Source organism: Lysinibacillus sp. RS10 (genome assembly GCF_041956855.1).
Classification (GTDB): Bacteria; Bacillota; Bacilli; order Bacillales_A; family Planococcaceae; genus Lysinibacillus; species Lysinibacillus xylanilyticus_A.
This window is the reverse complement of record NZ_CP167122.1, coordinates 230,686-288,356: the sequence shown is the minus strand read 5'-3', so window position 1 is coordinate 288,356 and position 57,671 is coordinate 230,686. Positions and strand designations below refer to the sequence as shown.

Below are 57,671 nucleotides of genomic sequence, written 5' to 3'. Positions count from 1 at the left end.
TGAATCGGAAATAATTTATATTAAATTTACTTGTGCAGAAATACTATTTTAATATAGGTGGCTTGTATGGAAAATAAACGAAATTTTGCGAGTCGTTTTGACTGGACGCTCGCTTTTATACTTCTTACCTTCTTAGTCATAAGTTTGTTAGCCATTGCATCGGCGCAAACATCAGGTCAATATGGCACAAACTTTGTCCCTAAACAATTACAATGGTACGTCATCGGCGCGGTTATTATTAGTATTGTTATGTTTTTCGAGCCTGACCAATATAAAAAGATGTCATGGTATATGTACGGTTTTGGCATCGCCTTATTAGTCCTACTTATCTTCATGCCAGAAGGAACAGGACAAATCGGTGAAAAAATTAACGGTGCTAAAAGCTGGTATCATACACCACTTGGAAATATACAGCCTTCTGAGTTTATGAAAACCTTTTACATTTTAGCACTTGCTCGACTTATTAGTAAGCACCACGAAGTCCATCCTTTTAAATCAATAAAAACGGACTTTTTATTGCTAGGTAAAATGGCTCTCACACTGGCAGTACCTTTAGCTCTTATTTTGGAGCAACCTGACCTTGGTTCAGCACTTGTATTTTTGGCCATTACGGCTGCTCTCATTATTGTAGCAGGGGTATCATGGAAAATCATTTTACCGATTTTTGTAGGTGGAGCTGCAGTAGGTGGTACTTTTTTATGGATGGCACTCTATATGCAGGATTTTTTAGAACAAGCATTCGGCTTGAAACCGTATCAGTTTGCTCGAATCTATTCTTGGTTAGATCCCTATTCATATTCTTCTAGTGAGGGATACCATTTAATTACTTCCTTAAATGCCATTGGTTCAGGTGAGATTTTCGGGAAGGGTTTCAAAGGTCGTGAAGTTTACGTTGCCGAAGGTCATACCGATTTTATTTTCACAGTTATTGGAGAAGAATGGGGTTTTGTTGGTGCTAGTTTCGTTATTTGTATGTTCTTTTTATTAATCTATCATTTAACAAAAACTACACTATTATTAAAAGATCCATTCTCAACATATGTATGTGCTGGTATTATCGCAATGATTACATTCCATGTATTCGAGAATATCGGCATGACTATCCAATTATTACCTATCACAGGTATTCCTCTACCGTTTATCAGTTATGGAGGAAGTTCATTGATGGGGAACGCACTTGCCATAGGGCTTGTTTTTAGCATGCGCTACCACTATCGTACCTACATGTTTACCACTCACGATGATGATGATTAAATAGTCCCTAAAGTAGAATGATAGATATAGAAAATGGGTAGTCTCTGTAATTGAGACTACCCATTTTCATTTGTAAACGAGTTAAGCTTGAACTTGCGGAGTTTGTGTTGGTGGTGTTAGCACTTTTAAAAGTTCAAGTCGAGACTTTGTTACAGTGGCTGTTACACCCAATTTCGATAAATTCGAAACAATCTTTTTCAAATCTACTTCTTTTGTCATACATTCCACCTCAATCTTTCCTCGATTTTATAAACGTTTTATTTCCAAAAAAGTTTCATTTTTGCATGTGTATGATGTCTGACAAGTTTATTCATTCCTTATCATACCATTTAACTCAGCTTTAAAATTTTTCATTTTTGTTACAATGTAAAATTTTTCTTTTCACTATTTACCATAAATATCAAAAATCAAACCTACACATACCGATATATCTTCTAGTAATATACCCCAGAAATAAGTTAATACACTATGCGACAATCGATACAAAAAATTAAAAATGGGTGAATTGATTTTGAATTCGTCATTATTTTTTAGCCTCAATATAGTTCCAGTATTAACAGTCTGCATTTTTTTATACATTATACTTTCAATTATGCCTCGTCGTAATTGCGTCCGGAGGTTTTAAGGACTTCTGTATCTGTCGCTACGCTTTCGGTACAAAAGACATTTGTAACTGCCGTTTCACTTACGTTACATAAAAACACTTGCTGAAAGAAGTTAAATGTAAGCCATTATTAAGCATTAAAAGTGTTTTATTCTCCGTCTCCTTGTAATAACAAGAACAAGAGAGGTAGAATATACATACTAAAATATCGTATGAAAGTAGGGTCTGTATGAAAAAAGCCATTTTATTATTAATGTCTGTTCAATTCCTCGTCTATCTAGGATTTGGAATTATTATTCCTGTCTTACCAGAGGTTGTTGTTCAACAAAACTGGGATGATATACACGTTGGTGGTTTACTAACCGTGTACTCACTTGCAAGTTTCTTCACTGCACCACTTTGGGGCATGCTATCCGATAAGGTAGGTCGGAAGCAACTAATTTTAATGGGCTTAGTTGGTTTTAGTCTAAGCTTTGTTATTTTCTCATTATTTATAGATAATCTAGCCATTTTATATGTCTCACGTGTTGTGGGTGGTTTATTCTCGGGTGCACTGTATACAGCTGTAACAGGCTTTATAGGTGATATGTCGAGTGAGGAGGATCGCAATAAATACATGGGTCTCATGGGCATGTCCATCGGGCTTGGTTTTATTTTCGGTCCAGCAATTGGTGGTATGCTCGGACACTATAGCCTGCAACTGCCATTTATCGCTTCAGCAATACTAATAGCACTATTATTTATTTATGCAAGTTTCGTCTTAAAAGAACCTGAAAAACGAAAAGATACAAATAAACGTGCAATTGTGCCAAAAGGTGCTGGTACAATGCTGCAATACCGTGTACGTTACTTATTTATGTTCTCATTTTTAGTTACTTTTATGCTGGCGGGAGTAGAAGCTACATTCCAATTGTTCCAAATTGAAAAAATTCAAATTACACCACTACAAATTGGTTATTTATTTATGTTTAGCGGCTTTGTAGATGCAGCTATTCAAGGTGGCGTTGTGAGACGCATTAAAAACGGAAGCGAAACAAATTGGTTAATAGGTGCACAAATTTTGACAGCTACTGGTATGCTTTTATTCACATTAACAGCTAACTTATTTACAGCAGGCCTTGCCCTATGTGTCTTTACAGCGGGTAATGCACTTGCTAGAACATGTGTCGTTTCTCTTTCGTCAAAAGAGTCGGGTGGCCAATATGGGACTGCTGCAGGCCTTTCTTATTCTATGGATAATTTAGGGCGCATCCTTGGTCCACTATTTTTCACATGGTTATTTACAGTTCAAGCTAATATCGGTTACTATACTTCGGCAGCAATAGCCATTGTTTCAATAAGTTTAATTTTTATTTATAAAGCTTCAAAAAAATCTTTACGACTTGAATAATTTGTGGATAAAAAGCCGTTACTTAATAGTAATTTAAAGTATATAGTACACTTCAAGGAATATTTAACTTCTTAAAGCGGAATATCGGAGGGCCTGTATGAACAAAACAACAAATCTTTTACTTCCCAAAGAGCTAGAATCGTTTCGTTTTGAAATTGAAAATACACTTCTTTCGGCGATGATTATCACACCATACAAACGTTCAACTACGTTAACGGAAAGTAAATTTGCTGGGAAACCTTATTTACCCTATTACCAAGCATATCCGAAAGATATTACAGGTGAGCCTATGCGGCTATTAGCTCAAATTAACTTTGCAGAAATGCCACCATTAAAGGATTTCCCATCTCAAGGGATTCTGCAATTTTTTATTTCATCCAATATTTTCGTGAATGCTGATCATTATCATGAGGATATTTTCCAGCAATTTTACAAAATACGTTTTTACCCTACCATAAATTCCGAAGCGGAAGTTCCAAGACAGGAGTTTTTAGCACAAGCAGCAGATGATTGGTTCCCTATACATCAGGAATTAGCTTTACAATTTCAACCAATCCAAGAACCTGTTTCTGCTTTAGATTATCGTGCGATATACTATTTACCAAACTTAATCCCTCCACAAGAAGACGTTGATTTACAGGAGATTTATCTACAACATTTTTTAGGAGCAGGAGCTAAAATTGGTGGCTATGCCTATTTTTTAGAGGAAGATATTCGCCACCAATCGCAACTCCTCCAACGATATGATGTGCTATTGCTCCAAATCGATTCTCATGACGAAATCGGTATTATGTGGGCAGATAGTGGAGTTGGGAAATTTTTCATCAATCGTAATAAGCTACTCCAAAAAGATTTCTCTGATATTTTATTTCAATGGGAGCATTACTAAAAGGATTACCTCGCTTTAGTTTTCGAGGTAATCCTTTTCAATGCTTATTACAAATTTCATATCTTCTTTCCATCTGTAAAGTAAGTTATACTAAATATATTGCAAAAATATAGTTAAGGCAGGTGTAGGAATGAGTATTTTTACAGATGTTGGATATACAATACCTTTAATTATGTTTATAAATATTTTAGCAGCAATGGTCATAATTTTTTTAGAACGTAAAGATGCTACTTCTACATGGGCATGGATTCTAGTATTATTTTTCATTCCAGTAGGTGGGTTTGTTTTATACTTACTGCTCGGACGAAAACTACGAAAAAAGCATTTGTTCCGTTGGGAAGGACGCAAGGATATTGGGATTGATAACCTCATTAGCTATCAGACAGAAGCGATTCGAGATGATACATTCGAGTTTCGTATCGAAAATGCAGAAAACTATAAAGAAATGATTTATATGCATCTTAAAACAAATAATGCGGTGTTAACACAAGACAACCACATTGAGATTTTTGATGATGGTGCTGATAAATTTGAGCAACTTCTTAAAGATATCGAAACAGCGAAAGATCATATTCACATTCAATATTATATTTTCCGTCTAGATGATTTAGGTACACGCATTGTTGATAAACTTACTAAGAAAGCAAAGCAAGGAGTAAAGGTCCGGCTCTTGTATGATGAAATGGGCTCACGTAATGTTAAAAAACGCCATTTCAAGGAATTACTTAATGCAGGTGGTGAAGTTGAAGTATTTTTCCCATCCATTTTCCCACTGCTTAATCCTCGTTTAAATTTTAGAAATCACCGAAAAATCGTTGTGATTGATGGCCGTATTGGTTATATCGGTGGCTTTAATGTTGGAGATGAGTATCTTGGGCTACAGAAGAAGTTTGGTTATTGGAGAGATACACATTTACGTATTGAGGGTAGTGCTGTACATCCATTACAAACACGCTTTTTACTTGATTGGAATCAAGCATCCGATCAACAGAAAATGGGTTACTCAGATCGTTACTTCCCTGCTATTCCCCAAAAAGGCGATGTGGGCTTACAAATCGTTTCAAGTGGACCCGATTCTGACTGGGAACAAATTAAAATTGGTTATTTAAAGCTTATTAATATGGCCAAAAAATACATTTATATCCAAACGCCATATTTTATACCTGATGTTAGTTTTTTAGATGCTATTAAAATTGCGACGCTATCAGGCATTGATGTAAGAATCATGATTCCAAATAAGCCTGATCATATGTTTGTTTATTGGGCTACCTACTCATACGTTGGACAATTATTGAATGCAGGAGCAAAAGTTTATATTTATGAAAAGGGCTTTATCCATGCTAAAGCCATTATCATTGACGACGAAGCATCTACAGTTGGAACTGCAAACCTTGATGTGCGAAGTTTCAGCTTAAACTTCGAAGTTAATGCCTTTATTTATGACTCAAAGATTTCACATCAGCTTGCCGAGCTGTTTGAGAAGGATATTTTCGACTGTACTGAATTAACTTTGGAAATGTACCAAAATCGTTCTTCGCTCATTAAATTTAAAGAATCAGTTTCCCGCTTACTAACACCTATTTTGTAGAACATAGAAAAAGGAAGAGAGCTAGCTCATTAATGATGAACTGCTCTCTTCCCTTTTTTATTTCACACCTAAATACTCTTCTAACGTTATATTTTGTTTTTTAATTTCTTTTGCCTTGTCACTGCCAACATAACGGTAATGCCATGACTCATACATATATCCAGTAATGTCCTCTTTATCTTTTGGGAATCGTAAAATAAAGCCGAAATCCTGAGCATGTGTCATTAGCCATTGTCCCGCTGGTGTTTCGCCGAATTCCTCAGTCAACCATAAATCATCTTTACCACGCTCCCCAATATCAAAGGCCAAGCCAGTTTGATGTTCTGAGTAACCTGGTCGCGCACTATAACGATCAGCGGCAGCCTGTCCATCACGATTAACATAGTTATTATATAACTTTGTTTGATAATCAAAAGATCGATAGCCACTAAATGCTACTAAATCAAACCCTTGTTGTTTTGCAGCAGCCAACATTTGATCTAGAGCTTGTCGTGCCTCAGGATTCTCTCCTGGCGCAAAGGTAGATGGTAGTGGGTATATCTTATTGGCTAGTAAGATACCATTAATATATGTCGGTTCAGTTGGTAACGTTTGATTTGGTAAATAGCCATTCTCATCCGGCTGTTGCTCAGGTTTCACAGGGTTTTCGGTTGTTTTTTTCGGTTCTTCCATTGTAGGCGAGTCTTTTTCAGCTTGTTCTGTTGTAAGTTTTTGCTCATCTGATGCATTACTTTTTTGGTTATTTTTATAGTTATAAACTACAAAAATAGATACAATTAGTGCCACTGAAATCAAAGCCCCAAGGATAAGTGGTAGACGTTTGTTTTTCACTATTTTGACCCCTTTTATAGTTATCAAGTACTACAGTTGAGTTCTTTATTTGTTAAAAAGTAGAAGAACAAGTCTACAGTAAGTACTGATTACAGTTATACTTTATTGGTATAGTTTCATTTTAGCACTGTTCACAATTTAAGGTGTACGTTTTCATCGTAGATTTTAAAATTAGTCGGTTAGTCTGTGACAATGGTAATAAACACTGCTATAGAAGCAACCGTGAAAAAGATTGCCATGTATTTCATCCATTTTGCCTCTTTTATATAACCTTGCTCTTTAAAACTTTTGGCTCTAAAACCATTCGATAGGGCAAACATAATAGTCATAGCAAATACTGCAAAATTAAAGTTACCCATAATCATAAATACAATAGCTGCAATACTAAAAAACGCGACTAGAATAGATGATAGCCACTTTTTATTCATCTTGCTGTCCTCCTAAAAAAATCGAGGCTACGCAGGCGCCTCGACATAAATTAATTTATGATTTTACTTTTTCCGGATGCTCCGAATAGAATTTTCGACCAATATATGTTTGAAGAATCAATAATGCACCACCGACAGACCAGTAAAGTGGTAGAGCTGCCATAGATGTCATTGAGATAAAGACAATCATAATTGGTGAAATATAAATAAACATTTTCATTTGCGCTTTTTGTTGCTCTGGCACTGTCCATAATGACACACGTGCTTGGACTAAATATACAATACCCGCGATAATTGTCATAGCGATATCAGGTGAACCTAAGCTAAACCATAAAAACTCATGTGATTTCACATCTGTAGAATATAAAATAGAGAAATAAAGACCCATGATAATAGGCATTTGAATTAACATTGGTAAACAACCCATATTGAGTGGATTGATGCCATGTTTTTGATATAATGCCATCATTTCTTGTTGATACTGCGTTTGTTCTTCTTTAGTCTTTGCTTCCTTCATTTTTTTCTGAACAGCTTCCATTTCAGGCTTAAACGCATCCATCTTCGATTTCATCAATTGTTGCTGACGATAATTTTTTAACATAATCGGCATTAAAATCAAACGAATAAGGACCGTAATTGCGATGATCGCTAAACCATAGTTGCCTGAAAAAATAGTGTTACCGAAAAACTCCAGTAAAAATTCCATAGGTTTTACAAAAAGACCATAGAAAAAACCTTCTTTGTCTTGCACAGCTTGACAGCCACTAAGAACAAAAACGACAAGTCCAAGCATTGAAAATAGCTTCAATTTTTTCATTTTTCCACCTACTATTATTTATCAACTAAAGTGAAGTATACATTATATGATCTATCTTTATCAAATAGCAAGTGCTACTAATTATTGTTACCGCCCTACGTTTTCAGCATAAAAAAGATGCGAGAGCTTTAGCATTGCTAATACGTCCGCATCCTATTTATTCATCATATGTCCCCTCTTTTCAGCGGATCTTTGAACACCCGCTGAAATAGCTAAATGTTTTGAAGCTCCGACTCTGTCATCTCAAAACGATAAAATTCATGATGTAGCTCATCTCGGAAATGTTTGGGTGTTACCCCAGTATACTTTTTAAAGATGCGGGTAAAGTAGCTTTGGTTACAGAAATGGAATTGGTCTGAAATAGAAGTAATACTTTTATTTGTGTGCCTTAGATAGTATTGAGATTCCTCTACTCGACGAACATTTAAATATTCAACTAGTGTAATACCAACATGTTCTCTAAAAATACGGGATAAGTGACTAGTACTTATATGAAAATTATTTGCGATGCTTTCCACTGTTAAGTCATTTTCCAATTCATCATTTATATACATTATCACTTTATTAACGGTCTGATGACGAAAAGTCGGTTGCTTGCGATCTGCAATAAAATAGACAAAGAAATCTATTAAATCATCAGCGAATTGTAAAAATTCCGCGTCTTTCATCTGATTTTCGATCATATCATTACAAGCAACGTTAAAAGCAAACGCTTTCTTCGAAGGTACTTGGTTGTCTAGCAATTTACGAGCAACAATTGACGACAAAACAGAAAAATAGCTCCGAACAATTTTAATGACTTGTTTGCCAAAACGTATTGAAAGAATATCAATTAACTCATGCAAAGATTTCTTAGCCTTTGCAGATTCTAAATGGTAAATTTCAAATATTAATTTCGACTCAATATTAAAAAATTCTTCAACACCGATGTATTGGTTAATGCTATCGATTTCTTGGAAGTATCTTTTTGATATCGTTTCTGACATAGAATGTTGATGTAGTTGCATAATCTTCCCCATCTTTCCTCAGATTGCTCGAATCACTTTTACAAATTTTGACACCGAACTACTTATTTCAAATAAGAAAATAGTTTTCCTTATTGACAATATAAACTGAGTCCTATTTCACAATTATATATGGCATATAACTTAAAAATAACCCAACTAAACCATCAGTTTACAATAAAAATAGACTATACAGTGAATTTTACCATATTCTGCGATTTTCTTTCAACCACATTTTGTCTTTCTCTCTAGTGCTAATTTATCATATATATATAGTAGAAACCTCGTAAACTTATGTTGCACAATTAGATTTTACCATATACATATCAAAATAAATTAGTAATTATTTAAATTTTGTTACAAATTATGTAAGGTTATAACACCTATATATTTCATCAATCGACATTTCTCTTTTTTATTCCGAAATCTTCTCTATATAATTTATACGAATATGTAGTAAAATAGATGATAATACTATTTTTAAAAGTTTAGACGAGGTGTTAATAGTGGATCCAAAACAGATAGAAGAAATTATGGAGATTATTAAGGAGTTCTTCCCTGAGAATACTTCCATTGCAATTTCCGATACAAACGAATACTTGTATTACCAACCGAGCAAGAAAGTTGATTTAAAAATCAAGCCTGGCGATCCAATTAAAGAAGGTTCAGCAGCTCACAAAGCATTAAGCTATGGGCAAAAGATAAGCTCTTATATTGAACCTGATGTATTTGGCATTGCATATTACGGCATGAGTATTCCTTTAATGGAGGAAGGCGAAACTAAAGGTGCTATTACTGCTATCTTCCCACAAAAGCCATCAGCATTTTTAACGAACTACATTACAATTAAAATTGATGATTGCTGGTACCCAATCAAGCATGATCAAGTCATTTATCTAGAAACACAGCTCCGAAAAACATTTGTTAAAACAATGAGTCGTGAAGGGTATCACCGTTTAAACCTAAGTGATCTTGAGCTATTTTTAGCACCTGACTCATTTATACGTTGTCACCGCTCATATATTGTTAATATTGACTACATTGATGAAATTCAACCAGATTCACATTCAACGTTTTTATTAATCATGAAAGATGGTACTCGTATTCCTGTTAGCCAACGCTACGCAAGTTACTTCCGTCGTTCTTTAGGTTTCTAATCTTTTATAAGTACAGCGAGCATTTTCTTATTGAAATTGTTCGCTGTACTTTTTTGCTTACTGAAACAAGCTTATAAGTGCTCATTACTTAAAGTTGTAGATGACAATTTTAAAAATATACACTCTGTATATTAGTTGATTGGAGTGGAGACTGGGCGACTCCTTGGGGATTAGCGGTAGAGGAACGTAGGCTAAGAGCATCACGTCCTGTGGTAACGCCTTCGTGACCAACATCCTTTTGCCCCAAGCGGCTCATCGGACGCCCCCAGGAAGCTCTGCTCTGTGCGAAAGCGAAGCGTCAGCAACAAATGTTTTCTGTGCGAAAGCGAAGCGTCAGCAACAAAGCGCCCAGTCGGAACGGAAATTAACCACACATTTTGGTGATGAGCCAAGAAATTCTCAAAAAAATAATACAGCTCTACATTAAAACGTTTTCTCTGTCGAAAATTCATTTTTATGCTCATTTTTCCTATTTTTACTCATTTTAATGCTATTTCTAAAGTTTTTGTGACAATTTGGTGATAGTATTATTCAAATGGTTGGAGTCATACTACAACCGAATATACAGAAAATTCTTACAGAACTTTTTCTAGTTTTGTAACCGGTTTCCATCAATACTTTTTAGGGGAGGATTTTTTAATGGATGCAAATGTTCAAAAACGCCTAGGCTTAAAAGAACTTGAAAGTAAAATTGTTACTGCTGAAGAAGCTGCAGCGCTTATCTCTAACGGTGATGTAGTTGGTATGAGTGGATTTACTCGTGCGGGGGACGCGAAAGTTGTTCCTATGGCTTTAGTAGAGCGCGCTAAAAACGAAAAATTCAAAATTGATGTATATACAGGAGCTTCTTTAGGACCTGAAGTTGATAACTACTTAGCTGATGCTGGTGTTATCCGCAAACGTGGACCATTCCAAGGAGATGCAACGATCCGTAATTTAATTAACACTGGGGATGTCCTTTATGTAGATGCTCATCTTTCACATAACGCTGAATTAGTTCGCCAAGGAATTATTGGACCAATTAAATATTTAATCCTTGAAGCTGTTGCTATTACAGAAGATGGATTTATTATCCCAACAAACTCAGTAGGTAACTCACCTATCTTCGCAGAATATGCTGAGAATATTATTGTCGAATTAAATATCTCTCACCCAGAAGCGTTAATAGGTATCCACGATATCTATGTACCAGGTGAGCAAGGTCAACGTGAAGCAATCCCAATGACTGATGCTATGCAACGCATTGGTGACATCGGTATCAAAGTAGATCCAGCTAAAATTAAAGCGATTGTTATTTCTGAAGAGCCAGATGCTCCTTCATTAATCGTACCGCCAGATGAAGAAACACAAACAATGGCAAACATTTTATTAGACTTCTTCAGCGATGAAATTAAAGCTGGTCGCTTAACAAAACAATTAATGCCATTACAATCTGGTGTAGGTTCTGTTGCAAACGCTGTACTTGACGGCTTCGCAAATTCTGAATTTGAAGATTTAGTTGTTGCTTCTGAAGTACTTCAAGATGCTGTATTCAACTTAATTGATGCTGGTAAAGTTAAATTCGCAGCAGCTACTTCAATTACACTGACTGAAGAATTACAGAAAAAAGTATACGGTAACCTAGAGAAATACGCTGATAAAATTTGCTTACGTCCACAAGAAATTTCTAACCATCCAGAGCTTATCCGTCGTTTGGGCCTAATCTCAATCAACACTGCTCTTGAATTAGATATCTATGGCAACGTAAACTCAACACACGTATCTGGTACTCGTATGATGAACGGTATCGGTGGTTCAGGTGACTTTGCACGTAACGCACGTCTAGGTATTTTCGTTACTAAATCATACGCAAAAGGCGGCGCTATCTCTTCAATCGTGCCAATGGTTTCTCACGTAGACCACACTGAACATGATGTTGATGTAATCGTAACTGAGCAAGGTATTGCTGACTTACGTGGTCTTGCACCACAAGAGCGTGTACCTTTAATTATAGAAAACTGTGCACACCCTGATTACAAAGAACAACTTTGGGATTACTATAACCGTGCTTTAGAAGCAACTGGCGGCCATCAAACACCTCATATTTTAGAGGAAGCACTTTCTTGGCACGTAAATCTTGCTAAAAACAAAACAATGAAAAAAGAAGTTGCTAAAGCTTAATAACCCAAAGAACGCCTACTAAGTCAAATCTTATTAGGCGTTCTTTTTTGTCGAAAATGGTATAATAAAGTGATAGTTTTATATTTGGCTTTCTTAGTAGTCAAATATTGACATGTCACCAAATACGTAATTTTCTGTCGGAGGAACTATGAAGAAATTTATATATTTAATTATATTCTTTTCATTTTTTGACCTATTTACCCAACTTCCTGTCATGAGTACATATGCTGAATCCTTAGGAGCATCAGCCTTCTTAACTGGTCTAGCAGTAGGCATGTATTCTCTGTCCAATACAATCGGTAATATTATTTCTGGCTTCTTAACAGATCGTAAAGGTCCCTTTGTTATTTTAATCCTAGGACTATTAACGACAGGGTTATCATTATCACTATATAATTTAGTAGACGAACCTATTGCTCTATTAATAGTCCGTTTTGTACATGGATTAGTTGCTGGTCTAACCATCCCTGCTGCATTCACATTTTTAGCAAATGCAACTGAGCAAGAAAAACGAGGTAAGGGTAGTGCTATTTCCGGAGCGTTCGTCGGCATTGCTGCCATAATCGGTCCTGCATTTAGTGGTATTTTAGCAAGTCGTACTAGTGTACCATTTGTCTTTAATATAACAGCAAGCTTTATGATTTTGTTAGGTATCCTTGCCTTTTTCTTACTAAAATCCAATCAAATAAAAAAACAACAATCTGAACCAAGTACAAACATCCCTATAAGCGTATTTTTTAAAAATACACTTACATTAAAGGCATTCTTAGGGGCATTCTTTTTAATGTTTTCTCAAGGCGTTATCGCCTATCTACTTCCTCTAAAAGTGCAATCTTTAGGCTTCGACTCTCGCTTAAGCGGAACTTTGATGAGTACATTTGGAATTATTGCTGTACTTGTATTTATTTTGCCTACTAATCGTATTTTCGATAAGGTTGCTCCAATAAAAACTTTAGCACTTGGTATTGCTTTAATGGGAGTAAGTCAATTATTAATTAGTCAGGCAGATTCAAGTACGTTACTTTATATTGCAATGGCTTGCTACGGTATCGGGTTTGGCTTCTTATTCCCGTCAGTAAATTCACTTTTAATCGACTCAACAACTGCTGAGATTCGTGGAAAAGCCTATGGTTATTTTTATGCATTCTTCTCGCTAGGAGTTGTCTTAGGTTCCTCCTTGCTCGGATGGCTCTCACTAGGAATTGTCAGTGGCTTTATATTTACTGGCGTTGTTTTGTTAGTATTTGCAGCCATTATTATAATCACACATAAAAAACCTTCTCACGTTTAAATGAGAAGGTTTTTTTATTTATTTCTTTTTTTCATGAATTTCTTCATGATAATAATGAATACTTGTATGTCCTCCACCTTCAGCAACCATTTCGTTTGAAGCTATTTTCGTTGGGGATGTTCCAGCTTCTGTCGCGACTTCAGTAGTTATACGCTCTGAAATGTTTTTGTGCATGTCCATATTCGTTGTATTCAGATAAGATCCCAATTTAGATTTTGCACCATTGAACATACTTAATGCTTTATCCCGGTTTTCTTTTTTACTTAAATAAGATGCTGCTAATCCAGCTAACCCTGCAATCACAACACCTGTTCCTTTACGTTTTGCCATTATAAATCCCTCCCAAAATAGTGGCTCGTATTATATCTTTTCCTTATTTTTATTAGACTAAACATAATTTTTATTTATGTTACAGCATATATAAGGTGAGAATCCTCTATCCCTTTCGTTTCTGTCAGATCGTGTCGGTAATTCATAGGACATTTTCAAGACATATTAATCATATATGCCTTGTATCTCTATTCAGTAGAAGACTCCCACCTCTGAAGGTAGTGAGATAAATACGGATGTGGTTCCCTGTCAATAGGTTCCCAACCACTACTGAATGAAGATAAAGCCTCTGGCGGATGTCACGGATTTTCAAAGGAATGAATTTAAGGATGTTAGCCTAAAATCTTCGCATCCTGCGAAAACGGCTAACTGACCTGCATCGGTGCTGCTGTCGCTACGCTTTCGCGCAAAAAACATGTTGCTGCCGCTACGTTAGCACTACGCTTTCGCACAAAAAATATTTGCAGGCCTTGGCACAATTCAAAATCCGGACGCAATTACGCCAAGGCGAAATTGATATAGGTTGATTGGAGTGGAGGCTGGGCGACTCCTTGGGGATCAGCGTCACAGATGAGACCCTGGAGCGAGCAACGCGAGTGAAGCGGCTCATCGGACGCCCCCAGGAAAGCGCCCAGTCGGAACGGAAATCAACCACACGTTATAGTGAGGAGCCTAATTATGTAATTATTTTTGATTATAAAGGACGAATAAAGGTAATTAATGTATTAATACTAGCAACAGGAGAGTGGTTATTATGAAAGATCTAGACTTAGTATATGATTGGGTAGATTTGGCTTCATTAATAGGTGGAGCGAGTGTCTTAACTGCACTAATTTATAGTATCCTTTTACTGTAAGGGGCATCGTGGATATTTTGCCATAGGAAATCAATTATGCATTCATCTCACTACCTATAGAGGTGGATGACTTCTGTACCTGCCGCTACGCTTTCGGTGCAAAAAACATTTGCTAAAAAGTTAAAAGGCAATCTGCATACTTAACAATTGCAGATTGCCTTATTTTTTATCGTTTTACATCATCATAAACATTAGATTTTTCAAATGCTGCAACTACATAGGAACAAACAGCTTCCATTTTATAGCCATTTCCACGGGCGTATGCCGCTGCATAATCTAATAATTTTTTGGCCACACCTTGTCCACGGAGCTTATCTGATACATATGTGTGATCCATTACCATTACTTGCCCCTTTTGTTGCCATGTAATTTCTGCTAACCTTTCCCCTTCTTGCTCATAGACAAAAGCAAGTTTATTTTCTGCTAGCTGCTGTAATTGAAATTCCATTTCTCACCACTCCTTTTTTTCATAGTAACATAGCCTTTTACATTTTTACAAAGATAGTGGGTGGTACTTAAAAAATCCAATCCCTTGAACAAAGATGATAAAAATAAAAGAATCTGCTCACTTTCCTCTAGCAATCAGGAGGAAGTGTTGCAGACTCTTTTCTATGAATTAATTAAACCATGAAGAAATTGTATCCTTTAAATTAGCAAAGAAATTTTTCACACTTGCCCAAAATCCTTCATCTTCCATAAGTGCGCCAAATTTCTCTTTTATTGTATTGCTAATATCATCTAATTGTTCAGACCATTTACTAAAATCAATGTCTAGCTTACTAATTTTGTCCATCAAATCAACTAACAATTGACGGTCCTGTTCACTTAAATTAATTTCAAGCTTGTTTAATTGCTCTTGCACAATCTGTTCAACATCTTCTCGAGTTGCTGGTTTTGATTCTGCAATTTGTTTTTTAATTTCCGTTAGTAATTGTGCAACCTTGGCATCGTCCACCCCTGCTGATTGTGCAAGAGTAGTTGCTACAGATAGTTCTTCATTGGCAACATCTGTACGATCAATATCAAGCTTTTCACCTGTTGTTACTTCGTAAGCTTTGTAAATTCCCACAAGCGCTGAATGACCTGTTACTGCTTTTGGTGCAGCCACCTGTACTGTTGCATCTTCAATACCTGCTGTTAGCATTGCATTTGCATACATTTCAGACGTAACTTGTGTAATATTTGATGGTGTAACAATCTCAATAACTAAACCTTCTCCTGCATTCTTGCGCGTAATTTTAGCAGAGGAATACATACGAGAGCTCGAATTACTATCTTTAATATATTTAACTAAGTCTTGACCTGATACTGTTATTTCTTCAATTTCAGGCTCTTCATCCACTTTTAATGATTTTTTAACAGACTCTTTTTCAGCCTCAGATAAGTTTGCCCCATATACGACGATCGGTACGCCTAGTTTTTCATCAATTGCTTTTGGTGGCGTATTATCAGCCGCAAAACTTGTTGCTGGTGCCATCACGCCAAATACTAACATAGTCGCTGTTAGTATTTTCATCCACGTTTTTTTCAAATTGTGTGACCCCTTTCGTTAGAAAACACATTTGGTCTGTATAATGTACGCCATTATACAGTAATTAGTACGAAAAAAAGACGAGAAGGTTTCAATGTTGTCTCTCGTCATTTCTTTTATTCTGGCAGTATCCCCACTCTTTAGCATCTCACTATTTCGTGGCTTCTTATGCCCTAAATTTCTTCAGTCCAACCGTTTTGCTGTTTCACTTTACCAGCTTTCAGAAGTGTTCCTAATGCACGTTTAAATGCAGCCTTACTCATATGAAACATTTCTTGAATTTCTTCAGGAGAGGATTTATCACCAAAAGGCATTTTGCCCCCAACCTCTTGTAAATAGTTTAAAATTCGCTGAGCATCGTCAGAAATACGCTCATGCTTACGTGGTAAAAGTGAACCATTCATTGAACCGTCATCTTTTACATCAATAATACGCACAACTACGTCTTGTCCAAGACGAGGCTCTGCATTACGCTCTGATTCATGGACAAAAATGCGGTACGGTAATTCTACGCCCAATAAAAATGAGCCTACTGGTAATAAACGATACGGGCGTGCCTTAATGTTTTTATTGTGCATGTCATCAAATGCACCTTCATATAATTCCGAGATTTTTTCTTCAGTTGCTAAACGTCCAAATAAATCACCATTGCGATCTGTACGTAATGTCATAAATACATGGTCGCCTGGTGCTGGCCAAAGCTCTGTTATTGCAGGTAAATCTTCCGCTTTCACTAGCACCTCACGTGAAGTACCGATATCTACAAAAGCCCCTTCACGCTCGGCTACTCTTAGGACACGAGCCCAACCGTATTCACCTTGTACGAAAGTTGGGATAGCTGTCGTAGCCGCTAAATCACCACGACGATCCGCAAATAAAAATACTTCAAGGCGATCACCTACTGCAAGTGGCTCTGTTACCTCTGAAGCATTTAAAGGTAGTTCGTCAACTCCATTTGTTAAGATCCATTTCGATGCTTGTTGCTCTAATACAGTTAACGTAGCAACTTCACCTGATTTTAATTCGTTCATATTGTCTTCCTTTCCTTCACACCATCATTTTCGCAAAAAACTTTATAGATTATGTTGTATCTTAGTTGCCTCTAGTTTTTTCGCGATGTCTGGATTTTCTTCCATTACCTGCACAAGATCCGCAATTCGGTCGATTGAATTCCAACTTAAATGATGTTCGATTCCTTCTACATCATCGTAAATACGCTCTTCATCTACACCAATGATTCGCAAAAATTGCTCTAGAAGCTCATGGCGCTGTACAAGACGTTTTCCAAGCTTTTCTCCTTTGGGCGTCAATGTAAGTCCACGGTATTTTTCATAAACTAAATAACCATCTTTATCTAATTTTTGAACCATTTTTGTAACAGAAGAAGGAAGAACAGATAATGCTTCAGCAATGTCAGACACACGGGCATACCCTTTATTAGCGATTAATAAATATATTTGTTCGATATGGTCCTCCATACTAGGTGTTGGCATATCCTATTCCCTCTCTTTCCTTTTCTTACTCTCTAGTTTACTACAAGCTTGGCTTAAAAGTTAACTGAAAATACATATGCCAGAAAAACACTACATGGGCAATCAAAAAAGGGCCAGCTTCATCTAGAAGTTGGCTCCACTTTATGTCGAGGATGCTTATTTACCACATGTAATGCATGAATAATCTCTTTATTAATTCGTTCGATATTTTCAGGAGTATTCATCACTTTAAACGCTTCATCTCGGGATTCCAAAGATGTAACATACTTACTAGGCAATGCATTCAGTGTAAGTGCCACTGCATCAAGTTCACAGATTTCACATTTACAAAATGTTTGATATTCCGGTCCTCGTAGTAGAAAGCTTACTAAACCACGCACAATTTCCTCTGTAACATTTACTAAAATAGGATCTGACATATTCAAACCATCGCCTCGTTTATATTTAATTGTTACATTATTCCTGAAACCATAATAGCGGTAACAAGGTTTTTTTTCAAGAATCACTAGTAGTATAAAAACGACTAGCTCCTTAGCGAGATTAATGACCTACATTTGTCACCGAATTACATCTTATTTACTACTTCTTAGTTTTGATTAATCGTAACGAATTAAAAACAACTAATAATGTAGCGCCCATATCTGCAAAGATTGCAATCCATAATGTTAACCATCCTGGGATAACGAGTAACAGGGCCACTAATTTTAAGACTAGGGCAAATATAATGTTCTCTTTAATGATGCGTAATGTTTTTCTACTTAAATCAATTGTATATGGAAGTTTCGATAAATCATCACCCATTAATGCGATATCCGCTGTTTCTAGTGCTGCATCAGTGCCAGCACCTCCCATTGCAATGCCAACATTGGCTGAAGCAAGTGCGGGTGCATCATTGACACCATCTCCTACCATCGCCACTGCGCCAAACTGTGCACGTAAATCTTTAATGGCCATTAATTTTTCTGCTGGTAATAAACTTGCCCTCACATCTGTCATATTTAAAGAAGTTGCAATTGCCTGAGCTGTTGGTTCTGCATCGCCTGTCAGCATAACTTTATGCTTTATTTTTAGACCATTTAACTTATCCAAGACATCTTTACTCTCTTGACGTAATTGATCAGCAATTCCAATCATCCCAATATACTGATCATTACTAACAGCTGCTACAACTGTTTTACCCTGTTTTTGAAGTTTTTTAACCTGTTCTTTTACCATCTCATCAACAGTCGTTAAAGTAGCAATCCATTTTAAGCTTCCTACATAAATTATTTGACCATTAACCGTTGCATAAGCACCCATGCCTGTTACGGATTGAAAGTCTGTCGGTATAAGCTCTGTTAAATTTTTATCATGCAATGCCTGCAAAATAGCTTTAGCTAATGGATGTTGCGATTGTTTTTCAACTGCTGCTACCAGCTGTAAAACATATTCCTCAGACATCCCTTTCGCTGTAAAAATATCCGTTACAGCAGGTTTACCTTTTGTCAGTGTACCCGTCTTATCAAATGCTATTGCTTCAATATGACCGAGCTGCTCTAAATGAATACCGCCTTTAATAAGGACGCCTTGTCTAGCGGCATTCCCAATTGCCGTAACGATAGCAACTGGTGTAGAAACAACAAGTGCACATGGACAACCAACAACAAGGACTGCTAATCCTTGATAAATCCAATGTTGCCAATCACCTATAAACAAAGGTGGTATAACGGCCACAAGTAAGGCAATAATCATAATGGCCGGTGTGTAGTATTTCGCAAAGCGATCAACGAACTGCTGAGAAGGTGCTTTTTCTGCCTGTGCCTCTTCAACAAGATGAATAATTTTTGCAATTGTTGTGTCCTCTACTCGCTTTGTCACACGTACCTCTAAGGCACCTTCTTCATTTAAAGTACCTGCAAATACTTCATCATCGACCGTTTTATTAACAGGAATAGATTCGCCTGTAATCGCTGCCTGATTCACCGCTGACAATCCACTCACTACAATTCCGTCCATAGCAATCTTCTGACCAGGTTTAACGATTAAAATATCCCCAATTTCAATCTCTTCCGTTGGTAGCTCCATCTCATGGAAATGTTCGCCATGCGCTCGCTTTATTGTTGCTGTTGGTGGCGCTATATCCATTAACTGACGAATCGATTGACGCGCCTTATCCATTGAATACGCTTCAAGCGCTTCACTTACAGCGAATAAGAAGACAACAACGGCCGCTTCTTCCCATTCTCCTATAACGGCTGCACCGATTACTGCAATGGTCATCAGCGTCTTCATATCAAATTCAAAGCGTGCTAGATTGCGGAAACCTGTTTTAAAAATGCCAATTCCCCCAACTAGAATCGCGATAATAAACATCCCAATAGTTAGCGGCTCAGTTTCACTACGCATTGCTCCAAATACATATCCAAGGATTACGAATAGCAAGGAGATTCCAGCTAAAATATTTTCTGTTTTTCGATAAAAAGGCGTTGTTTTTTCAATTGTTCTTACTGTCGATTGGGACACTTTTATGCCATCGAAGGCACCTGCTTCTTCAAGTTGATTAACGTCAATATTGCCAATAACCGTTATTTTCGAAGCACCGAAATTAACTTGTGCATCCTGTACCTTTGGAATAGCCTTCACGTTTTTTTCGAACTTTGCTGCACAGCTGGCACAAGACAAGTTTTGTAGCCTGTATTCTTGTTTAGTTGGCGTCGCTCCCATTTGCAATCCCCTCTTTCACATGTTCGTAGGCAACCGTTACAATTTGATACACATGCTCATCAGCTAAAGAGTAATACATCTGCTTTCCTTTACGATACGATTTTGCTAAGTTATTATCTTTCAAATAACGTAAATGATGCGATGCTGTTGCTACTGACGAGCCAATAATGGAGGCAACATCACAAACGCATAATTCATCCTCGACCGTTAAGGCATATGCAATTTTGAGTCTTGTTTCATCAGATAATGCTTTTAAAAACTTTGCTACTCCTGATAGATCTGGCATTTGCTGTTGTACCTTTTTGACCGCTTCTTCGTTAACATGCGTCACTTCACATACTTCTTTTGGCATTTCCTCACCTCATTCAAATGTTCGTTTGATTGTTTTCAATATAGCATAATATTCCATCATATTCAAATGAGTATTTGAATGTAAATGATGTATATCTTTATTACTCCAATTAATTTTAAATTCACATCACATAAGCAAAAAAATCAGTGCACAAAATGTACACCGATTTTTAATAGACACTAGTTATTAAGCTGTAATTCGATTGGACAATGGTCACTGCCCATAATATGTGAATGAATACTTGCCACATCAATTTTGTCTTTTAACCTCTCAGAAACAATAAAGTAATCAATACGCCACCCAATATTACGCTCGCGCACTTTATTCATATAGGACCACCATGTATAGTGATCTCTTGTATCTGGATGCATATAGCGGAATGAATCCACAAAACCACTTACCAATAGCTCAGTCATTTTTGCACGTTCTTCATATGTAAAACCTGAATTACCAACATTCGACTTTGCATTTTTTAAATCAATTTCCATATGTGCAACATTTAAATCGCCACAGTATACTATAGGTTTCTTGGCATCTAGCTCTTTTAAATATAGCGCTAACCGATCCTCCCACTCTAAACGAAGAGGTAGTCTAGCTAAATCACGCTGTGAATTTGGGGTATAAACATTCACTAAGTAAAAATCTTCATACTCTAACGTAATAATTCTCCCCTCTTCTTGTGATTCATCCTCACCAACGCCATAACGTACTGCGAGTGGCGTATGCTTTGTAAAAATTGCTGTACCTGAATAACCTTTCTTCTGTGCATAATTCCAATATTGCTCATATCCCTCAAGCGAAATCTCCACTTGTCCAGCCTGACACTTCGTTTCTTGAATACAGAAAAAATCTGCATCTACGTGATTGAAAAAATCTAAAAACCCTTTACCCAAGCAAGCTCGAATTCCATTGACATTCCAAGATATAAATTTCATTTACTGTTTCACTCCTCAAAAAACGCCCTCCGCCATTAGCGAAGAGCGTAGAGTTTTATAAGTCATCACCAACGATTTTTACTTCTGTTTCTAAATCGATGCCAAATTTTTCTTTAACTACTCGTTGTACCATGTCGATTGTTGCAATATAGTCAGTAGCCGTTGCATTACCTTTATTAACAATAAAGCCTGCATGCTTCGTTGATACCTCTGCATCACCTACGCCTTTACCTTGCAAGCCACTATCTTGAATAAGCTTGCCTGCAAAGTGACCTGGCGGGCGCTTAAAAACACTCCCTGCAGATGGGTATTCTAACGGCTGCTTAGATTCTCGCTGAAACGTTAAATCAGCAATTTTTGCATCAATTTCTTCCTGCACACCTTTAGCTAATTGAAATTCGGATGATAATACATAGTACCCTTTTTTAGCAATGATACTTTGACGATAACCAAGTTCAAGCTCTTCTTTCGATAATATTAAAATGTCACCTTCTCTTGTTAGCACTTTTGATGAAATAATAATATCCTTAATTTCGCCACCATATGCACCTGCGTTCATTGCCATAGCTCCACCTATTGAACCAGGGATACCACATGCGAATTCAAAGCCTGTTAAAGATGCTGTTGCTGCAAGCTTTGATACATCTTTTATAAGCGCACCGCTTTGCGCGTAGACATGGTCACCATTAATATGAATTTCATCTAAAAGCGAAAATGTAACAACGATTCCTCGAAGACCGCCATCACGAACGATCATATTAGATCCATTACCTAACATTAATAATGGTATATTATTCATGTTAGCATAACGAATAACCGTCGCTGCCTCATCCTCTGTTTCAACGAGAACGAAAACATCCGCTTTACCACCTAATTTTGTCATAGTATATTGCTGTAATGATTCATCTAACTTAATATTGGCCGGATTAACGCTCTGTGCTAAATCCGCCACCCATTGTTCTTTTGTCATGAAGCTAATTCCTTTCTAACGTCCTTCTTACTCCTACACTAGTATGGATATAGAACCCTAATTTGACAAGTAAAATGAAGGGTATTTTTTATCTCGACTTAACAGACAGCGAGACTACCTGTGCAGAGATGATGAATATTATAAAGAAAATTCGTGGTCATTCCTAGTGACATAAATAGCCGATTGTTCACCCAACCATCAAAATTCCAATAGACCTACACTAAAGCCAGCTCGTTGCCCATGATTCAATATTACGGATTGCCCCTTCTAACGCCTGACCTTTATCTGTTAAAGAATATTCTACACGCACTGGTACCTCTGAATACACTCTGCGTTCAACAAGCCCTTCTTTTTCTAGCTCTTTTAAACGTTCAGATAATAAACGACCACTTACAGGTAATGCAGATTCAATCTCATTAAAGCGCTGTGGTCCATCTAATAATTGATATAAAATTAGCCCTGTCCAGCGTTTTCCGATTAAATCCATTGCTTTAGCTAAACGAGGACATAAATTTGTCTCATTCATTATTTTCACCTCTTATGTACTCTATTGTAACGATTAATTTAAGAAAAGTAAATTTGAAGTAACTTATTTACTTATCATAACTTGTTTATTATTTTATATTTAATTACTAAAAATAATTAAAGGGTTTTATTGATGGAAAACTATGTACCTCTATGCTCAAATAAAGCAAGACATAGAAATTAACCATGGCCGACCACTTCACGGATGATCATGGAATCTAATGACTACATACTACTTATAGATGCACTTGCCTTTAAAATTATGACCACTTTATTAAGTGGCGATCGTCTAGAATTAAAAATGAGTGGTCGTGATTATGGACAACTTGCAAATGGAGATTTTAGTTTATTAACATTTCAAGAAACAAGGTATCCCACCTTTGAACGACATAAAAAGGAGAGCAGCGATTCATTCGCACTCTCCTTTTCATTTTCATTATTTAATTAAATATTTACCAAAGCCGCCTTCTGTATCTCCTAAATATTCGATATTGCTGCCTGCAGGAATGACTTTTTGTGCATCCTTAGCAGAGTGGTAAATAATTTTTGTATTTGCTGGGAATGGTGCAAATGACCAGTTATTATCCGCAGCAGGATTAATTGTTTTGTTTACCATAATGTAGTCAATAACAGCTTGGCGATTTTCGTACGCATAATTTGTTACGTTAGAGCCATCTGCATTTTTGAATGTAGCACCATAAGAACCACCAACACGGTAGTTGTTTGTAATAATGATGAATTCTTGATTTAGATCAATTGGTTTACCGTTATATTGTACGTTTTTAATACGGTTTGCTTTTTCGTCTACTAAGTCACCACGACGATCATACTTAGGTGGTGAAGTTACATCAATTTGATATGTTAAACCATCTAATACATCAAAATTGTAAGAACGTGCTTCTGGGTCAATAATATTTTGTTCTTCCGTTTTATTCGGATCGATTGTAGCAAATATACCAGCAGCCATTTCTAACCATTCAATTGCTTGTGCTCCTGTTACTTTAATCGTTGCAACAGTATTGTCAAAATGATAGATGTCTGCCATATTTTTAATCGCAAGCGGACCTACAGGAATGTTTGTATAATCTGCAGGGTTGTTACGTGAGCCTGCTTTGAAAGGTGCACCAGCTGAAAGAAGTGGTGTGTTTTCATCAGCAGTACCTTTTAATTCATTTTCAACAAACCATTTTTGAGCTTGTGTCACAATTTGAATTGAAGAATCGTCTTGAACCATTGAGAAGTAACTATGGATTGGTGCTTTTGTCTCACCAACAGGTTGACGAATATACTTTAACGTTCCTTCATGCGCTTCTTTAACTGCATCTAAAACTGTTTTAGATGGTTGTAAGCCTTCTTGTTTAATAGAACGGATAGAACCTTGTCCATCTACTACAGCCCATTTAGAACCTTGTTGTTCTAGCTTTAAGTCAATGACTCCAAGATAGCTACCATAGCTTCCTGCCATTACAGTAGGTACACCGTTAATTGTACCTTTTTCTTGGTCAACATTTTTAAGATTTTTATAGTCCCCTGGGAACGTTAAATGAGAGTGACCTGTAATTAAGGCATCGACACCCTCAATCTCAGAGATCTGGTATCCAACGTTTTCGGCACCTTTTACATAAGTGTCCTCACCAATACCTGAGTGTGAAAGAACAACGATTACGTCTGCTCCAGCCTTTTGCATTTCTGGTACAACTTCTTTTACCGCTTCAACTGGTTCTTGCATTTCTACCTTACCTGCTAAATGGATCGCATCCCATTCAACAATTTTCGTAGGTACGATACCTGTAACACCCACTTTAAGTGTGTGCTTTTTACCCGTATTATCTACAACCTCTTTATCAAGAATGACATAAGGTGAAAACATACGTTTTTTTGTTTTAGCATCGTAAGTGTTAGCATTTACGACTGGATATTTTGCATCATTTAATACTTCATCTAAAAACTCTAAGCCATAGTTAAACTCGTGATTTCCTAAAGTTCCACCATCATATTTCAGTACATTAAGTGCTGCTATAGCTGGATGAACCTCCCCTGGCTTTATAGGGTTTTCTAGCGCTTTATAAGATCCTAATGGCGTTCCTTGAATTAAATCGCCATTATCAAATAATAATGTATTCGGGTTCTCAGTACGAGCTTGTTCAATTAATGTAGCAGTGTTTGCTAAACCTACAGTAGCTGATTCAGCATCTAAGAAATAATTGTAATTTACAAGGTTTGTATGAATATCTGTTGTACCTAAAATTTGAAGATCCACTGTAGTTGCAGATGTAGGTAATTTGTATTCAGCTACAAAACGTTCAACAATGCTTTGCATTTGCTCAGTTGTTACATAGTCACGAGGACGAATTGTGTTATCCTCAAAGCCTTGTAATATGTTTGCTGAAACAGCATTTGCTAAATCTTGCTTATGTGTGCTAGCAACTTGATCTGCATCTTTAAACTGATCTAATACAGAAAGTGGAGCGTTTTCACTGACTAATCCACGAGCAGAAATAACAAATGCTTGTTGACGTGTCAATTTATCGTTTGGACCAAACAATGTCGCAGTTTTACCTTTAATAAGTTTCAGTTCTACTGCTTTTTCTACATACGGGGCTAAATCCTTAGGGACATCAGTGAAGGCAAGATTAGAACCATCACCTAGCTCGACATTTAAGCTTTCCACTAATTCTTTCACGTAATCTCCACGTGTCACATCGTTTGATGCAGCATTTGCGGAAAGTCCAAATGGCAATACCGTGAATAGAATAAGTAACATCGCAAAGAATTTAGTTATTATTTTCTTATTCATGTAACAGCCTCCTATAAATCTAATATTTTCCTACGATTTCTATTATAGTATACTAATCTGTATTTTTACCGAATAAATAGTCCTAATTGTATGTAATTTTAGAAGAATAGCTAAACACTTTACCTAAAAATGATCGATTAATATTATGACATAATCATTTGTTATAATCTGATGTTATTAAATGTAAATCAATAAAAAGCGCATAGTACCAATATGTCAGACCTCCTTACCACTACCGTACCTCTATGAAAGAAGTAAAAAAAGTCCTCTCAAATTAGAGAGAACTTTTATCAATAAATAATTTATTATACATTTACAGTTTGTAAAGATTGAGCTACTTTTTTTACTGCCTCTAGGCCATTTGCAATAATCTCTTGAGCTTTATCTGGTGAAGCATTATGACCTTCAATGATTACTTCTTCAATAATTTCCATCCCAAATATGCCACCAACAACGTTTTTAATGTAATTAACTGACATTTCCATTGGCTGAGCTTCTGGTAATGAATAGTAACCACCACGAGCATTTAAAATAATAGCTTTTTTGTCAGTCATTAAACCTACTAATTGACCGTTTTCATTATATTTAAATGAATAACCAGATTGGAATACATAATCAATGAAAGTTTGTAAAGTTGCTGGAATTGTTAAGTTCCAAAGAGGGAAAGCAAACACGACTACGTCAGCTGCAGTTAAAGCATCCATAGCTTTTTGTTTAGCCGCCAAAAGACGAGATTCAATGTTCGTTAACTCCTCACCATTTTGTACTTTACCAAAAGCATTGAAAAGATCTTGACCGAAATAAGGCATGTCTTCTGCGAATACGTCAAAAGTCGTTACATTTACACCTTGTACATTTTCCATAAATGTGTCATACATTTTTGTTGAAATACCGTCTGGACGGTTGTTAGCTTTTACTACTAATACGTTCATTATATAAATTCTCCCTTTAAATTCACAGTTTAATTTATCTCGAATTCAAGATATATTAGTATCTTAAAAAATTCTCTATTAAAAGTCAACGCTAGTAGACTCAGACTTTTGGCTGAAATATTGGAAGTGATCGGGCTCACCACTAATCTGATCGGCTTCCTTTCAAAAGTAATCGGGTTCTATTATTTTTTACTTTTCTCCGATAGAATTAAAATTTACAGCTATCATCTGTACAAACTCCACCATCTTCAGACCCTGCGACCTTTAATCCAGATTGTAAGCCTTCTTCCTCTGCTACTTTACGCAAAGTTTCTTCAAAAACTGCTTGAGGTTGTGCTCCAGAAATACCGTACTTACGATTTAACACAAAGAACGGTACGCCTCGTACGCCAAGATGTAGCCCCTCTTGTATATCAGTCTCTACCTCTGTTTTAAAATCATCGCTAGAAAGTACCTTTGTCACTTCTTCACGATTCAAACCTACTTGCTCCGCAATATCGATTAATACGTCATCCTGCCCGATACGCTTTGCTTCGATAAAATAATTGCGTAACAGTGCTTCTACCAGCGCTGTCACATCCCCTTGCTGTTCCGCCCATTTTACTAAACGATGTGCTTTTAATGTATTTTCTTCCATTAACTTATCGAAATTATAGTCCAGGCCAACCTCTTTCGCACGAGCAGCAACACCTTGCGCCATTTCCTTCGCTTTTTCTAGCGTCATCCCGTACTTATTCGCTAAATATTCATACGTAGACATATTTGTATCTTCAGGCGTTGTTGGATCAAGTTGATAACTTTTATAAACGAGCTCCACCTGTCCTGCAAAACCAGTATCCTGAATAGCCTGCTCTAATTGTTTTTTACCAATATAACAAAATGGGCATACATAATCTGACCAGATTTCAATTTTCATTACTAGTCACGCTCCTTTTGCTACATTGTAGCGGTAATCCTGACATTAAGGCAATTTTAATGCTTCATTGCATAAATTTTCAAATCAATCTACATACTGAACTTAAAAACAATGTGAGGTTTATGTATGACACAATCTCTTTGGCTAGCAACAACTGATCCCGTCTCCCTAACATCTCTTCCTGAATCAACGACTTGTGATGTATGTATAATCGGTGGAGGCTTGACAGGACTATACACAGCCTATGTCTTAGCAAAATCCGGTGTAGATGTAGTCTTGCTTGAGGCAAATTCCCACATCAGTCATGGTACGACCGGTAACTCAACGGGAAAATTAACTGCCCAACACAGCTTAGTTTATGGCAATCTAATAGAAAAACTTTCTGTAGATGAGGCACGGCTCTATTATCAGCTCAATCAACTGGCTGTTGAAAAAGCTTTACAGTTGCTCCCTAAGAAGAGTATTCAACAAGTAGATTCATTGCTTTATTGCCAAACTAAAGAAGGCTATGCCCAATTATTAAAAGAATGGAATGCCTATAAAGTATTAAATATTACGGCGAAAATCACTTCTGATACAGAGCTTCCCTTTCCGATAACAAAAGCGCTAAGTATGTCCCAGCAAGCTCAAATAAATCCTGTAGAGGTTTGTAACTTCCTTGCAAAAGAAGCGCAATCGTTGGGAGCAAAAATTTATACAAATACCCGTGTTCAGCAATTAAACATACCACAAAATAACTTACAAACCGCAAGTGATATGTCGGTTCAATATAACAAGCTTGTTTTGTGCACACACTATCCCATCGAAGCCTTTAAAGGGCTACAGCTTTTTAAACTATCTAACAGTCGCTCCTATATGGTTGCTGCTAAAATTACCGATACCCTGCAAGGACAATATTTATGCGTAGATACTCCTACTCGCTCTATTCGGACGGCTACCATTAACGACGAGCATTATTTAGTATTAGGTGGAGCTAATCATATTGCAGGTGAAACAACTAATACGGAGCCCTATTATGAGGCTATTCAAAATGAAATGAAGGGGCATTTCGATCAGGATCCAATCTATCGATGGTCAGCGCAAGACATTGAAACGCCTGATATGGTACCTTATGTCGGCAGGATTACGCAGTCCTTACCTCATGTTTTCATTGCAACCGGCTATCGAAAATGGGGAATTTCTAATTCTTTTGTAGCTGGAGATTTACTATCCTCTCTAATAACTGGGGCAAGGAATGAGGATGGGGCAATGGCTCTTTATTCACCAGCACGTACGAAATTTGGGGCTCAGTTCATGCAAATGCTAAAGGTAGGTGGCTTCGTAGCAAAGGAGTTTGTATCTGGTTATATTAGACATGGCAATGCACCAACTTGCACGCATTTAGGCTGTAAAACAAAATGGAATGAAGCCGATGAAACTTGGGATTGCCCTTGTCATGGCTCCCGTTTTAATGCCAAAGGTGAAGTACTTGAAGGCCCTGCTGTGCAGCCATTAAAGCTAGATTAAAAAAAGAGGTTGCCTTTTTTAGGACAACCTCTTTTCCATTATTTCAATGCGTCAGTTAAAACTGGAACGATTTGTTTTTTACGAGATACAACACCTGGTAAAATTACACGATTATTTACAAGTTCTGCACCAAATCCTTTTGCTGCAGCCTCTGCTACTTGTCCAATTGCAACAGCTGTTGAGTCATTGTTTAAAATATCTGTTACAACGAAGAAGAATAGGTCTAAGCCATTTTCAGCTACATTTTTGTTTAACAAAATTTCTAGTTCCTCTTGGCGGCCAAGCACATCGTTAATATCGACTGCGTTTACCTGAGCTACTACAGATTTATATTCACCGAATTGGAATTCTTTCGCATCTAAAGATAAAAGATCTTCTAATGATTTATCTGAAAGGTCAGCACCTGCTTTAAGCATTGCTAATCCGTATTCAGCAACATCAACACCTGCAATTTTAGCTAGTTCCTCACCAGCTTTTACATCTTGCTCTGTGCAAGTTGGAGATTTGAATAATAATGTATCAGAAACGATGGCAGAAAGCATTAATCCAGCGATATTTGCAGGGATTTCTACGCCATTTTCCTTGAAAATTTTGTTTGAAATCGTTGCAGTACAGCCTACAGGTTCTGCACGGTAATATAGTGGATCAGCCGTTTGGAAGTTAGCAATACGGTGATGATCGATTACTTCTGTAATTTGGACTTCTTCAATGCCATCAGCTGATTGCTGGAATTCATTGTGGTCTACAAGAATTACTTTTTCTGCTTCACCAACTACCGAAGAAATTAATCGCGGTGCCTCAAAGCCAAATTTGTCTAATGCAAATTTTGTTTCATTATTCACTTCTCCAAGACGTACAGCTTCCGCATCTACTCCGATTTGTTGCTTTAAATATGCATATACGATAGCAGACGTAATTGTGTCTGTATCTGGATTTTTATGTCCGAAAACTAAAACTTTACTCATTAAATTTATTCCTCCTAAATGGCAATAACATTTGCATTTTATTTTATCATACCTTATGAGCTAACATGATATAAAGTGAAAGTTTGTCTGAATAGGTTCTCCTACACCTTCATGTATTTAAACGTTTTAACAAATTGTCATGCTCAAATTTCGATAACTAGATAAACATTGGCTCATTACCAGAACGTGTGGTTGATTTCCGTTCCTCTATCGCTAATCCTCAACTAACATACAGGGCATATATTTTTTAAAATGGTATTCACAACTTTTGGTGATGAGCCAGAAAATTACCTCAAATGACTATTTCTTGAACATTATTAAATTTATTATATTTATCTACTTTTTCCATCCCATTTTTAACATTTGATAATAACAATATATAGTTCATTAAAAATATTTACTATAAATAGATATATAGTTGCGTTTTCATATTTAAGAAACCATAATTTTATGCTATCATCAGGTATCTATATTTTAGGGTATACAGGAAATGGGGATTACGATGACAAAGAAGATGGAAAAAAAGTATATTCCTTTAGCAAATTATTTTGAAGTAGCATTACAACAAGAAATTACTTTATCTTTTAGCGAACTAGAAAATATTATGGGACAAGCCTTACCAAATGCAGCATACTTGAATAGGAGCTGGTGGAAGAAAACAAAACCTCCTCTCTCTCACTATTTGTCATGGACAAATGCAGGCTACTATGTAATTGATGTAAAGCTCGGCACTAGCGTAACTTTCTCGCGTACACAAATGAAGACTACAAGCAATATTAAAAATGAAGATCACCAATCTGCATACATAATTCGCGCATTGGAAGCATCAGACGCTAGATCATTTATTCATTTGCAAGAAGAAATTTTCCAACAAACTGACTTCATGTATAACATGCAAAATGAATTAGATCTTACCGTTCAACAGCTTCGTAAGGATTTAGTCTATTGGAAACAGCTGAAAAACCGTACGATTTTACTCTGTATATTAAATGGTATTTTTGCTGGCTATGCCGTCATCCATGGATATAAACACTCTAAAGTTAAGCATGTTGCAGCAGTCCACTTAGCTGTTAAAGAAGAGTATCAACAACAAGGGCTCGGTTCAGCTCTTATGAAGGCAGTTGAAACCTGGTCTAAACAGCGACATATTTCGCGCTTAGAATTAACTGTTATGGAGCATAATGATCGTGCTTTAAATTTGTTTAAAAAACTTGGGTTTCAGCAAGAAGGTATTCGACTAAATGCTATTAAACTAAATGATGCCTTTATTAACGAATTTAGCTTAAGTAAAATTTTATAAGCTTCTTTTTCAAGGATGTCTAAAAATTATTTGGACATCTTTTTTATATGTAGCCCTGTAATATAAAAAACGCATAGATAAGTATCGTACGTTTTCTACGCGTTAATATATATTTAGAAAACTTGCTTTTCTCTTGCTGCATCTAAGAATAATAAATTATTTTCTACTTGCTCATACGATTGCTGATATTTCTCATATTGCGCCTTATCCTGACTGACCATTTCCTCAATTAACGCATGTAAAAACGAAAACAAAACTGGAATAACGTCCAATGCAGATTGCTTTTTCATGCCAAGTGTAAATAATGCACTTGCATATTCCCGAAAAGACGACAACGCCGAACAGGTAATGGCAATAATTCTTGCCTTTTTCTTCTTTGCAATTTCTACAATCGTTTGAATATCGTTAGAATGCTTGTCCCATGAAAAAACTATTAACGTCGTACGCTCCCCCATACTGTTAATTTGCTGTACAATATCATCAGATTCTGAGCGAAGCTGTTTCACATTTGGACGTAAAGTTGTCAGTGTGGACGATAACCAATTTGCTATGGACGCAGCTTGACGAGTACCTAAAATGTAAACATTATCTGCCTCATGCATCCATTTCGAGCTTTTTTGAAGCATATGATCGTTTATCAAATGAATCGTATCTTGAATATTTTGAACATCACGTTGCATTACCTTACCAAAACTCGAAGTATTTCCCTTACTTGAAGAATATGTAGGTTGAAGACTCAGCTCATCATTTTGAGTCATTAAGTAGCTTCTAATTTCATCTTGAAGCTCTACATAGCCCGATAAATCCATCGCATAACAAAAACGAATAACTGTCGATTCACTAACATTCGCCTGTCTACCAACTTCAGCTGCTCCGTTCCCAATTACAGCTGAAGGGTTATTCATAACAAATTGTGCAACTTTACGCTGCCCCTTCGACAACCTAACAAATCTTCTTTTTATTTCTTCATTAATACTCATTTCTAACAACCTTTCTTTCAATGAAATTTCAAGAATGGAGATTGTTTCCTACTGACGCTAAATTATGATTAAAAATACAGTATCACGATTACAATTTGAATACAATGACTTTTCAGAAAAATCTTCAACGCTTTAACTCACTAATACGACAGTTCGCAAAAAACGACATTGCATCAATGTTATTCATAGTATCTTTATCAACATAATCTAACAGCTATAATTTTATATGGATTTGTAATCCTAACAGATACATAAAATCATTTGTATAAAAATTTATAATATCTTATTTTTATGTATTTAATAAAGCAGATTAATTACGCTTTATTGTATCGGCATCATAAACATATAAAAATGTCTTGGACGATAGTTAATCCAAGACATTTTCCATTTTATTATTCTAATTCGATTTGCTTCGTCTCTTTCCCCAAAAACAGGACACCGACAACTCCGATAAGGATAGATCCACAGAAAATCGCAAAGATAAAGCCAATATCATAGCCAGCCGTTAATAAAGAACCTACTAACAGAGGTCCAAAAACACCACCAATGCGCCCTACAGCTGCTGCCATTCCTGCACCTGTACCACGAATAATGGCAGGATACTGCTCTGGTGTGTAAGCATAAAGTGCACCCCATGCTCCTAAGTTAAAGAACGATAAAAACATTCCTGATCCTAATAGTACTGCTATTGTTTCAGCATTACCAAAAATGAAAGCACTTACAGCTGTACCCATTAAATAGGAAACAAGTACAAACTTCCGTCCAAATTTTTCTATAAACCATGCTGCTGTAAAATAACCAGGTAGCTGCGCAAACGTCATAATAAGAACATATTTAAAGCTCGTAATCATATCAAAGCCCTTACCAACCATTACACTTGGTAGCCATAAAAACATACCGTAATACGAAAATACAACCGTAAACCATAACACCCATAACATAAGTGTCGAGCGTGCATATTTTTTAGACCAAACATCTCGAATATTTTGTCCAACGCTTCTTTTTTTAGACTCCGCCTTCACTGTAAATTGTGGTGAATCTGGTAAGTGCCAGCGAAGATAAATTGCATATAATGCCGGAATTGCCGTTAACAATAAAGCAACTCGCCATCCCCATGTAGGAATAACGAAATACGAGATTAGTGCAGCGATTAACCAACCGACTGCCCAAAAGCTTTCCAGTAAAACAACCACTCGCCCTCGCTCTTTTGCTTCTACACTCTCAGAAACTAGCGTTGATGCGACTGGTAATTCTCCTCCTAGCCCCATGCCTACCAAAAAACGTAGTGCCATAAAAGCTGCTAATGTAGTTGTAAATGCAGACAAGCCACTTGCAATAGAGAATAATACTAGCGTCCACATAAAAATTTGCTTACGTCCCACTTTATCAGCAAACACTCCGAAAACCAACGCTCCTACAGCCATCCCAATTGAGTTAATGCTACCTATCCAGCCCGATTGATTTGGTGTTAATCCCCATTCAGCTGCTAATGCTGCAATAACGAATGATAATATTCCTACATCCATTGCATCGAAAAGCCAGCCTACACCTGCTACTCCCAAAAGTTTATTGCGAGAAATAGATTGTTGAGACTTATTTGCTGTTACTGTATTTGTTGTCATTTTAACCACCTGTCTTTACACTTGACTTTACATTGTTACGTTTACTATACAGTTGTTTCAAGAAAGTGACAAGTAAAATTCAAATTACCGAATTGTTTCGACAATTTATGAAATGCTATTGAAAACATAGGGCGATTTGCGTTAAAATGTCTTTTATACAAAAACAACTGTTCTTTCTATAAGAACAAAAGGAGATCGTAAACGTTATGTGGAAAGGCCTTATTGAAGAATATAAACAATTTTTACCCGTAACAGAAAACACACCTGCCCTAACTTTAAACGAAGGTAATACACCTCTTATACATTTAGTAAATTTATCTAAAAAGCTTGGCATTGAACTCTATGGAAAAATCGAAGGTGCAAATCCAACAGGCTCATTTAAAGATCGTGGTATGGTATTTGCCGTTGCAAAAGCTATCGAGGACGGTAGTAAGTGCGTTATTTGTGCCTCTACTGGTAACACATCTGCAGCAGCAGCAGCTTATGCAACACGTGCTGGAATTCAGTCTATAGTTGTTATCCCTAAAGGAAAAGTAGCCCTAGGTAAGCTAGCTCAGGCGACAATGTATGGTGCAAAAATTATTGAAATCGATGGTAACTTTGATGATGCATTGAATATTGTTCGCCAAGTGAGTGAAACAACTCCTGTGGCACTTGTAAACTCTGTAAATCCATACCGTATAGAAGGTCAAAAAACAGCATCATTTGAAATTGTAGATGCTTTAGGAGCGGCTCCAGATTATCTATGCATCCCTGTCGGTAACGCAGGTAATATAACGGCTTACTGGAAAGGCTTTAAAGAATATGACGCTGCAAAAGGCTCCGGTCTACCAAAGATGTTTGGCTTTGAAGCTGAAGGTGCAGCTGCGATTGTAAAAGGTGAACCAATTGCAAATCCGGAAACAGTGGCAACAGCGATTCGTATCGGTAATCCTGCAAGTTGGAAATTTGCCGAGGCTGCCCGTGATGAATCAGGTGGAATTATTGATTCGGTTACAGACGAAGAAATTTTAGCTGCTTATAAATTAATTGCTGGCACTGAAGGAATTTTCGTTGAGCCTGGTTCGGCGGCTTCATTAGCAGGTGTTATTAAATCGGTTGAAAACGGCAAAATTGCAAAGGGCTCTAAAGTTGTTACAATATTCACTGGTAATGGCTTGAAAGACCCTGATACTGCAATGAACGTCTCAACTGTAGATGTTGTCTCACTTAAAAACGATGAGGAAGAAATTCGAAAATATATCGAGGGCGTACTATGAGTAACATGTGGCAAATCTCAGTTCCTGGGAGCACAGCCAATCTAGGACCTGGCTTTGATTCAATAGGACTCGGCTTGTCGCTTTACTTAAAACTAACTGTGTCTTTACAAGATAGATGGGAAATTATCCACCTTGACGATAATGGTCCTAAAGAGTTTGAGCTTGAAGAACACTTACTATACGTGATTGCCCAAAAAATTGCTGATCAATACGGTAAGCAGCTACCTGCCTGCCGTGTTGAAATGGCAAGTGAACTTCCATTAGCCCGTGGCTTAGGGAGCAGTGCTGCAGTCATCGTCGCTGGAATTGAACTTACTAATCAAGTCTGTTCGCTAGGCTTAACTGTACAGGATAAACTCAATTTATCTTCACAAATCGAAGGACACCCAGACAATGCAACAGCTTCCGTATTAGGAGGATTAACAATTTCATCAATGGATGAGAACGGTGTTGTGGATACACTCCATGTAAATGATATTGATGCTTCCTTTGTTGTATATGTACCCGATGTCGAACTAAAAACAAGTGAATCTCGTTCTGTTTTACCAGAACAATTTGATCGAGCATATTCGGTGCTTGCTTCTGCAAATGCTAATATGTTGGCTGCGTCATTAATGGCTCGTGATTTTGAGCGTGCCGGACACTATATGGAAACAGATTTATTTCATGAGCCTTTCCGTGCCAACCTAATTCCACAATATAAAGAAATTCGTGCAGCCGCAAAGGCTAACGGTGCATTTGGAACAGCCTTAAGCGGAGCAGGACCAACGCTGATTTCCATCATCCCTACTGCTACTGCACAGAATTTCGTAAATGCCATGGAAAATCAATTCCCAGAGCATCAAATTATCTTAACAAAAGCCGATGAATATGGTGTACAGGTAAATTTTGGGCGTCTACTGTAAAAGTAGACGTTTCTTTTTGAAGGAGGAAGTAGCTTGAAACCAATTATATTCTGTGATTTTGATGGCACGATAACAGAAACTGATAATATCGTCTCACTTATGACTCAATTCGTACCAGAGGAATCTGAGAAAATTGCTAAAGCAATGATGAAACAAACAATATCCTTTAAAGATGGCGTATCAGCAATGTTCGAGCTATTATCAACTGAACAAAAGGATACTGTTATTCAATATTTACTGGATACAGCCATTATACGTGAGGGCTTTGGCGATTTCGTTCGTTTTGCACGAGAGAAACATATTCCGTTTTACATTGTTAGTGGTGGTGTCGATTTTTTCATTGAGCCACTACTAAAAAAATACGGCCCCTTTTCTGGTATATATTGCAATAGCGCCGATTTTTCAGATCAACAAATTAAGCTCGTCTTTCCCAATAGCTGTGATGAAGAATGTGAAAAATTTGAGACACAGGGCTGTGGCTGCTGCAAACCAAGCGTCATGCGAAAAGTGGCACAGAGCGATCATTTTAAAATCGTGATTGGAGATTCCCTTTCTGATTTTGAGGCTGCAAAACAGGCAGATTTAGTACTTGCTAGGGATTATCTTATTAAACGCTGTGAAGACCTTCATATTCCTTACAAGCACTTTGAGACATTCTATGACTGCTTAGACGCTGTAAAAGAGCTTATTAAGGTAGAAAAGGCTATTTCAAAATAACCATAACAAAGGGAGCCTGTCTCCATTTAAGACGGCTCCCTTTATAGGTTCATGATTTATTATTTACTTTAAAATGTCTTTTGCGACGTTCATACCAAATGACACAGATGATGAACCAAGTATACCCCATACTCCATCCAGCCAATACATCTGAAGCAAAATGACGAGCTCCAGCAACCCGAGACAAGCCAATAAGCACTGTTAATATAATTGCCCCAAGCCAAAGCAACGTCTTACGTCCCTTACTATTATTCTCCGAAAATATATAAGCAATTGTAAATAAATACAAGATACCTGTCATAGAATGCCCTGATGGAAAGCTAAAGGATGTTAATTGTTCTTCAATTTCAGGTCTTGGTCGTTGTACCCATTTTTTCAATAATTGGTTAAGAACGTTTCCAGCTGCAATTGTTAATAAAACAAATAATATAGCTCGGTAATTTTTTATCTTCCATGCTAAATACACAACTAATAATATCGCTACAGTTACTACAAATGCCGGCTCTCCTATATAATGAAAAAACTCTATAAAACGATTACCGAAAAATAGATCTGCCATTTTATTATCAAAATTAATGATCCACTCACTTTCATAAGTAGCGCGTAACACAAAAAAGGTAATTAGCGTTAATATCGCCAAAGGATATGCCCATTTCTTCACTTCATACTTCACCTCAAAACTAGTCATGCCATGTTGTTTTATTTTTCACATCATGTATGTTGATTAACCATTTTTATCCGTCCTAATTAATTAGAAGGCGCTGATTTCCGCTACGGGCTACTCGCTTTCCTGCGGGCGAGCGTCGAGCCGCTTCCTCCGCTACGCTCCGTGCAGGGTCTCGTCTGTCTCGCATTCCCGCGGGAGTCGAGTAGCCCTACGCTACAATCAGTTAAAAATGAGAATATATTAGCAAAATAGCAACAAAAAATTCTTTTTATTGCTCAATAATAAACCTATTTTTCCTAATCAACACGACTGTTTTCACATCATAACATATTTAAGGAAGTTAGAGGTAAATTTACTATCTAACTCAACGAGCTCCCTCTTTCTAGGGTAATGACAAATGTTTTTTTGTCAGGTTTATTAAAATAATTTGAAAGTACCAACGCAACGATAAATAAGATTGCAACAATAGATATTATCTTTCTAAACAAAATAAACACTTCCTCATCCCTTAATATCAGATTCAGTTTGAATTATTTTAATAATACAGGATCAAATAGCCAATCCATTGGTCCAAAGTTCGTATCCTTCTCGCCTTTTACCTCACGAGATATATTGTTTTTAATAACCAATTCTCTAAATTTTCTACTAAACAAAGTTTTTCTATACAAATATCTTCCATCATGGCTCCATTCTGCCGAGAAGAATATATCACCTGTTAAGTTTGTTAAATTTTCATACTTATAACTATCAGGTCCGTTGATAACCCCACTTAATCCGCAACGACATGGAGGTTGCTCTGTCGCAAAATACAACTTAATTCTTTCCGTGCTGCATTCAGGTAATACTTGTGTCGGGATAATTTGAAAAGCTTGTTGCTTCCCTTCTTCCGGTCCTTGATGAATTACCTCTAAAAGATCATAGCCTCTAATATTCTCTCGCTTCATTAAGGTCACTAATTCCTGTGAAGCTACCCAATATCCACTCACATGTACTAGATGGCGATCTCTCATTTTTGTTGTATCTATCACTAATGGTGAAAGTTGCTCTTTTTCCAAAAGCCCACAATGGTGACAGTAGGTGCTTATAGAAAATAAAGTCCCTCTATCTTCTATAAACATATCAGGTGAGTTACCTGTTGAGTTTAATGTAAACAATGGTGCTTGCTCATATTCACTCTCTGAAAAATCAAAGTAAAAACGTTCTCCAATTGAAACAATCCCTAATTCGCGTTCCAATGATTTATATAATGCTGCTACATGTTCATATGTTATATTTTCATTTAATGTAAAAATAGGATTAAATGATGCCTTTAAATTCTTTTTCCTTATTTCAGGGGCACCAATACAAATCCCATAGCGATTATACACTTTAATGACTTGCTCTTGACTAGATTCATCTATAGAAAATAAATTTTCAAGTTCTACTTTCAAAATACACGCCTACCTTTATATAAAGTTTTATGGTGAAGTATGTTGACTAGCTAGTATCTTAAAAAATCTACAATCTCTACTTTATTCATAGATAGCCAGGCTGCTTATTTTAAACGAAATCTTATATATATATTATTACTCACTATAACAAATCTACTTACCACGATTATCTTAAGCGTACCAGTACTAACACCGATATTTCAACGGTGGGTTTACGCCATTTTTTTGGCGGTCTTGCCCCAATTTTTGGCGTGATTTGGCGGGCATCAAAAAACACCGCCAAAAAATGGCGGTGTTTCAAAACAATATAGGTATTTAATATTATAATTAAAGAAAAATTAACCAATTTAATATATAGTATTTTAAATTCACCCAAACCTTAACAAATGTCATCCGCAACTTTTGAATAAGAACCAAAAAATACCAACATCAATAACTTTAACATATAGCTAAACTATAGTAAATTCATTCTTTCTGCAAGATTTACAGCATCGGTACGCGAATCTACATTCAACAAAGAAAACAACTGTGTTAAGTATCTCTCTGTTGTTCGCTGAGGAATATTTAACTCTAAAGCAATGGCTTTGTTCGTGTGTCCTTTAGCAATCAATCTTAAAATTTTCTTTTCTTTTTCATTTAAGTGGATATCGAGCTTCGCATCCTGCAGTTTAAATCGATTATCGAGAAAATCCAAGAAATTTTGCGGTAAAACAATTTCACCATTTGCAATAGCTCTTACAGTTCGTAATATTTGTTCTTTGGAGGCTGTTTTAGCTAAAATACCTTCTATTTTTCGTTCCAAAATAAGTGGATAATAATCTGTAATATCATCACCTGTATAAAGGATAATTGAAGCATTTGACTGGATAGCTTTTATGTTGCGGGCTAAGTTAATACCATTTTCTAATGGCATATTTATATCAATTAAGTAGATATCATACGGCTTGTTTTTAATTCTCTGTATGACATGAGTTGCATCACTTTCTGTATCAACTATAATATCTTCATTTTCTTGAAATAACTTTTTCGTTCCCTCTAACACAATAGGGTGATCATCCACTATAAGCATCGTAATCAAGTGTGTCACTTCCTTCTTTTACTGTAATTCTAATAGACATTCCTTCATTCACTTGTGAATCGATGTAAAAATACCCGTTAAAGGCCTTTACACGCTCTTGCATACCCCGAATTCCCATCGATTCTGCCACAATAATATCATCAACATTACAGCCTACACCATCATCCTTATAAATAATTTTAAAACCATCGCCCATTTCTTGAAGATGAATGGCAACTGTTGTTGCATAGGAATGTTTCATAGCATTGTTGAGTAATTCTTGAAATAATCGATAGATCATTAAATTCATACGCTCATCCTCTAAATAAAGACGATCTATCTTATAAAACAACTCAAAGCTTGCTCTTTCTATTACTTTGCGAATTAGCTTTTCTAATGCTGCATTTAGCCCTAATGTATCTAATAATGGAGGCTTCAAGTTTTCACAATAAGCTCTTAATTCATGTAAAGACGCAACCATCTGCTTATGAATCTTCACAAGTTTTTGTTGAATATCGGCAGGATCCTTTGCATTTACCAGAACATCAACTTCCCGAGCAATATGTAGCTGTTCTTGTAAATTAGTGTCATGTAATTCTTGAGCTAATTGATATTTCTCCTCTTCAAATCTTAACCATAGTAGCTTGTTTAACCAAGGTAATTGACTATCATCTGCCTGTCTCATATGCTTTAGTTCCTCTAACAGTTCTTCCACCATCTTTGTATTTTCAATAAAATTATTTACATATAATAAAAGCAATTCAAGCCATAGAAGCTCTTCATCTTTTATATGAATCGAGTTATTATGTTCCAATACTAAGGCTCTTTTAAAATGAGCATCTTGATGGAGGAAGGCTAAGTAGATGTTCTCAATTTTCCGTATTTCCCCTAATTTTATATCCTCTATTAACGCTGGATTAATTGAAAGCCTTCCCTCAATCGTTGAAGTAAATTGATTAGTGTCATAGTCATAGGTTAATACAAATACATGCTCTAGCTCAAGATGTAATGAAACCTCATGTGCAAACTTCTCTAGAAGCTCATTTATTTTAATCGTTTTACCAATTCTATCTACAGCAGTATATAGTTGATGTATATAATCCCCTTTTGTCGAAAATAAAATTTTTCGTTTTCGATAATCGACCTTCTCTTTTATGTAAAAAAGAACAATTAACGATGTAAAAGTAAAGCATGAAACACATGTTAATACGGGTATAGTTAAATATTTTCCTGCAATCCAATACAAACCTACTGTAAACCATAACGTAAATATCAATGAAAAGATTATATAATAACGAAGTCTTGTAATATGGTATTCAATATCAAATAATCGTTCTGCTAACTGTGTAAAGATAAAGCTAAAAGGAATAAGCAATAAAAATAAAGAGCTGGTTTCACCTGAAAGAATATACGTATCAAAAAGAATTTCAGGGAGTGAATACAAAAAAAGAAATGGCAGAAACGGTATCAATATACTACTTAACAATATTTTCAACTTAGGTGATTTATATTTGAAATAGCTTAGTAATAAGATACTAAGTATAATAAGAAGAAGAATAAAGAAAAGGGTTAATACTACATCATTAAAAAAATAATAAGAAGCTGGATAGAAAACACTAATACTGGCCAGTAAAAAAGCGATTACAGGGAATATATAAAAGAATTTAATATTATTTGTAAACGGCCAATTTATTTTTATAAATAAATGATAATCTCTTAAAAAATGTAATAATAAGACTAAACATAATACCATACTGCTACGATTTACTATAATCCCAATTCCGTTTACTCTACTAGATACTCCACTACTTACATAAGCTAATGCAACAGTTAGCATAAAAAGAATAAGTAAGTTAGTAAGCTTTGTATTTTTTTGATTAAAATGTAGATAGACCGTAATGAATAGAGTTAAAACATAATAACAAAGTGGAATTATGAATATATAGTAGAATTGGTGAGGAATATCTAAATGTTTGATATGTATGTCTTGTATATCTCCATTTGGCTTCATTATTGTTATTTTATTAGCTGCCATTATTTTAGATTTATATTTTAGCTGATTTAGATGATCCATTGGCACATCATCTACTCTTAAAATAACATCATCCGATGAGATATTTCTCCATCCCGTCCAGTCTTTATAGTAAGGTTGCGTTACTCCCCACTTGCCATTCTCTTTTTCTACCTTAATTTCTAATAGCGGCGCGCTATAATTCACATAATTCATATAAAGTCCAATCACTAAATAGAGCATTATAGCGGGCCAAAATAACTTACTACTCAACGTTTTTACTCCCAAAATTTACTATCCAACTCTATTTCACTACTAAACGCATCTAAAATTGCTTTTTGTTCTACAGACGAAATTTCAATCAATGAGGCTTTTTGTGTTTTTAATGGAGCAACTAGGTCTGGATTTTGTTCTAGATATTGAATTACATTCATCAAACAACTCTCTCCTCATTTCATTAGCTTTTTTAGGAAGTCTTTACCTAATTCGTTTATAGCCACATTTTCAAGATTATTTAATGCTTTAAACTTGTAAACATTTTTTATAGTAATTGCATAACGTATTGCACCACCATGTGTCAACTCGTTTTCTGTAGCATTATTATCTAAAATTGCATCTATATCACCGTTGTAATAATTTATTACAGCTTTAGAAACATCATTTTTCTGTGATAAAAGATAAATAATAGGCAATGAGTATCTTTTATTTAGCAGATCATTTTTAGGTCCCCAAGCTTTTAAACTTTGAACATCATTTTTGATTTGTTGGATAATACCTATGTATTTCCCATACTCCTTAACCTCGGAAGATATTTCTCCTTTTGCAAGCACTTCACCAATTAAACAACCCATTGCTGTTAAAGAACCCGACTTTTGGTCAATCATTTGTAAATATGATTGCTCATCCCTACAAATATTAAGTAAATCTAGCTGCTGACCATTTACACTCCGTAATGCATATTCTTCTAGTATCTGAATAGCAGTACCTTTATGTTCGAAAGAAGTTCCACTTATAATTCTAGAAGCCATAACTAGCATAGATACAGCAACATTTAACGATAATTCAGGTGTTTTACTCCAGCTATAGTTCGAATCCTGATCCTGTATGTCATCGATAATATCAAAGGACAAAATTAAAAGTTCAATCGCTGCAGCAATTTTATAAATGTCCTCGTTCAAACAATCCGTAAATGCTTCATAATGCCAATAACAAATTTCACCAAACGAATAACCAACTTCTTTTTTTTCTTCCTTAAAGCTTTTAAGCATTGATCGTAGTTCATAACCTATCAATGCCTCGTTTTTAATAAGAATGTCCAATGATTCATTAATCCGTTCGTTCAGTCCCTTCAATAGTCCTCTCCTCCCCTAAATATATTATCAAATAGTATACAGATTAATGGGAATTAATACTATACAAAAAAATATAAAGTAAATATTTTACATATACACTCATCATCAAAAGTAGTAATGATATATGTTAAAACGTATATCATGCACATTAAGTTAGTTGGCGTTTAGACCGGTCAAATCTTTAGGAATCAGCGGTACAGACGAACTCTGAAGCGAGCTACTAGAGGAACGAAGGTGTAAAGCACTCAGTAAAAAACGAAAATCAACCCCACGTTATGGCGATGACTCTATATACCGCCAAAAAGTGGCGGTATCTCTGGAAACCACGCCATTCTTTTGTTAAGGAATAGTAAAAAAAGTGGCGGTGTTGTATGATTGACCGCCATTTTTTGGCGTAAACCCAACATTGAAATGGCGTCCTTACTGATGATACGCTTACATTAAGCTAAGACAAATTTATTGTATTGCACGTAACGCTATCTTTGATTAATTCAAAGCTAAAATATTGGAACAATTTAAAACTACTAGCAAGGAAAATCGCCAATACTGGGAGTGATTGAAATGAAAAATGAAGTAAATGAAAACGTTCTAATACTTACGGCTACTTTTTCCTGTACAATTCGTGTCTCTGATGAAGAAATCAACATTAAAAAGCTTTCGAATGAACAGCAATATATTGAGCAAATAATTATTCATGCCGAGCAACAAGCGTACCAAGAAACGTTAGCAGAGTATAATAACCTGCCTACATTTTCAAATCTTATTTGCGATATTCCTAGATTTGAGGCTACTTTTTTGCAAAAGCTCGACACTTTTATTGAGCCCTATGGAATTTTAAGAGTATCTGAAGAAAGTCTGTCTATGTTGCCTTTAATAGGTCCATTTACGTCTGGATTGAACATACATGCACCTATCATCTATACCTCTCCAAGCTATAGTATCATAAATGCAAGAGGCTATCGCTCTAGCACTTCCTCTAGTGTAAATGCTGTAAAAATAGGCGAACCGGTCGGCTTACCTGATTATCTCAATAATTTAGAATTAGAAATGGATATACCCTCTTCAGGGAAATCTATTACTATGAAGGAAGCAAATTGGACACCTAAACAATCGACTGCCCATTTTATAGGGGTTTCCATTAATGACAGCGGTATTTCTTTTAACATTACTGCGGCATTTAATTCATGGAATAGAGCGTCCATTAAACACTAGGTTTAGGTTTTAAGCGTCACTAAAACCGTTATGTTGGTTAAACCCAGACACATTTATATCGAGGCATAATTAATTTATTTTCGAGCTCCCACTGCTATAAATAATAGGGATGGCACAGTTGCAAATGCGCCTCCCCATCCTATCTGACTTTCTATCCGTCACTTTTGTTTCTACTTACATCCTACAAAGGAGAGACGGCCTGCTATGCCTCTACGCAGAATCAAAAAAAGTGCCTCAAATGAATTTTGAGACACCTTTAATTATTAACCTTTTACATAATAAACTTCTTGACCGCTTTCGATCATGTAATCGGGTTTCGGTTTACCTGCACTTGCTTTATGACCAGCAACATGCTCAGGGTGCTTCTCCCAATTTTTCCATGCCTCTTCTGATTCCCAACGAATCACAATTAGCACTTCCTCATCACCACGGCGTACTTTTTTTTCGAGTACTTGCTTATCAATAAAACCTGGTTGTTGTTCAAGTAATGTTGGACCATCTTCTTTTGCACCAAAGCGCTCAATAATTTTATCCGAATGCCCTTCTGTAACGACAATACGTTTAATTTGTACAAACATATTATTTAAACGCCTTTAAAACGTCATCAATTTTTTGAGTTTCAGAAGTTAAACCGCCACCAGATAAATACCAAACTTGTGAATCTAAATAGAAGATTTTATTGTTTTTCGCAGCGTTAGTAGCCCCAACGATTTCGTTTTCAATCGCAGCTTTCGTACCAGACTCACCTTCAGGGTTTACAGCAGAGTCACGGTCAACAACAAATAAAACATCTGGATTTGTCTCACGTACATACTCGAAGCTTACATTGTCGCCATGTGTTTCAGCTTTAATGTTTTCATCAGCAGCTTTTACACCAAATACATCATGAATTACACCAAAACGTGAACCAGGACCATATGCAGATAATGAACCTTCAGATCCTAAAACGATTAGAGCTTTTTCATCAGATGAAGCTGTTTTAGCTTTAACTTCTTCTACTTTTGCTTCGTATGCAGCAAATGCATCAGCAGCTTCTTTTTCTTTACCAAAGATTTTACCAGCTAATTCAGTATTAGCTTTGAATGATTCCATGAAATTAGCATTATCTACACCAACATATACAGTAGGCGCAATTTTAGATAATTCTTCGTAAGCAGGAGCTTGACGACCAGAAATGAAAATAATATCTGGATTCATTGAAGATAATGCTTCAAAATCAGGCTCTTTTAAAGATCCCACATTTACATAAGTTGTATCTGAATATTTGCTTAAATAGCTAGGAACTGTTTTTTGAGGAACACCCGCAACTTCGACGCCTAAAGCATCTAAAGTATCAAGGAAACCATAGTCAAATACTACAACATTCTTTGGTTGTTCTTTAAGAGTTACTTCTTCAAATGTACTCTCACCATTAGTGCTACCTGGAATTGTGATTGGGTAAGCTGCAGCTTCTTCCTTTTTCTCTTCAGCAGGCTTACTATCAGTTTTAGAATCTGTATCCTCTTTTTTTGCATCGTCCTTTGAGCCGCAAGCAGCTAATACTAATAGCATCATCGCCATTAACACAGTAAGAAACTTCCAATTCTTCATTGTAAAATTGCTCCTTTAACATTATTATTTATTATTCAGATGGATATAACCATCCATTATTACTTCTATGAGTTAAAATACACGCAAATACGACAACCATTCTGTTCTTGAACGGGGATATCCATATCATAGATTTCCTTAAGCGCATCAGAGTTAATGATGTCATTTGTTGGACCGTCTTTGACAACACGTCCATTTTTTAATGCGACAATATGATCAGAGTATACGGAAGCAAAGTTAATATCGTGTAATACGATGATCACTGTTTTCCCTAGCTCATCAACCAGCTTACGCAAAATTTTCATGATTTGCACAGAGTGCTTCATGTCCAAATTATTGAGCGGCTCATCAAGCAAAATATAGTCTGTGTCCTGTGCAATAACCATTGCGATAAATGCACGTTGACGTTGACCACCTGATAATTCATCCAAATAATTGTGCTGCATATCATCTAAATTCATATATTGAATTGCCTCGTCTACCTTTTGCTCATCCTCTGGCTTTAAATTCCCCTTTGAATAAGGAAAACGACCAAATGAAACAAGTTCACGAATTGTTAGGCGTACATTCATATAATTTGACTGCTTTAAAATCGATACACGCTTCGCAAAATCGTCCGACTTCCAATGACGTACCTCGGATTTATCGAGTAATACTTCTCCAGTGTCTGCATTAAGTAAACGGCTTACCATTGAAAGCAATGTTGATTTACCTGCACCATTCGGTCCAATAAAAGACGTAATTTTCCCTGGTGCAACGTCGACACTGACATCTTGAATGACCGGTTTTTTTCCAAAATATTTGGAGATTGCTTTTACTTGGATCATCCTGCTGACCTACTTTCCTTCAATAATAAGTAGATGAAGTACACACCACCTACAAAGTTTATAATAACGCTAAGTGTTGTATCAAAATTAAAAATACGTTCGACCATCCACTGTCCACCGACTAAAGCAATCACACTCATCACACAAGAACCTGCGATTAACACAGAGTGCTTGTACGTCTTAAAAAATTGATACGATAAATTTGCCACGATTAAGCCAAAGAATGTAATAGGTCCAACAAGAGCTGTAGAAACGGCGATTAACACCGAAGATACTATGAGCATACGCTGTACAAGCTTATCATACGGTACCCCTAGGTTAATTGCTGTATCACGACCAAGGGACATTACGTCTAATTGGTTCATGTGACGCCAACCATATATAAAGGTAATGATTATGACAACAGCTGCAAGCCACACTAAATCCGAATTCACATTATTGAAGCTTGCAAACATTTTACTTTGTAAGCTTAAAAACTCATTCGGGTCTATTAATACTTGGAAGAACGTTGATACGCTTCCTAAAAACGTTCCGACAATCATACCGACAAGCAGCAAGAAATAAATCGGGCGTTTTCCTTCCTTGAACAATACACGATAAAAAATTAACGCAAAGACAACCATGGCTAAAACAGCTAGTACGAAATTGTATTTGGCGTTAATGACGAATATCGACATCGAGCCAAAGAAGTAATAGATGAACGTCTGAACCAACATATATAATGCATCAAGTCCCATTACACTTGGCGTTAAAATACGGTTATGTGTAATCGTTTGGAAAACCACTGTTGAATAAGCAATCGCAATCCCCGTTAACGACATCGCAAACACTTTAATAAGGCGACGAGGGAACGCATAATGATAGTTACCATTAAGTTCATAAAATACATACAGTAAAATAGAAGCTACAGCCAGCCCTAGTAAAATCAACATTTTTGTACGGTTACGCATATGCTTTCCCCCTAAACAACATAAATAGGAAGATCGCACTTCCGATGACGCCTACCGTCATACTAATTGGAATTTCATAAGGGAAAATCAGTACACGCCCTATAATGTCACATATTAATAAGAAAGACATCCCGAGTAACGCTGTATGAGGCAATGTCTTAGCGAGATTATCCCCTTTGAACAAGGAAATTATATTGGGAATGATTAAACCAAGGAATGGAATCACGCCAACAGTAAGTACCACTGTCGTTGAAATAAGTGCTACTAGCACTAAACCTAAATTCATAACGAATTTATAGGAGAGACCAAGGTTTTTTGCAAAATCCTCCCCCATTCCAGCCACTGTGAAGCGATTCGCATACATGTAAGCTATAATCAGCACGGGTACACTTATGTATAAAAGCTCATAACGACCTTTCATCATTAATGAGAAATCTCCTTGTAACCATGCAGAAATGTTTTGGATAATATCCGCCTTATACGCAAAGAACGTTGTAATCGACGAAAGGATATTCCCAAACATTAAGCCAATAAGCGGTATAAAAATCGCATCTTTAAACTTTATTCGATTTAATATTTGCATAAACAATAATGTGCCGGCTAAAGCAAATATGAAAGCGAAGGTAATTTTTTGAAAATACGTGACATTTGAGAAAAACATCATCGAAATTAGTATACCCAACTTAGTAGCATCTAAAGTACCTGCTGTTGTTGGTGACACGAACTTATTCCTACTTAAGCTTTGCATAATTAAACCAGCAATACTCATACCTGCACCTGCTAACAAAATTGCTACAAGTCTCGGTATACGACTAATTAAGAATAGTCTAGTTTCTTCTGATTCGAAGTCTAAAAGGTCGCTAGGTTTAATATCTACTACACCGATAAATAGTGACACAATTGACAACACTACAGTTGCTGTTAAAAGATATCTTATTTTCATTGTAATCCCCGGTAGATTCATTTTTGCTCGTAATTGACTTTTTAATGAAAACGATTATCATTACTTACGATTCTCATTATAAGCATGTTTCTATTCTCAGTCAACCTTCAATTGAGAATTGATATCGTTTTATTCAAGAAACCTTAAAAAACACGCTATAATAACGTAATTTTCGTGGTTTCTATTATTTTCGAGGTTGAATAGCTCTACATTTCCCATACACATAAAAAGGTAATTGAGAATAAAATACTAATCCCTTCTCAATTACCTCATCAATTAAGCCATTTGTCGAACTCCTCTGATCCATGCAACAACAATAAAAACTACTAAAATAAAACCAACATACCCCATTACAGCATATAACTTTGCTACAAGCGTCGTAAAACCAGCAAGGCTTGCTAAAAAACCCAAACCACCAATAAAGACAGCAGCTATTTTAAAACTAGGCCTGCTCGGTTTTAAAAATCTTACCATGAAAGAATAGAACATCCCCACTGCTGTATTATAAATCATCCCTAATAGAGAAATTGACATTAGTAGACCGACTAGAGGATGAATCTCATTTGCTAAGACTAGCATCGGTATATCTATACCAACGATTACATTCATTTTCGCAAGAAGGGAAAGGTTAATAAGCAAAATTAAAGCTCCTAGCAAAATCCCGCCAATAACGCCTCCCATCCCTGCCACTTTCTCATTGCGGATAGATCCACACATAACAGTTAATAGCGAAAAACATACACCGATATTAAAAGACATATACAGTAAGGCCGTAACCCACCAACTTTTAGAGCTTGCCTGTGCTTGCCGTGCAATAACAGCTTGTTCTACAAAAGTTAAATCCATCGTAGCTAATGAATAGACCGCAATGATCGATACAATTGTTAGCAGATAAGGTGTGGCAATAGCAATAATGTTTATAATGCTTTTCATATTCATCATAACTGTCGCTATAGTAAGTACAATCATGCAAATACTCCCCAGCCAAACTGGCAGTCCAAACATTTGTTGAAAAGTAGCACCCGCTCCTGCAAACATGATTACTGCTACACCAAATAAGAAGAGCGACAGTAAACAATCCATCACAAAACCTACAGTATTACCTGAAATTTGATAAATCAAATCCTTATGTGATTTCGTACGTAGCCTTGAGCTAATTTGTGCAATGCACATCCCTACTAAAGCAAATCCAATCGTAGCAATAAGTGCACCATAAATTCCATAAAAGCCATAGCTCGTAAAATATAGTACGATTTCCTGTCCTGATGCAAACCCCGCACCGACGATAATTCCTACATAGGCACCACCGATTTGCAAACTTTTTTTCAATCAGTTCTCTCCCCGTTTATCCTGTATTCAACTACCATTCAGAGCGGGCAGGATCCCCATCTGAATGAAGTTTCACTTTATCGATAGGTCTTCTTGCTGATTGTTAACTGATCTATTACTTTCATATTAGGCTCATATCCGATTCCAATAGATTTCGGCACATGTATATAACCATCTTCTACAACTACTTCCGGAATAATTACATCCTCATACCAATAATGGCTAGAGCCGGCAGTATCTCCGGGCAATATAAAATTCGCGAGTGATGTTAATGCAATATTATGCGCTCGTCCGATTCCCGCCTCTAACATACCACCACACCAAACAGGAATATTATTTACTTCGCATAAATCATGAATTCTCCTAGCTTCCGTTAAACCGCCAACACGCCCTATTTTGATATTGATTACCCCACAACTACCAAGCTCTATCGCTTTTCGAGCATCCTCATAGGAGGTGATGCTTTCATCTAAGCAAATAGGCGTTTTTAACTTTCTCTGCAGCTTAGCATGATCGACAATATCATCTACTGCTAATGGCTGCTCAATCATTAATAAATTAAATGCATCAAGTTGCTGCAATACATTCATATCGTCCAATGTATAAGCCGAATTAGCATCTACCATTAATGGCAAATCTGGCATCTCAGCTCGAATAGCACGAATAACTTCTACATCGTGACCAGGCTTAATTTTTACTTTTACTCGTTTATAGCCTTTATCTACATGACCTTTTAATAAATCAATTAATGCCTCTGTAGAAGATTGAATACCTACGCTAACGCCTACCTCTATTCGCTCCTTATCTCCACCTAACGCTTGAGCAAGTGATTGTTTTGTTTGCTGAGCATAAATATCCCATATAGCCCCTTCAATAGAGGCCTTCGCCATGCAATTACGACGAATAGAGGAAAACAATGTACTGACTTCATCTGGATGCCCAATCTCTTTATGTAACAAGATGGGTATCAAAAAGTCTTCAAGCATATGCCATGTTGTTTTTAATGTCTCTTCTGTATACCAAGGCGCTACAAAGGCAACAGCTTCTCCCCATCCTACAGTCCCCGATTGATCTTTCGCTTCTATAAGTAAGAACTCTTTTTCATCAATTGTGCCAAAACTCGTTGAAAATGGTGCTTTCATAGGCATTTTTATATGCCGCACTGTAATCTGTTCTAGTTTCACAAAAATTCACTCCTTATCCTCATTATAAAGCTAATAAGGAGCGTCTGACTAACAGATAGCTATGCACATATTCATCATGCTTTTTCATTCGAACAATCGCATAATTTTGTTCAAATAATATCGTTAAAATAGTACGAACTTTATAACGCCAGTCCTCTGCAAGTTTAGGACTCTCTACTTTTATCTTTTGTGAAAATTGAGGAATAGGTAATAAATAGGCGTCCTTATAAAATGATTGATCTCGCCGAAATTCACTATCAATATCGAGCACAGGTAAACCATCCACCGTCAAAGACCACGATACAATCCCTTCAGCTTCTTCTTCCAATTCGTCTAGTGAATCCTCCACTTGATCGCGTTCAATCCACCACTCTATTACAATACGATCTGAAGGTAGCCCCTCGTTAAAATCATCCTGGAGTGGACCATAATAATCATTTTCATACTGATAACTAAAAGCATTGAGCTTCAAAAATGATAAATTAGCCATCCGTGCTTCTAGCGGATCAAATAGCCATCGTACAAGTTGAAATCCATGTTCTTTTGCATATTCTTGCTGGGCATGCTTTAATAATTCACCTACACCTTGTTCACGATATGTTTTCTCCACCCCAATCATGTGTGAGTGTAAATACATCATCCCTTCACGGCAACCAACAAAACAATAATTAAAGCCAATTAGCTTTTCACCCAAATATGCTCCAAGCACAAGTCCACCATTTTGTACAACTGCTAACAATTGATGCAAGGGAATAGCCTGACTCCCCCAAATTTCCGCGTTCAAGGTTTGTACTTCCGCAATCTCTGTAGATGTCATTATTTTTTGTATACGCACTCTTTTTAACATTATGCTGAATCCTCCTTTGTTTTCCCCGATGCTAGCGCTAACAATACTGCTCTTGTAAGGATCTCAACTCCTGTTACTAGCCTTGCCTGCTTAAATCTCATCTTTGGATGATGTAATCCTGGTGTTAATCCACAGCCTAAACCTAACATTGTAGATTTTAAATGCGGCCTTTGAACAGCATAATGATGAAAATCTTCTCCTCCTGGTGTACGTACTGGCTTTCTTAGTTTCGACAGCCCCACCGCTTGAACAATTGCCTGTTCCATAATATATTGAGCAGTTAGGTCTACCTCAGCTGCTACTACATTTGCTACAGTACGTAATTCAATCTGTACCTTATACAAAAGCTTAGCGGAGTCAATGACTCGCTTTACTCCTTGGGCAAGGGCGTCCATCACATCATTTTGTTGAGCGCGAATATCAATGGTGAACGATGCACTCCCCGGAATAATATTGCCAGAGTCTCCTCCCGCTTGGAATTTTGTCATCTTAATTGATACCGGAACCATTGGATCTGTATGAATCGTTCTTAAATCTTCTATAATAGTCGCCCCTACTTCAATCGCATTTACGCCGAGATGCGGTCTTGCAGCATGGGCATCTTCTCCAATAATTTCTCCTTCGAGCAATCGAGAGGCTCCATGATACAACGCAGCACAATATGTACCATCTTCCAGCTCATGGACAGGTCTTACATGAACACCAAATAAAAAGTCTAAATCATCAATGATTCCTTCTTTTAAAACAGCTAAAGCACCTGTCCCTTTTTCTTCAGCTGGTTGAAAAATAACACGAATTGTACCGTTGAATGATTGAGCAAGCTCTTTCAAAAGTAATAGCGCACCAATTGCCATCGTCATATGACCGTCATGCCCACAGGAGTGATTCGCTCGAAATTCGCCATCTACCTCCTGCCATAGCGCGTCAATGTCCGTACGCAAACCAACTTTAGGCTCACCATTTCCCACATCAACATAAAGCCCTGTAATGTTTTTAAAGCGCACCGGCGAAAAACCTTCGCGTGTTAGTAAATCAAAAATATAATTTGTGGTTTCTATCTCATGCCAGCTTATTTCCGGGTTCGCGTGTAAATACGTGAAAATCTCCATTAATCTCGGCCTCAAACGATTCAAAGCTTCCTTCATAGCACCAACCCCCTGAATTTTCATACTATTAAGATTATTATAACGAAAATAAAATCTTTTCTACAAACTTATACCCACATTCAGCAAATCTATTCCACGAAAAAACCAATCACACTCAGACTGTGAATAAATAGATCACATCTATAACGCTGGATTCATTTCCGTTCCGACTCAGCTCTATCGTAAAGCGTCCGATGAGTTGCTTGGAGCAACATGGATTTTTGTGCGTAAGTGTAGCGGTAGCAACATCACGAAGGCATTATTACAGGACATGATGCTTTATGATGCTCTATTTATAGTTCTATCCGTCACCTTGGCTCTTCTTTCCGTCGCTTTGTCGGGGCTATCCACGATTTTGGCTGTTTTATCCACGACTTTGACGGTTCTATCCACGACTTCGGCTGCTCTATCCACGACTTTGACGGTTCTATCCGTCGCTTTGGCTCTTCTTTCCGTCGCTTCGATAGCTCTATCCGTCGCCTTGGCTCTTCTTTCCGTTGCTTTGTCGGGGCTATCCACAATTTTGGCTGTTTTATCCACGACTTTGACGGTTCTATCCGTCGCTTTCACCTTTCTTTCCATCACTTAGGCTCTTCTTTCCGTCGCTTCGATAGCTCTATCCGTCACCTTGGCTCTTCTTTCCGTTGCTCTATCGGGGCTATCCACAATTTTGGCTGTTTTATCCACGACTTTGACGGTTCTATCCACGACTTCGGCTGCTCTATCCACGACTTTAACGGTTCTATCCACGACTTCGGCTGCTCTATCCACGACTTTGACGGTTCTATCCGTCGCTTTGGCTCTTCTTTCCGTCGCTTCGATAGCTCTATCCGTCGCCTTGGCTCTTCTTTCCGTTGCTTTGTCGGGGCTATCCACAACTTTGACGGTTCTATCCACGACTTTGACGGTTCTATCCACGACTTCGGCTGCTCTATCCACGACTTCGGCTGCTCTATCCACGACTTTGACGGTTCTATCCGTCGCTTCGGCCTTTCTTTCCATCACTTAGGCTCTTCTTTCCGTCGCTTCGATAGCTCTATCCGTCACTTTGGCTCTTCTTTCCATCACTTAGGCTCTTCTTTCCGTCGCTTCGATAGCTCTATCCGTCACTTAGCTCTTCTATCCTCCACTCCAGCTCTTCTAAATTTTCCATGCCCCTTAATACAAAAAAAGGTGTGAGTACAGTTATTTAAATAACTGTACTCACACCTTTTAATTAGTTAATACCTCGCATAGCTTTTGAAATAATCGGCGAAAGTATTAAGATTATAATCCCTAAAACAATAGATAAGAAACCTAAGAAGCCGAAGTACGTGAATTCACTTACCGCTTCATAAACCTTTACAAGCTGTGCGTTAATAGCTTGCGCTGCGGCACTTGTTAAAAACCATAGTGACATTGTTTGTGCAGCAAAAGCCTTTGGAGCCAATTTTGTAGTGGCTGATAACCCCACTGGAGATAGTAATAGCTCCCCAATCACAACTAAGAAGAATGATAGTACTAACCACCATGGGCTTACTAAAGTTTCCCCACCTGATAAATATGCTGGAATCATCATAACTAAGAATGATAATCCTGCGAAGAATAACGCAAATGCAAATTTACGTGGTGTAGATGGTTGTTTATCACCCAATTTTAACCACAACGTTGCAAATAATGGCGCCAACGTAATGACGAATAATGGGTTTAACGATTGGAACCAGGAAGATTGAAGCTGGAAGCCGCCAACATTCAACTGTGTACGTGAATCAGCATACGTAGCTAAAATTGTAGCGCCCTGCTCCTGGATCGCCCAAAACATCACTGCTGATAAAAACAACGGAATATATGCAAGTAGACGAGACTTCTCATCATTTGTTGTTTTTTCACTGCGATACATAACAATAAAGAACACGGTTGGAATGATAACCCCAAGAGCCGTAATGATTAAACTAAAAACATCCACTGTCAATACACCAGTTTTGATGCCAATCCCACCTACGATGATGATCAGTAAAGCAGCAATTCCGAATCGTGTAAAGACTCTTTTTCGCTCTTCAGGCTTTAATGGATTGTTTACTTGTAAGCCTGCTTTGCCTAAATATTTTTTCTCTGTTAATTTATAAACAATTAAACCAATTAACATCCCTAACCCTGCCATACCGAAGCCAAGGTGGAAACTATACTTTTGTCCAATTGTTCCGACAATAAATGGTGCAATGAATGCCCCCATATTAATACCCATATAGAAAATTGAAAAACCTGCATCACGACGATTATCAGTTTCAGCATAAACATCTCCAACAACGCTAGAAACATTCGGTTTTAATAAGCCTGTCCCGATGACAATAAAGGCCATTGACGCAAATAACATGCCCACGCCACCAGGTAACGCTAGCAGTAAATGACCAATCATAATGAACACGCCACCATAGAAAATAGTTCTACGTGTACCTAACAGTCGATCGGCAATCCAGCCACCAATTATTCCCGACATATAAACAAGTGAGCCGTAGATGGCCATAATGGAGTTCGCTGTTCCACGATCCAGACCTAGACCGCCTTCATTCAATTCATAATACATAAAGAAAATCAGAATTGCTCGCATACCATAGTATGAGAATCGTTCCCAAAATTCTGTGAAAAATAATGTAAAGAGCCCTTTAGGGTGTCCGACAAAGCCATTTTGAGGGACGGATTTTACAATTTCATCTTTAGTAGACATAAAAATATCCTCTCCCAATTTCATTATTTAATAAAAATATTATTACCCATTGATAAGGATAAAAAACTTTATTTCATCATACTAAAGTGTTTTAAAAACTTTTTCAAGAGTTTTAAAAAATGTTGAAAATTTATCACTTTTCTATATATTCTGAATGATTTTTCTGTAATTATACCAAAACCATTGATATTCCTAAGTTTTTTACTCCTCGATACATACTAAATTACAAACCCCACAAAAAATTATTCTAAAATATATTATAGTCAGATTTTTTATTTTTTTAACAAACTAGCTAGGATTATCTGAAATTTCATGTGCCGCGATACAAAACTGCTTTCACGATGACGTATTTTAACAAAAAAAGCATGCTAGAAGCGAAGTACCTCTGGCATACTTTTAGAACAATAATGTAGTTGGTTATTTAATTACAAATTGCTGATATTTTGCATAATCCGCTTCTTTTACCTCTAGTGTTAGCAACGTACCATTTTCTTCATATGCTGTTTCATAGACAGAGGCATGTTCATTTAAATAAGATACGATATTCCCCTGTTCATACGGAATAAGCATTTTACATGTTATATAATCAGAGAAAATATGCTGACGTATCATTTGTAGTAATTCCTCTAATCCAATCCCTTGCTTCGCTGAAATCCAAATATTATCACCGCTGACAACAGGGTGTGGGACGTTTGCTATATCAGCTTTATTATATACATAAATTGTCGGAATCCCCTCAACACCGACCGCTTTAAGCGTTTCATTTGTTACTTCCATCATAAAACCGTGCTCAGAATTAGAAACATCCACAACATGTAATAATAAGTCGGCATCGCGAGCTTCTTCTAATGTTGAGCGGAACGCCTTTACTAGATGATGTGGTAGTTTGCTGACGAAACCAACTGTATCTGTTAATAAGAATGTCTTTTTATCTGGCAATTCTATTTGACGGACAGATGTTTCAAGTGTGGCAAAAAGCATATCCTTTTCAAACACTTGTTTATGATCTTCTTGCCCTATCTTAGCAAGTAGCTGATTCATAATAGTTGACTTACCAGCATTCGTATAACCAACAATGGAAACGACAGGGATAGCGTTTTTGCGTCGTTGCTTACGCTGCGTCTCTCGTTGTTCCTTTACATGCTCTAGCTCCTTCTTAATTTTCGCAATCTGATCCTCAATTTTTCGACGGTCTAGTTCTAGTTTTGTTTCACCAGCACCACGGTTTTTAAAGCCACCACCTGTGCCACCACCTTGACGGCTGAGAGACGCATGCAAGCCGACTAATCGCGGTAGCATATATTGCAATTGAGCTAACTCGACCTGCATCTGTGCTTCACGTGTTTTAGCACGACGTCCAAAAATATCCAAAATCAACATCGTTCTATCAATAACCTTCGTCTCTAAATCACGCTC

At 36.7% G+C, this 57,671-nt stretch carries 57 protein-coding genes (1 of these 57 running past the window's edge); 18 read left to right on the top strand and 39 right to left on the bottom strand.

Annotated elements, in window-relative coordinates:
• The first annotated feature begins 66 nt into the window (after positions 1-66).
• Positions 67-1,254 carry an FtsW/RodA/SpoVE family cell cycle protein gene (locus tag ACB089_RS01575; protein WP_374964978.1) on the top strand — a complete coding sequence of 396 codons (1,188 nt, stop codon included), beginning with the start codon at positions 67-69 and terminating at the stop codon, positions 1,252-1,254.
• An 81-nt stretch (positions 1,255-1,335) separates the two neighbouring features.
• Here ACB089_RS01575 and ACB089_RS01570 read toward each other — a convergent pair whose 3' ends face one another.
• Positions 1,336-1,473: an Lmo0850 family protein gene (locus tag ACB089_RS01570; RefSeq protein WP_004232019.1), complete on the bottom strand. Its 138-nt coding sequence runs from the start codon at positions 1,471-1,473 to the stop codon at positions 1,336-1,338.
• Positions 1,474-2,087: 614 nt separating this feature from the next.
• Between ACB089_RS01570 and ACB089_RS01565 the strand changes: the two genes are divergently transcribed.
• The 3 genes from ACB089_RS01565 to cls all read left to right on the top strand — a co-directional run bounded on the left by ACB089_RS01565 (position 2,088) and on the right by cls (position 5,725).
• Positions 2,088-3,248, top strand: a complete 1,161-nt coding sequence (locus ACB089_RS01565; RefSeq protein ID WP_374964976.1) for an MFS transporter — start codon at positions 2,088-2,090, stop codon at positions 3,246-3,248.
• Positions 3,249-3,345: 97 nt separating this feature from the next.
• Positions 3,346-4,137, top strand: a complete 792-nt coding sequence (locus tag ACB089_RS01560; protein ID WP_374964975.1) for a YwqG family protein — start codon at positions 3,346-3,348, stop codon at positions 4,135-4,137.
• A 130-nt stretch (positions 4,138-4,267) separates the two neighbouring features.
• Positions 4,268-5,725, top strand: coding sequence for a cardiolipin synthase (gene cls, locus ACB089_RS01555; RefSeq protein ID WP_374964973.1), 1,458 nt, complete (start codon positions 4,268-4,270; stop codon positions 5,723-5,725).
• Between the two features lie 57 nt (positions 5,726-5,782).
• On the opposite strand, the gene ACB089_RS01550 is transcribed toward cls, so the two are convergent.
• The 4 genes from ACB089_RS01550 to ACB089_RS01535 all read right to left on the bottom strand — a co-directional run bounded on the left by ACB089_RS01550 (position 5,783) and on the right by ACB089_RS01535 (position 8,808).
• Entirely contained in the window at positions 5,783-6,556 is a 774-nt protein-coding gene (locus ACB089_RS01550) for a D-alanyl-D-alanine carboxypeptidase family protein (protein WP_374964972.1), read from the bottom strand.
• A gap of 179 nt (positions 6,557-6,735) precedes the next feature.
• The gene (locus ACB089_RS01545; RefSeq protein WP_374964970.1) at positions 6,736-6,984 is read right to left on the bottom strand and encodes a hypothetical protein; all 249 of its coding nucleotides are present in this window, start codon (positions 6,982-6,984) and stop codon (positions 6,736-6,738) included.
• A gap of 55 nt (positions 6,985-7,039) precedes the next feature.
• Positions 7,040-7,801: a membrane protein insertase YidC gene (gene yidC, locus ACB089_RS01540; RefSeq protein WP_374964969.1), complete on the bottom strand. Its 762-nt coding sequence runs from the start codon at positions 7,799-7,801 to the stop codon at positions 7,040-7,042.
• A 212-nt stretch (positions 7,802-8,013) separates the two neighbouring features.
• Entirely contained in the window at positions 8,014-8,808 is a 795-nt protein-coding gene (locus ACB089_RS01535) for a helix-turn-helix transcriptional regulator (RefSeq protein WP_068986739.1), read from the bottom strand.
• 503 nt (positions 8,809-9,311) lie between these two features.
• On the opposite strand from ACB089_RS01535, the gene ACB089_RS01530 reads away from it, so the two are divergent.
• The 4 genes from ACB089_RS01530 to ACB089_RS01515 all read left to right on the top strand — a co-directional run bounded on the left by ACB089_RS01530 (position 9,312) and on the right by ACB089_RS01515 (position 13,413).
• Positions 9,312-9,962, top strand: a complete 651-nt coding sequence (locus ACB089_RS01530) for a LytTR family DNA-binding domain-containing protein (RefSeq protein WP_053593997.1) — start codon at positions 9,312-9,314, stop codon at positions 9,960-9,962.
• A 223-nt stretch (positions 9,963-10,185) separates the two neighbouring features.
• Positions 10,186-10,389, top strand: coding sequence for a hypothetical protein (locus tag ACB089_RS01525; protein WP_374964967.1), 204 nt, complete (start codon positions 10,186-10,188; stop codon positions 10,387-10,389).
• Positions 10,390-10,601: 212 nt separating this feature from the next.
• Complete coding sequence (locus ACB089_RS01520) at positions 10,602-12,122, top strand: succinate CoA transferase (RefSeq protein ID WP_374964965.1); 1,521 nt, start codon at positions 10,602-10,604, stop codon at positions 12,120-12,122.
• A gap of 148 nt (positions 12,123-12,270) precedes the next feature.
• The gene (locus tag ACB089_RS01515; protein ID WP_374964963.1) at positions 12,271-13,413 is read left to right on the top strand and encodes an MFS transporter; all 1,143 of its coding nucleotides are present in this window, start codon (positions 12,271-12,273) and stop codon (positions 13,411-13,413) included.
• A gap of 18 nt (positions 13,414-13,431) precedes the next feature.
• Here ACB089_RS01515 and ACB089_RS01510 read toward each other — a convergent pair whose 3' ends face one another.
• Entirely contained in the window at positions 13,432-13,743 is a 312-nt protein-coding gene (locus ACB089_RS01510; RefSeq protein ID WP_374964961.1) for a hypothetical protein, read from the bottom strand.
• Positions 13,744-14,294: 551 nt separating this feature from the next.
• Between ACB089_RS01510 and ACB089_RS01505 the strand changes: the two genes are divergently transcribed.
• Positions 14,295-14,501 carry a hypothetical protein gene (locus ACB089_RS01505; protein WP_375122126.1) on the top strand — a complete coding sequence of 69 codons (207 nt, stop codon included), beginning with the start codon at positions 14,295-14,297 and terminating at the stop codon, positions 14,499-14,501.
• Between the two features lie 264 nt (positions 14,502-14,765).
• Here ACB089_RS01505 and ACB089_RS01500 read toward each other — a convergent pair whose 3' ends face one another.
• From ACB089_RS01500 to ACB089_RS01455, 10 genes are all read right to left on the bottom strand, one after another.
• Positions 14,766-15,047, bottom strand: a complete 282-nt coding sequence (locus tag ACB089_RS01500; RefSeq protein WP_374964959.1) for a GNAT family N-acetyltransferase — start codon at positions 15,045-15,047, stop codon at positions 14,766-14,768.
• Between the two features lie 168 nt (positions 15,048-15,215).
• Positions 15,216-16,130, bottom strand: coding sequence for a DUF1002 domain-containing protein (locus ACB089_RS01495; RefSeq protein WP_368637600.1), 915 nt, complete (start codon positions 16,128-16,130; stop codon positions 15,216-15,218).
• A 173-nt stretch (positions 16,131-16,303) separates the two neighbouring features.
• Entirely contained in the window at positions 16,304-17,161 is an 858-nt protein-coding gene (locus ACB089_RS01490) for a S1 RNA-binding domain-containing protein (protein WP_374964957.1), read from the bottom strand.
• Between the two features lie 42 nt (positions 17,162-17,203).
• On the bottom strand, positions 17,204-17,623 hold the full coding sequence (gene mntR, locus ACB089_RS01485) for a transcriptional regulator MntR (RefSeq protein WP_068984888.1): 420 nt from the start codon (positions 17,621-17,623) through the stop codon (positions 17,204-17,206).
• Positions 17,624-17,742: 119 nt separating this feature from the next.
• On the bottom strand, positions 17,743-18,042 hold the full coding sequence (locus tag ACB089_RS01480) for a late competence development ComFB family protein (RefSeq protein WP_374967639.1): 300 nt from the start codon (positions 18,040-18,042) through the stop codon (positions 17,743-17,745).
• A 160-nt stretch (positions 18,043-18,202) separates the two neighbouring features.
• Positions 18,203-20,326, bottom strand: coding sequence for a heavy metal translocating P-type ATPase (locus ACB089_RS01475; protein ID WP_374964955.1), 2,124 nt, complete (start codon positions 20,324-20,326; stop codon positions 18,203-18,205).
• On the bottom strand, positions 20,307-20,678 hold the full coding sequence (locus ACB089_RS01470) for an ArsR/SmtB family transcription factor (protein WP_374964954.1): 372 nt from the start codon (positions 20,676-20,678) through the stop codon (positions 20,307-20,309). Before ACB089_RS01470 ends, ACB089_RS01475 begins: the two co-directional genes overlap by 20 nt.
• A 179-nt stretch (positions 20,679-20,857) precedes the next feature.
• The gene (locus tag ACB089_RS01465; RefSeq protein WP_374964952.1) at positions 20,858-21,613 is read right to left on the bottom strand and encodes an exodeoxyribonuclease III; all 756 of its coding nucleotides are present in this window, start codon (positions 21,611-21,613) and stop codon (positions 20,858-20,860) included.
• Positions 21,614-21,668: 55 nt separating this feature from the next.
• On the bottom strand, positions 21,669-22,583 hold the full coding sequence (murB, locus tag ACB089_RS01460) for a UDP-N-acetylmuramate dehydrogenase (RefSeq protein WP_374964950.1): 915 nt from the start codon (positions 22,581-22,583) through the stop codon (positions 21,669-21,671).
• A gap of 220 nt (positions 22,584-22,803) precedes the next feature.
• The gene (locus tag ACB089_RS01455; RefSeq protein ID WP_374964949.1) at positions 22,804-23,109 is read right to left on the bottom strand and encodes a winged helix-turn-helix transcriptional regulator; all 306 of its coding nucleotides are present in this window, start codon (positions 23,107-23,109) and stop codon (positions 22,804-22,806) included.
• 210 nt (positions 23,110-23,319) lie between these two features.
• Here ACB089_RS01455 and ACB089_RS01450 point away from each other — a divergent pair, with 210 nt between their 5' ends.
• On the top strand, positions 23,320-23,556 hold the full coding sequence (locus tag ACB089_RS01450; protein WP_374964947.1) for a DUF2500 family protein: 237 nt from the start codon (positions 23,320-23,322) through the stop codon (positions 23,554-23,556).
• On the opposite strand, the gene ACB089_RS01445 is transcribed toward ACB089_RS01450, so the two are convergent.
• From ACB089_RS01445 to ACB089_RS01435, 3 genes are all read right to left on the bottom strand, one after another.
• On the bottom strand, positions 23,545-25,905 hold the full coding sequence (locus tag ACB089_RS01445; protein WP_374964946.1) for a bifunctional 2',3'-cyclic-nucleotide 2'-phosphodiesterase/3'-nucleotidase: 2,361 nt from the start codon (positions 25,903-25,905) through the stop codon (positions 23,545-23,547). The two genes, ACB089_RS01450 and ACB089_RS01445, sit on opposite strands and share 12 nt — an antisense overlap.
• A 305-nt stretch (positions 25,906-26,210) precedes the next feature.
• On the bottom strand, positions 26,211-26,837 hold the full coding sequence (locus ACB089_RS01440) for an FMN-dependent NADH-azoreductase (protein WP_374964944.1): 627 nt from the start codon (positions 26,835-26,837) through the stop codon (positions 26,211-26,213).
• Positions 26,838-27,045: 208 nt separating this feature from the next.
• Positions 27,046-27,753 carry a DsbA family protein gene (locus tag ACB089_RS01435; protein WP_374964943.1) on the bottom strand — a complete coding sequence of 236 codons (708 nt, stop codon included), beginning with the start codon at positions 27,751-27,753 and terminating at the stop codon, positions 27,046-27,048.
• A 126-nt stretch (positions 27,754-27,879) separates the two neighbouring features.
• On the opposite strand from ACB089_RS01435, the gene ACB089_RS01430 reads away from it, so the two are divergent.
• Entirely contained in the window at positions 27,880-29,259 is a 1,380-nt protein-coding gene (locus ACB089_RS01430; RefSeq protein ID WP_374964941.1) for an FAD-dependent oxidoreductase, read from the top strand.
• 38 nt (positions 29,260-29,297) lie between these two features.
• On the opposite strand, the gene ACB089_RS01425 is transcribed toward ACB089_RS01430, so the two are convergent.
• Positions 29,298-30,224, bottom strand: a complete 927-nt coding sequence (locus ACB089_RS01425) for a manganese-dependent inorganic pyrophosphatase (protein ID WP_374964939.1) — start codon at positions 30,222-30,224, stop codon at positions 29,298-29,300.
• A gap of 502 nt (positions 30,225-30,726) precedes the next feature.
• Here ACB089_RS01425 and ACB089_RS01420 point away from each other — a divergent pair.
• A complete protein-coding gene (locus ACB089_RS01420; RefSeq protein WP_374964938.1) occupies positions 30,727-31,524 on the top strand; it encodes a GNAT family N-acetyltransferase in 798 nt (265 codons plus the stop codon).
• 113 nt (positions 31,525-31,637) lie between these two features.
• Here ACB089_RS01420 and ACB089_RS01415 read toward each other — a convergent pair whose 3' ends face one another.
• Entirely contained in the window at positions 31,638-32,504 is an 867-nt protein-coding gene (locus ACB089_RS01415; protein ID WP_374964936.1) for a MurR/RpiR family transcriptional regulator, read from the bottom strand.
• Between the two features lie 392 nt (positions 32,505-32,896).
• Positions 32,897-34,126 carry an MFS transporter gene (locus ACB089_RS01410; protein ID WP_374964934.1) on the bottom strand — a complete coding sequence of 410 codons (1,230 nt, stop codon included), beginning with the start codon at positions 34,124-34,126 and terminating at the stop codon, positions 32,897-32,899.
• Positions 34,127-34,332: 206 nt separating this feature from the next.
• Here ACB089_RS01410 and thrC point away from each other — a divergent pair, with 206 nt between their 5' ends.
• The 3 genes from thrC to ACB089_RS01395 are packed head-to-tail and all read left to right on the top strand — an operon-like array spanning position 34,333 to position 37,007.
• Positions 34,333-35,385, top strand: coding sequence for a threonine synthase (thrC, locus tag ACB089_RS01405; RefSeq protein WP_068984903.1), 1,053 nt, complete (start codon positions 34,333-34,335; stop codon positions 35,383-35,385).
• Positions 35,382-36,290, top strand: a complete 909-nt coding sequence (gene thrB, locus ACB089_RS01400; RefSeq protein WP_374964932.1) for a homoserine kinase — start codon at positions 35,382-35,384, stop codon at positions 36,288-36,290. The genes thrC and thrB overlap by 4 nt, the downstream gene beginning before the upstream one ends.
• A 33-nt stretch (positions 36,291-36,323) precedes the next feature.
• Positions 36,324-37,007, top strand: coding sequence for a 2-hydroxy-3-keto-5-methylthiopentenyl-1-phosphate phosphatase (locus ACB089_RS01395; protein WP_368637583.1), 684 nt, complete (start codon positions 36,324-36,326; stop codon positions 37,005-37,007).
• 49 nt (positions 37,008-37,056) lie between these two features.
• Here ACB089_RS01395 and ACB089_RS01390 read toward each other — a convergent pair whose 3' ends face one another.
• The 6 genes from ACB089_RS01390 to ACB089_RS01365 form a co-directional block, all read right to left on the bottom strand.
• The gene (locus ACB089_RS01390; protein WP_374964930.1) at positions 37,057-37,668 is read right to left on the bottom strand and encodes a phosphatase PAP2 family protein; all 612 of its coding nucleotides are present in this window, start codon (positions 37,666-37,668) and stop codon (positions 37,057-37,059) included.
• Between the two features lie 536 nt (positions 37,669-38,204).
• On the bottom strand, positions 38,205-39,104 hold the full coding sequence (locus tag ACB089_RS01385) for a hypothetical protein (RefSeq protein WP_374964928.1): 900 nt from the start codon (positions 39,102-39,104) through the stop codon (positions 38,205-38,207).
• Between the two features lie 454 nt (positions 39,105-39,558).
• Positions 39,559-40,173 (bottom strand): response regulator, encoded by a 615-nt coding sequence (locus tag ACB089_RS01380; RefSeq protein WP_374967638.1) that lies wholly within the window; start codon positions 40,171-40,173, stop codon positions 39,559-39,561.
• Positions 40,157-42,415 (bottom strand): sensor histidine kinase, encoded by a 2,259-nt coding sequence (locus ACB089_RS01375; RefSeq protein ID WP_374967637.1) that lies wholly within the window; start codon positions 42,413-42,415, stop codon positions 40,157-40,159. The genes ACB089_RS01380 and ACB089_RS01375 overlap by 17 nt, the downstream gene beginning before the upstream one ends.
• Before the next feature lie 35 nt (positions 42,416-42,450).
• On the bottom strand, positions 42,451-42,606 hold the full coding sequence (gene comX / locus ACB089_RS01370; RefSeq protein ID WP_374967636.1) for a competence pheromone ComX: 156 nt from the start codon (positions 42,604-42,606) through the stop codon (positions 42,451-42,453).
• Between the two features lie 15 nt (positions 42,607-42,621).
• A complete protein-coding gene (locus tag ACB089_RS01365) occupies positions 42,622-43,524 on the bottom strand; it encodes a polyprenyl synthetase family protein (RefSeq protein ID WP_374964926.1) in 903 nt (300 codons plus the stop codon).
• Positions 43,525-44,085: 561 nt separating this feature from the next.
• On the opposite strand from ACB089_RS01365, the gene ACB089_RS01360 reads away from it, so the two are divergent.
• Positions 44,086-44,736 (top strand): hypothetical protein, encoded by a 651-nt coding sequence (locus ACB089_RS01360; protein ID WP_374964924.1) that lies wholly within the window; start codon positions 44,086-44,088, stop codon positions 44,734-44,736.
• Positions 44,737-44,999: 263 nt separating this feature from the next.
• On the opposite strand, the gene ACB089_RS01355 is transcribed toward ACB089_RS01360, so the two are convergent.
• The 9 genes from ACB089_RS01355 to ACB089_RS01315 form a co-directional block, all read right to left on the bottom strand.
• Positions 45,000-45,314: an antibiotic biosynthesis monooxygenase family protein gene (locus tag ACB089_RS01355; protein ID WP_374964922.1), complete on the bottom strand. Its 315-nt coding sequence runs from the start codon at positions 45,312-45,314 to the stop codon at positions 45,000-45,002.
• 1 nt (position 45,315) lies between these two features.
• Complete coding sequence (locus ACB089_RS01350) at positions 45,316-46,326, bottom strand: siderophore ABC transporter substrate-binding protein (RefSeq protein ID WP_374964921.1); 1,011 nt, start codon at positions 46,324-46,326, stop codon at positions 45,316-45,318.
• A gap of 65 nt (positions 46,327-46,391) precedes the next feature.
• Positions 46,392-47,153, bottom strand: coding sequence for an ABC transporter ATP-binding protein (locus ACB089_RS01345; protein ID WP_068984914.1), 762 nt, complete (start codon positions 47,151-47,153; stop codon positions 46,392-46,394).
• Positions 47,150-48,103: an iron chelate uptake ABC transporter family permease subunit gene (locus ACB089_RS01340; protein ID WP_368637575.1), complete on the bottom strand. Its 954-nt coding sequence runs from the start codon at positions 48,101-48,103 to the stop codon at positions 47,150-47,152. The genes ACB089_RS01345 and ACB089_RS01340 overlap by 4 nt, the downstream gene beginning before the upstream one ends.
• Positions 48,096-49,046, bottom strand: a complete 951-nt coding sequence (locus ACB089_RS01335) for an ABC transporter permease (protein ID WP_068984916.1) — start codon at positions 49,044-49,046, stop codon at positions 48,096-48,098. The genes ACB089_RS01340 and ACB089_RS01335 overlap by 8 nt, the downstream gene beginning before the upstream one ends.
• Before the next feature lie 276 nt (positions 49,047-49,322).
• Positions 49,323-50,375, bottom strand: a complete 1,053-nt coding sequence (locus tag ACB089_RS01330; protein WP_374964918.1) for a hypothetical protein — start codon at positions 50,373-50,375, stop codon at positions 49,323-49,325.
• A 77-nt stretch (positions 50,376-50,452) separates the two neighbouring features.
• Complete coding sequence (menC, locus tag ACB089_RS01325) at positions 50,453-51,559, bottom strand: o-succinylbenzoate synthase (RefSeq protein ID WP_374964917.1); 1,107 nt, start codon at positions 51,557-51,559, stop codon at positions 50,453-50,455.
• A 22-nt stretch (positions 51,560-51,581) separates the two neighbouring features.
• Entirely contained in the window at positions 51,582-52,406 is an 825-nt protein-coding gene (locus ACB089_RS01320) for a GNAT family N-acetyltransferase (RefSeq protein ID WP_374964915.1), read from the bottom strand.
• A complete protein-coding gene (locus ACB089_RS01315) occupies positions 52,406-53,551 on the bottom strand; it encodes a M20 peptidase aminoacylase family protein (protein WP_374964914.1) in 1,146 nt (381 codons plus the stop codon). The genes ACB089_RS01320 and ACB089_RS01315 overlap by 1 nt, the downstream gene beginning before the upstream one ends.
• Before the next feature lie 223 nt (positions 53,552-53,774).
• Between ACB089_RS01315 and ACB089_RS01310 the strand changes: the two genes are divergently transcribed.
• Both ACB089_RS01310 and ACB089_RS01305 read left to right on the top strand, forming a co-directional pair.
• Complete coding sequence (locus ACB089_RS01310; RefSeq protein WP_374964913.1) at positions 53,775-54,140, top strand: hypothetical protein; 366 nt, start codon at positions 53,775-53,777, stop codon at positions 54,138-54,140.
• 81 nt (positions 54,141-54,221) lie between these two features.
• Positions 54,222-54,560: a hypothetical protein gene (locus tag ACB089_RS01305; protein ID WP_374964911.1), complete on the top strand. Its 339-nt coding sequence runs from the start codon at positions 54,222-54,224 to the stop codon at positions 54,558-54,560.
• A 207-nt stretch (positions 54,561-54,767) separates the two neighbouring features.
• Here ACB089_RS01305 and ACB089_RS01300 read toward each other — a convergent pair whose 3' ends face one another.
• Together ACB089_RS01300 and hflX are read right to left on the bottom strand one after the other, a co-directional pair.
• Positions 54,768-56,255: a peptide MFS transporter gene (locus ACB089_RS01300; RefSeq protein ID WP_374964910.1), complete on the bottom strand. Its 1,488-nt coding sequence runs from the start codon at positions 56,253-56,255 to the stop codon at positions 54,768-54,770.
• Between the two features lie 417 nt (positions 56,256-56,672).
• A protein-coding gene (gene hflX / locus ACB089_RS01295; protein WP_374964908.1) for a GTPase HflX crosses the window boundary here: on the bottom strand, positions 56,673-57,671 show its 3' portion. It continues 288 nt past the right edge of the window; only the last 999 of its 1,287 coding nucleotides appear in the window; its start codon lies beyond the right edge, outside the window; the stop codon is at positions 56,673-56,675.

Coding starts and splice junctions, on each gene's coding strand:
- ACB089_RS01575 (WP_374964978.1), top strand. CDS start 67: ATGGAAAATAAACGAAATTTTGCGAGTCGTTTTGACTGGACGCTCGCT.
- ACB089_RS01570 (WP_004232019.1), bottom strand. CDS start 1,473: ATGACAAAAGAAGTAGATTTGAAAAAGATTGTTTCGAATTTATCGAAA.
- ACB089_RS01565 (WP_374964976.1), top strand. CDS start 2,088: ATGAAAAAAGCCATTTTATTATTAATGTCTGTTCAATTCCTCGTCTAT.
- ACB089_RS01560 (WP_374964975.1), top strand. CDS start 3,346: ATGAACAAAACAACAAATCTTTTACTTCCCAAAGAGCTAGAATCGTTT.
- cls (WP_374964973.1), top strand. CDS start 4,268: ATGAGTATTTTTACAGATGTTGGATATACAATACCTTTAATTATGTTT.
- ACB089_RS01545 (WP_374964970.1), bottom strand. CDS start 6,984: ATGAATAAAAAGTGGCTATCATCTATTCTAGTCGCGTTTTTTAGTATT.
- yidC (WP_374964969.1), bottom strand. CDS start 7,801: ATGAAAAAATTGAAGCTATTTTCAATGCTTGGACTTGTCGTTTTTGTT.
- ACB089_RS01535 (WP_068986739.1), bottom strand. CDS start 8,808: ATGCAACTACATCAACATTCTATGTCAGAAACGATATCAAAAAGATAC.
- ACB089_RS01520 (WP_374964965.1), top strand. CDS start 10,602: ATGGATGCAAATGTTCAAAAACGCCTAGGCTTAAAAGAACTTGAAAGT.
- ACB089_RS01515 (WP_374964963.1), top strand. CDS start 12,271: ATGAAGAAATTTATATATTTAATTATATTCTTTTCATTTTTTGACCTA.
- ACB089_RS01510 (WP_374964961.1), bottom strand. CDS start 13,743: ATGGCAAAACGTAAAGGAACAGGTGTTGTGATTGCAGGGTTAGCTGGA.
- ACB089_RS01500 (WP_374964959.1), bottom strand. CDS start 15,047: ATGGAATTTCAATTACAGCAGCTAGCAGAAAATAAACTTGCTTTTGTC.
- ACB089_RS01490 (WP_374964957.1), bottom strand. CDS start 17,161: ATGAACGAATTAAAATCAGGTGAAGTTGCTACGTTAACTGTATTAGAG.
- mntR (WP_068984888.1), bottom strand. CDS start 17,623: ATGCCAACACCTAGTATGGAGGACCATATCGAACAAATATATTTATTA.
- ACB089_RS01480 (WP_374967639.1), bottom strand. CDS start 18,042: ATGTCAGATCCTATTTTAGTAAATGTTACAGAGGAAATTGTGCGTGGT.
- ACB089_RS01475 (WP_374964955.1), bottom strand. CDS start 20,326: ATGGGAGCGACGCCAACTAAACAAGAATACAGGCTACAAAACTTGTCT.
- ACB089_RS01470 (WP_374964954.1), bottom strand. CDS start 20,678: ATGCCAAAAGAAGTATGTGAAGTGACGCATGTTAACGAAGAAGCGGTC.
- ACB089_RS01465 (WP_374964952.1), bottom strand. CDS start 21,613: ATGAAATTTATATCTTGGAATGTCAATGGAATTCGAGCTTGCTTGGGT.
- murB (WP_374964950.1), bottom strand. CDS start 22,583: ATGACAAAAGAACAATGGGTGGCGGATTTAGCACAGAGCGTTAATCCG.
- ACB089_RS01455 (WP_374964949.1), bottom strand. CDS start 23,109: ATGAATGAGACAAATTTATGTCCTCGTTTAGCTAAAGCAATGGATTTA.
- ACB089_RS01450 (WP_374964947.1), top strand. CDS start 23,320: ATGGAATCTAATGACTACATACTACTTATAGATGCACTTGCCTTTAAA.
- ACB089_RS01445 (WP_374964946.1), bottom strand. CDS start 25,905: ATGAATAAGAAAATAATAACTAAATTCTTTGCGATGTTACTTATTCTA.
- ACB089_RS01440 (WP_374964944.1), bottom strand. CDS start 26,837: ATGAACGTATTAGTAGTAAAAGCTAACAACCGTCCAGACGGTATTTCA.
- ACB089_RS01435 (WP_374964943.1), bottom strand. CDS start 27,753: ATGAAAATTGAAATCTGGTCAGATTATGTATGCCCATTTTGTTATATT.
- ACB089_RS01430 (WP_374964941.1), top strand. CDS start 27,880: ATGACACAATCTCTTTGGCTAGCAACAACTGATCCCGTCTCCCTAACA.
- ACB089_RS01425 (WP_374964939.1), bottom strand. CDS start 30,224: ATGAGTAAAGTTTTAGTTTTCGGACATAAAAATCCAGATACAGACACA.
- ACB089_RS01420 (WP_374964938.1), top strand. CDS start 30,727: ATGACAAAGAAGATGGAAAAAAAGTATATTCCTTTAGCAAATTATTTT.
- ACB089_RS01415 (WP_374964936.1), bottom strand. CDS start 32,504: ATGAGTATTAATGAAGAAATAAAAAGAAGATTTGTTAGGTTGTCGAAG.
- ACB089_RS01410 (WP_374964934.1), bottom strand. CDS start 34,126: ATGACAACAAATACAGTAACAGCAAATAAGTCTCAACAATCTATTTCT.
- thrC (WP_068984903.1), top strand. CDS start 34,333: ATGTGGAAAGGCCTTATTGAAGAATATAAACAATTTTTACCCGTAACA.
- thrB (WP_374964932.1), top strand. CDS start 35,382: ATGAGTAACATGTGGCAAATCTCAGTTCCTGGGAGCACAGCCAATCTA.
- ACB089_RS01380 (WP_374967638.1), bottom strand. CDS start 40,173: ATGCTTATAGTGGATGATCACCCTATTGTGTTAGAGGGAACGAAAAAG.
- ACB089_RS01375 (WP_374967637.1), bottom strand. CDS start 42,415: ATGCTCTATTTAGTGATTGGACTTTATATGAATTATGTGAATTATAGC.
- comX (WP_374967636.1), bottom strand. CDS start 42,606: ATGAATGTAATTCAATATCTAGAACAAAATCCAGACCTAGTTGCTCCA.
- ACB089_RS01360 (WP_374964924.1), top strand. CDS start 44,086: ATGAAAAATGAAGTAAATGAAAACGTTCTAATACTTACGGCTACTTTT.
- ACB089_RS01355 (WP_374964922.1), bottom strand. CDS start 45,314: ATGTTTGTACAAATTAAACGTATTGTCGTTACAGAAGGGCATTCGGAT.
- ACB089_RS01350 (WP_374964921.1), bottom strand. CDS start 46,326: ATGAAGAATTGGAAGTTTCTTACTGTGTTAATGGCGATGATGCTATTA.
- ACB089_RS01345 (WP_068984914.1), bottom strand. CDS start 47,153: ATGATCCAAGTAAAAGCAATCTCCAAATATTTTGGAAAAAAACCGGTC.
- ACB089_RS01340 (WP_368637575.1), bottom strand. CDS start 48,103: ATGCGTAACCGTACAAAAATGTTGATTTTACTAGGGCTGGCTGTAGCT.
- ACB089_RS01335 (WP_068984916.1), bottom strand. CDS start 49,046: ATGAAAATAAGATATCTTTTAACAGCAACTGTAGTGTTGTCAATTGTG.
- ACB089_RS01320 (WP_374964915.1), bottom strand. CDS start 52,406: ATGTTAAAAAGAGTGCGTATACAAAAAATAATGACATCTACAGAGATT.
- ACB089_RS01315 (WP_374964914.1), bottom strand. CDS start 53,551: ATGAAGGAAGCTTTGAATCGTTTGAGGCCGAGATTAATGGAGATTTTC.
- ACB089_RS01300 (WP_374964910.1), bottom strand. CDS start 56,255: ATGTCTACTAAAGATGAAATTGTAAAATCCGTCCCTCAAAATGGCTTT.